At 70.5% G+C, this 56,242-nt stretch carries 55 protein-coding genes and 1 pseudogene (2 of these 56 cut by a window edge); 24 read left to right on the plus strand and 32 right to left on the minus strand.

Going from position 1 to position 56,242, the window contains the following annotated elements:
- A protein-coding gene (locus FCL41_RS15405) for a hypothetical protein (RefSeq protein WP_137064807.1) crosses the window boundary here: on the plus strand, positions 1-244 show its 3' portion. 86 nt of this gene lie to the left of the window's left edge; the window shows 244 of its 330 coding nt (coding positions 87-330); the start codon falls outside the window, past its left edge; its stop codon occupies positions 242-244.
- 129 nt (positions 245-373) lie between these two features.
- On the opposite strand, the gene topA is transcribed toward FCL41_RS15405, so the two are convergent.
- Positions 374-3,133: a type I DNA topoisomerase gene (gene topA / locus FCL41_RS15410; protein WP_137064806.1), complete on the minus strand. Its 2,760-nt coding sequence runs from the start codon at positions 3,131-3,133 to the stop codon at positions 374-376.
- 120 nt (positions 3,134-3,253) lie between these two features.
- Here topA and FCL41_RS15415 point away from each other — a divergent pair, with 120 nt between their 5' ends.
- The 3 genes from FCL41_RS15415 (at position 3,254) to FCL41_RS15425 (ending at position 5,190) form a co-directional block, all read left to right on the plus strand.
- Positions 3,254-3,904, plus strand: coding sequence for a serine/threonine-protein kinase (locus FCL41_RS15415; RefSeq protein WP_137064805.1), 651 nt, complete (start codon positions 3,254-3,256; stop codon positions 3,902-3,904).
- Between the two features lie 98 nt (positions 3,905-4,002).
- Positions 4,003-4,524, plus strand: a complete 522-nt coding sequence (locus FCL41_RS15420) for a hypothetical protein (RefSeq protein WP_138868074.1) — start codon at positions 4,003-4,005, stop codon at positions 4,522-4,524.
- Positions 4,525-4,881: 357 nt separating this feature from the next.
- Positions 4,882-5,190 (plus strand): putative quinol monooxygenase, encoded by a 309-nt coding sequence (locus FCL41_RS15425; RefSeq protein ID WP_137064803.1) that lies wholly within the window; start codon positions 4,882-4,884, stop codon positions 5,188-5,190.
- A gap of 93 nt (positions 5,191-5,283) precedes the next feature.
- Here the strand turns inward: FCL41_RS15425 and FCL41_RS15430 are convergent, their stop codons facing one another.
- Positions 5,284-5,706 carry a hypothetical protein gene (locus tag FCL41_RS15430; RefSeq protein WP_137064802.1) on the minus strand — a complete coding sequence of 141 codons (423 nt, stop codon included), beginning with the start codon at positions 5,704-5,706 and terminating at the stop codon, positions 5,284-5,286.
- Positions 5,707-5,805: 99 nt separating this feature from the next.
- Between FCL41_RS15430 and FCL41_RS17545 the strand changes: the two are divergent.
- The 4 genes and pseudogenes from FCL41_RS17545 to FCL41_RS15445 form a co-directional block, all read left to right on the plus strand.
- Positions 5,806-5,957 (plus strand): annotated as a pseudogene (locus FCL41_RS17545) (ISL3 family transposase); the annotation flags it as partial.
- A gap of 82 nt (positions 5,958-6,039) precedes the next feature.
- Positions 6,040-8,877 carry an NACHT domain-containing protein gene (locus tag FCL41_RS15435; RefSeq protein ID WP_170970176.1) on the plus strand — a complete coding sequence of 946 codons (2,838 nt, stop codon included), beginning with the start codon at positions 6,040-6,042 and terminating at the stop codon, positions 8,875-8,877.
- Positions 8,878-9,535: 658 nt separating this feature from the next.
- Complete coding sequence (locus FCL41_RS15440) at positions 9,536-10,426, plus strand: nuclease-related domain-containing protein (RefSeq protein ID WP_239021677.1); 891 nt, start codon at positions 9,536-9,538, stop codon at positions 10,424-10,426.
- A 65-nt stretch (positions 10,427-10,491) separates the two neighbouring features.
- The gene (locus FCL41_RS15445; protein WP_137064800.1) at positions 10,492-10,890 is read left to right on the plus strand and encodes a hypothetical protein; all 399 of its coding nucleotides are present in this window, start codon (positions 10,492-10,494) and stop codon (positions 10,888-10,890) included.
- A gap of 174 nt (positions 10,891-11,064) precedes the next feature.
- Here the strand turns inward: FCL41_RS15445 and FCL41_RS15450 are convergent, their stop codons facing one another.
- The 4 genes from FCL41_RS15450 to FCL41_RS15465 all read right to left on the minus strand — a co-directional run bounded on the left by FCL41_RS15450 (position 11,065) and on the right by FCL41_RS15465 (position 14,587).
- Entirely contained in the window at positions 11,065-12,513 is a 1,449-nt protein-coding gene (locus FCL41_RS15450; RefSeq protein ID WP_212723058.1) for an MFS transporter, read from the minus strand.
- A gap of 169 nt (positions 12,514-12,682) precedes the next feature.
- Positions 12,683-12,871 carry a hypothetical protein gene (locus tag FCL41_RS15455; RefSeq protein WP_137064799.1) on the minus strand — a complete coding sequence of 63 codons (189 nt, stop codon included), beginning with the start codon at positions 12,869-12,871 and terminating at the stop codon, positions 12,683-12,685.
- A 30-nt stretch (positions 12,872-12,901) separates the two neighbouring features.
- Positions 12,902-13,852 carry a phosphatase PAP2 family protein gene (locus tag FCL41_RS15460; RefSeq protein WP_137064798.1) on the minus strand — a complete coding sequence of 317 codons (951 nt, stop codon included), beginning with the start codon at positions 13,850-13,852 and terminating at the stop codon, positions 12,902-12,904.
- Between the two features lie 87 nt (positions 13,853-13,939).
- Positions 13,940-14,587, minus strand: a complete 648-nt coding sequence (locus FCL41_RS15465; protein ID WP_212723057.1) for a TetR/AcrR family transcriptional regulator — start codon at positions 14,585-14,587, stop codon at positions 13,940-13,942.
- A 76-nt stretch (positions 14,588-14,663) separates the two neighbouring features.
- On the opposite strand from FCL41_RS15465, the gene FCL41_RS15470 reads away from it, so the two are divergent.
- Positions 14,664-15,230: a cupin domain-containing protein gene (locus FCL41_RS15470; RefSeq protein ID WP_137064796.1), complete on the plus strand. Its 567-nt coding sequence runs from the start codon at positions 14,664-14,666 to the stop codon at positions 15,228-15,230.
- Positions 15,231-15,239: 9 nt separating this feature from the next.
- Here FCL41_RS15470 and FCL41_RS15475 read toward each other — a convergent pair whose 3' ends face one another.
- On the minus strand, positions 15,240-16,745 hold the full coding sequence (locus FCL41_RS15475; RefSeq protein ID WP_137064795.1) for a DUF7059 domain-containing protein: 1,506 nt from the start codon (positions 16,743-16,745) through the stop codon (positions 15,240-15,242).
- 224 nt (positions 16,746-16,969) lie between these two features.
- On the opposite strand from FCL41_RS15475, the gene FCL41_RS15480 reads away from it, so the two are divergent.
- Positions 16,970-17,794, plus strand: coding sequence for a hypothetical protein (locus tag FCL41_RS15480; protein ID WP_137064794.1), 825 nt, complete (start codon positions 16,970-16,972; stop codon positions 17,792-17,794).
- A 29-nt stretch (positions 17,795-17,823) separates the two neighbouring features.
- On the opposite strand, the gene FCL41_RS15485 is transcribed toward FCL41_RS15480, so the two are convergent.
- From FCL41_RS15485 to FCL41_RS15500, 4 genes are all read right to left on the minus strand, one after another.
- The gene (locus tag FCL41_RS15485) at positions 17,824-19,368 is read right to left on the minus strand and encodes a helix-turn-helix transcriptional regulator (protein WP_137064793.1); all 1,545 of its coding nucleotides are present in this window, start codon (positions 19,366-19,368) and stop codon (positions 17,824-17,826) included.
- 142 nt (positions 19,369-19,510) lie between these two features.
- On the minus strand, positions 19,511-20,050 hold the full coding sequence (locus FCL41_RS15490; RefSeq protein ID WP_137064792.1) for a hypothetical protein: 540 nt from the start codon (positions 20,048-20,050) through the stop codon (positions 19,511-19,513).
- Between the two features lie 110 nt (positions 20,051-20,160).
- Positions 20,161-22,464: a sodium-translocating pyrophosphatase gene (locus tag FCL41_RS15495; RefSeq protein WP_137064791.1), complete on the minus strand. Its 2,304-nt coding sequence runs from the start codon at positions 22,462-22,464 to the stop codon at positions 20,161-20,163.
- Between the two features lie 234 nt (positions 22,465-22,698).
- Entirely contained in the window at positions 22,699-23,034 is a 336-nt protein-coding gene (locus tag FCL41_RS15500; protein ID WP_137064790.1) for an STAS domain-containing protein, read from the minus strand.
- A 126-nt stretch (positions 23,035-23,160) separates the two neighbouring features.
- On the opposite strand from FCL41_RS15500, the gene FCL41_RS15505 reads away from it, so the two are divergent.
- Together FCL41_RS15505 and FCL41_RS15510 are read left to right on the plus strand one after the other, a co-directional pair.
- Positions 23,161-25,488 carry a DEAD/DEAH box helicase gene (locus tag FCL41_RS15505; RefSeq protein WP_239021678.1) on the plus strand — a complete coding sequence of 776 codons (2,328 nt, stop codon included), beginning with the start codon at positions 23,161-23,163 and terminating at the stop codon, positions 25,486-25,488.
- Between the two features lie 72 nt (positions 25,489-25,560).
- Entirely contained in the window at positions 25,561-25,839 is a 279-nt protein-coding gene (locus tag FCL41_RS15510; RefSeq protein ID WP_137064789.1) for a hypothetical protein, read from the plus strand.
- Positions 25,840-25,924: 85 nt separating this feature from the next.
- Here the strand turns inward: FCL41_RS15510 and FCL41_RS15515 are convergent, their stop codons facing one another.
- The 7 genes from FCL41_RS15515 to ssd all read right to left on the minus strand — a co-directional run bounded on the left by FCL41_RS15515 (position 25,925) and on the right by ssd (position 30,583).
- A complete protein-coding gene (locus FCL41_RS15515; RefSeq protein WP_137064788.1) occupies positions 25,925-26,278 on the minus strand; it encodes an Rv3654c family TadE-like protein in 354 nt (117 codons plus the stop codon).
- Entirely contained in the window at positions 26,275-26,631 is a 357-nt protein-coding gene (locus FCL41_RS15520) for a TadE family type IV pilus minor pilin (RefSeq protein WP_137064787.1), read from the minus strand. The genes FCL41_RS15515 and FCL41_RS15520 overlap by 4 nt, the downstream gene beginning before the upstream one ends.
- A complete protein-coding gene (locus FCL41_RS15525; protein WP_137064786.1) occupies positions 26,628-26,864 on the minus strand; it encodes a DUF4244 domain-containing protein in 237 nt (78 codons plus the stop codon). The genes FCL41_RS15520 and FCL41_RS15525 overlap by 4 nt, the downstream gene beginning before the upstream one ends.
- A gap of 125 nt (positions 26,865-26,989) precedes the next feature.
- Positions 26,990-27,703, minus strand: a complete 714-nt coding sequence (locus tag FCL41_RS15530; protein WP_170970175.1) for a type II secretion system F family protein — start codon at positions 27,701-27,703, stop codon at positions 26,990-26,992.
- The gene (locus tag FCL41_RS15535) at positions 27,700-28,353 is read right to left on the minus strand and encodes a type II secretion system F family protein (RefSeq protein WP_137064784.1); all 654 of its coding nucleotides are present in this window, start codon (positions 28,351-28,353) and stop codon (positions 27,700-27,702) included. Before FCL41_RS15535 ends, FCL41_RS15530 begins: the two co-directional genes overlap by 4 nt.
- A gap of 8 nt (positions 28,354-28,361) precedes the next feature.
- Positions 28,362-29,510: a TadA family conjugal transfer-associated ATPase gene (locus FCL41_RS15540; protein ID WP_137064783.1), complete on the minus strand. Its 1,149-nt coding sequence runs from the start codon at positions 29,508-29,510 to the stop codon at positions 28,362-28,364.
- A complete protein-coding gene (gene ssd / locus FCL41_RS15545) occupies positions 29,507-30,583 on the minus strand; it encodes a septum site-determining protein Ssd (protein WP_170970174.1) in 1,077 nt (358 codons plus the stop codon). The genes FCL41_RS15540 and ssd overlap by 4 nt, the downstream gene beginning before the upstream one ends.
- Before the next feature lie 186 nt (positions 30,584-30,769).
- Between ssd and FCL41_RS15550 the strand changes: the two genes are divergently transcribed.
- Positions 30,770-31,564 (plus strand): HAD family hydrolase, encoded by a 795-nt coding sequence (locus FCL41_RS15550; RefSeq protein ID WP_137064781.1) that lies wholly within the window; start codon positions 30,770-30,772, stop codon positions 31,562-31,564.
- A 311-nt stretch (positions 31,565-31,875) separates the two neighbouring features.
- Here the strand turns inward: FCL41_RS15550 and FCL41_RS15555 are convergent, their stop codons facing one another.
- Complete coding sequence (locus FCL41_RS15555; protein WP_137064780.1) at positions 31,876-32,622, minus strand: Fic family protein; 747 nt, start codon at positions 32,620-32,622, stop codon at positions 31,876-31,878.
- A 27-nt stretch (positions 32,623-32,649) separates the two neighbouring features.
- On the opposite strand from FCL41_RS15555, the gene FCL41_RS15560 reads away from it, so the two are divergent.
- From FCL41_RS15560 to FCL41_RS15590, 7 genes are all read left to right on the plus strand, one after another.
- Positions 32,650-33,636: a class I SAM-dependent methyltransferase gene (locus FCL41_RS15560; RefSeq protein ID WP_137064779.1), complete on the plus strand. Its 987-nt coding sequence runs from the start codon at positions 32,650-32,652 to the stop codon at positions 33,634-33,636.
- 41 nt (positions 33,637-33,677) lie between these two features.
- Positions 33,678-34,799, plus strand: a complete 1,122-nt coding sequence (locus tag FCL41_RS15565) for a sensor histidine kinase (RefSeq protein ID WP_137064778.1) — start codon at positions 33,678-33,680, stop codon at positions 34,797-34,799.
- The gene (locus FCL41_RS15570; protein WP_137064777.1) at positions 34,796-35,548 is read left to right on the plus strand and encodes a LytR/AlgR family response regulator transcription factor; all 753 of its coding nucleotides are present in this window, start codon (positions 34,796-34,798) and stop codon (positions 35,546-35,548) included. Before FCL41_RS15565 ends, FCL41_RS15570 begins: the two co-directional genes overlap by 4 nt.
- Complete coding sequence (locus tag FCL41_RS15575; protein WP_137064776.1) at positions 35,545-35,958, plus strand: hypothetical protein; 414 nt, start codon at positions 35,545-35,547, stop codon at positions 35,956-35,958. The genes FCL41_RS15570 and FCL41_RS15575 overlap by 4 nt, the downstream gene beginning before the upstream one ends.
- The gene (locus FCL41_RS15580) at positions 35,955-37,487 is read left to right on the plus strand and encodes a sodium/solute symporter (protein WP_239021679.1); all 1,533 of its coding nucleotides are present in this window, start codon (positions 35,955-35,957) and stop codon (positions 37,485-37,487) included. The genes FCL41_RS15575 and FCL41_RS15580 overlap by 4 nt, the downstream gene beginning before the upstream one ends.
- A gap of 188 nt (positions 37,488-37,675) precedes the next feature.
- On the plus strand, positions 37,676-38,044 hold the full coding sequence (locus FCL41_RS15585) for a DUF485 domain-containing protein (protein ID WP_137064774.1): 369 nt from the start codon (positions 37,676-37,678) through the stop codon (positions 38,042-38,044).
- 1 nt (position 38,045) lies between these two features.
- On the plus strand, positions 38,046-39,641 hold the full coding sequence (locus FCL41_RS15590; protein WP_137064773.1) for a solute symporter family protein: 1,596 nt from the start codon (positions 38,046-38,048) through the stop codon (positions 39,639-39,641).
- A gap of 76 nt (positions 39,642-39,717) precedes the next feature.
- Here the strand turns inward: FCL41_RS15590 and FCL41_RS15595 are convergent, their stop codons facing one another.
- The 3 genes from FCL41_RS15595 to FCL41_RS15605 are packed head-to-tail and all read right to left on the minus strand — an operon-like array spanning position 39,718 to position 40,808.
- Entirely contained in the window at positions 39,718-40,332 is a 615-nt protein-coding gene (locus FCL41_RS15595) for a hypothetical protein (protein ID WP_137064772.1), read from the minus strand.
- Between the two features lie 48 nt (positions 40,333-40,380).
- Positions 40,381-40,629, minus strand: coding sequence for a hypothetical protein (locus FCL41_RS15600; protein WP_137064771.1), 249 nt, complete (start codon positions 40,627-40,629; stop codon positions 40,381-40,383).
- The gene (locus tag FCL41_RS15605) at positions 40,626-40,808 is read right to left on the minus strand and encodes a hypothetical protein (RefSeq protein WP_137064770.1); all 183 of its coding nucleotides are present in this window, start codon (positions 40,806-40,808) and stop codon (positions 40,626-40,628) included. Before FCL41_RS15605 ends, FCL41_RS15600 begins: the two co-directional genes overlap by 4 nt.
- A 22-nt stretch (positions 40,809-40,830) precedes the next feature.
- Here FCL41_RS15605 and FCL41_RS15610 point away from each other — a divergent pair, with 22 nt between their 5' ends.
- On the plus strand, positions 40,831-41,133 hold the full coding sequence (locus FCL41_RS15610) for a hypothetical protein (RefSeq protein ID WP_137064769.1): 303 nt from the start codon (positions 40,831-40,833) through the stop codon (positions 41,131-41,133).
- Entirely contained in the window at positions 41,130-41,282 is a 153-nt protein-coding gene (locus FCL41_RS17170) for a hypothetical protein (protein ID WP_170970172.1), read from the plus strand. Before FCL41_RS15610 ends, FCL41_RS17170 begins: the two co-directional genes overlap by 4 nt.
- Here the strand turns inward: FCL41_RS17170 and FCL41_RS15615 are convergent.
- The 5 genes from FCL41_RS15615 to FCL41_RS15635 all read right to left on the minus strand — a co-directional run bounded on the left by FCL41_RS15615 (position 41,260) and on the right by FCL41_RS15635 (position 46,896).
- Complete coding sequence (locus tag FCL41_RS15615) at positions 41,260-41,952, minus strand: sirohydrochlorin chelatase (protein WP_137064767.1); 693 nt, start codon at positions 41,950-41,952, stop codon at positions 41,260-41,262. The genes FCL41_RS17170 and FCL41_RS15615 overlap by 23 nt on opposite strands.
- On the minus strand, positions 41,952-43,106 hold the full coding sequence (locus tag FCL41_RS15620) for a uroporphyrinogen-III synthase (protein ID WP_137064766.1): 1,155 nt from the start codon (positions 43,104-43,106) through the stop codon (positions 41,952-41,954). The genes FCL41_RS15615 and FCL41_RS15620 overlap by 1 nt, the downstream gene beginning before the upstream one ends.
- A 56-nt stretch (positions 43,107-43,162) precedes the next feature.
- A complete protein-coding gene (nirD, locus tag FCL41_RS15625; RefSeq protein WP_338088646.1) occupies positions 43,163-43,549 on the minus strand; it encodes a nitrite reductase small subunit NirD in 387 nt (128 codons plus the stop codon).
- Positions 43,546-46,113, minus strand: coding sequence for a nitrite reductase large subunit NirB (gene nirB, locus FCL41_RS15630; RefSeq protein ID WP_137064765.1), 2,568 nt, complete (start codon positions 46,111-46,113; stop codon positions 43,546-43,548). The genes nirD and nirB overlap by 4 nt, the downstream gene beginning before the upstream one ends.
- Before the next feature lie 87 nt (positions 46,114-46,200).
- Complete coding sequence (locus FCL41_RS15635; protein ID WP_137064764.1) at positions 46,201-46,896, minus strand: alpha/beta fold hydrolase; 696 nt, start codon at positions 46,894-46,896, stop codon at positions 46,201-46,203.
- Positions 46,897-46,945: 49 nt separating this feature from the next.
- Here FCL41_RS15635 and FCL41_RS15640 point away from each other — a divergent pair, with 49 nt between their 5' ends.
- A complete protein-coding gene (locus FCL41_RS15640; protein ID WP_137064763.1) occupies positions 46,946-47,641 on the plus strand; it encodes a helix-turn-helix transcriptional regulator in 696 nt (231 codons plus the stop codon).
- Between the two features lie 75 nt (positions 47,642-47,716).
- On the opposite strand, the gene FCL41_RS15645 is transcribed toward FCL41_RS15640, so the two are convergent.
- The 4 genes from FCL41_RS15645 to FCL41_RS15660 all read right to left on the minus strand — a co-directional run bounded on the left by FCL41_RS15645 (position 47,717) and on the right by FCL41_RS15660 (position 53,553).
- On the minus strand, positions 47,717-49,159 hold the full coding sequence (locus FCL41_RS15645) for an FAD-dependent oxidoreductase (protein WP_137064762.1): 1,443 nt from the start codon (positions 49,157-49,159) through the stop codon (positions 47,717-47,719).
- On the minus strand, positions 49,156-51,273 hold the full coding sequence (locus tag FCL41_RS15650; protein ID WP_170970171.1) for a molybdopterin oxidoreductase family protein: 2,118 nt from the start codon (positions 51,271-51,273) through the stop codon (positions 49,156-49,158). Before FCL41_RS15650 ends, FCL41_RS15645 begins: the two co-directional genes overlap by 4 nt.
- Positions 51,274-51,275: 2 nt before the next feature.
- Positions 51,276-52,754 carry an MFS transporter gene (locus tag FCL41_RS15655; protein ID WP_137064761.1) on the minus strand — a complete coding sequence of 493 codons (1,479 nt, stop codon included), beginning with the start codon at positions 52,752-52,754 and terminating at the stop codon, positions 51,276-51,278.
- A 112-nt stretch (positions 52,755-52,866) separates the two neighbouring features.
- Positions 52,867-53,553, minus strand: a complete 687-nt coding sequence (locus tag FCL41_RS15660; protein ID WP_137064760.1) for a hypothetical protein — start codon at positions 53,551-53,553, stop codon at positions 52,867-52,869.
- A 179-nt stretch (positions 53,554-53,732) separates the two neighbouring features.
- Between FCL41_RS15660 and acs the strand changes: the two genes are divergently transcribed.
- Positions 53,733-55,706 carry an acetate--CoA ligase gene (acs, locus tag FCL41_RS15665; RefSeq protein ID WP_137064759.1) on the plus strand — a complete coding sequence of 658 codons (1,974 nt, stop codon included), beginning with the start codon at positions 53,733-53,735 and terminating at the stop codon, positions 55,704-55,706.
- Positions 55,707-55,791: 85 nt separating this feature from the next.
- Here acs and FCL41_RS15670 read toward each other — a convergent pair whose 3' ends face one another.
- On the minus strand, positions 55,792-56,242 hold the final stretch of the coding sequence (locus FCL41_RS15670) for a TIGR03557 family F420-dependent LLM class oxidoreductase (protein WP_137064758.1). It continues 536 nt past the right edge of the window; 451 of the gene's 987 nt are visible here — the last part of the coding sequence; the start codon falls outside the window, past its right edge; it ends in the stop codon at positions 55,792-55,794.

Here is a 56,242-nt window from a genome sequence, read left to right on the forward strand (position 1 = left end):
CCTCATGGCGTTGCGCAGCCAGCCCGGCTGGAACGGCATGCTCGTCGACGAGATCGTGCTGGTCACCCCCGGCGGCTGGACCGCCGAGCGCCTCGAGACCTTCCTGCTGGCGATCGGTGCCTCCACCGTCAAGGTCACGACGCTCGACGCCGAGGGTCGCTCGACGAGCGAGACCGAGGAGCGCAAGGCCCGCATGGCCCACCCGGCCGGCTCCCACCGTGGCTGGATGGCGCGCGCCTCCTGAACCTCCCCTCCGGCTGCTCGCCAACTCCCTCCGGTGGAGCAGCGCAACGAGCACGAGGGCGCCCAGTTCGTGGGGAACGAGGCGCCCTCGTGTGCTCGCTGGCGAGGGGTGGGTGCAGCGGCTGGGTGATCAGGCCTTCTCGGCCGCAGCCTTCTTCGTCGTCTTCTTCGTCGCGCTCTTGGACGTGGCCTTCTTGGCCGTCGTCTTCTTCGCCGCGGTCTTCGACGCCGCCTTCTTGGCCGTCGTCTTCTTCGCGGCGGCCTTCTTGGTCGTCTTCTTCGCCGTCTTCTTGGCGCCCTTCTTCGCGGGCCCCTTGTCGCGGCGCTCCTGCAGCAGCTCGGCCGCCCGCTCGAGGGTGATCGCCTCGACGGTGTCGTCCTTGCGCAGGGTGGCGTTGTACTCGCCGTCGGTCACGTACTCACCGAAGCGACCCGCCTTGACCACGATCGGCTGGCCGGAGACCGGGTCGTTGCCGAGCTCCTTCAGCGGAGCCGTGGCGGCGCCGCGCCCACGTGCCTTGGGCTGGGCGTAGATCTTCTCCGCCTCGTCCAGGGTGATCGTGAGGAGCTTCTCCTCCGCGTCGATGGTGCGGGAGTCGGTGCCCTTCTTCAGGTAGGGCCCGTAGCGACCGTTCTGCGCGGTGATCTCGACGCCGTCCTCACCGAGGCCGACGACGCGCGGCAGGCTGAGCAGCTGCACGGCCTGGTCGAGGGTGACGGTGTCGAGGCTCATCGACTTGAAGAGCGAGCTGGTGCGCGGCTTGGCACTCTTCTTGGCGTCCTCGGGCAGGAGCTCGGTGACGTAGGGACCGTAGCGACCGTTCTTCGCGACGACGGTCAGGCCGGTCTCCGGGTGCTGCCCCAGGACGACCTCCTCGCCGGCGGGGTTGGCGAGCAGCTCCTTGGCCTTGGCCACGGTGAGCTCGTCGGGCGGCAGGTCCTCGGGCACGTTGGCGCGCTTGCCCGCAGGCTCGCCGTCATCTCCAGGCCCCTCGATGTAGGGACCGTAACGGCCGACCCTCAGGTGGATGCCGGAGTCGGGGTCGCCGACCGGGAAGGTCGCCATCTCCCGGGCGTCGATGTCACCGAGGCCGGTGACCAGCGGCTGCAGGCCCTTGACCCGGTCGGAGCCCCAGTAGAACTCGCCCAGCTCGCTGACGCGGTCCTTCCGGCCGGCGGCGATCTCGTCGAGGATCGACTCCATCTCGGCGGTGAACTCGTAGGAGATCTGGCGGGGGAAGTGCTCCTCCATCAGGCGGATCACCGAGAAGGCGATCCACGCCGGGACCAGCGCGGTGCCCTTCTTGTAGACGTAGCCGCGGTTGATGATCGTGGAGATGATCGAGGCGTAGGTGGAGGGGCGACCGATCTCGCGCTCCTCCAGCTCCTTGATCAGCGTCGCCTCGGTGAAGCGCGACGGGGGCTTGGTCTCGTGGCCGCTCGCGCTGACGCTGGCCGCGCTGACGGCCGCGCCCTGCTCGAGGTCGGGCAGGCGGGTCTCGGCGTCGTCGCGCTGCTTGGACGTGTCGTCCAGGCCCTCGACGTACGCCTTGAGGAACCCGTGGAAGGTGATCACGCGGCCCGACGAGCCGAAGACGACGTCACGACCGTCGGCCGCGGTGCCGCCGATCCGCACCGAGACGGTGTGGCCGACGGCGTCCTTCATCTGGGAGGCGACGGTGCGCATCCAGATCAGCTCGTAGAGACGGAACTGGTCACCGCGCAGACCGGTCTGGGCGGGCGTCTTGAAGGTCTCGCCGGCGGGGCGGATCGCCTCGTGCGCCTCCTGCGCGTTCTTCACCTTGGAGGCGTACGTCCGGGGGCTGTCGGGCAGGTACTCCGCGCCGTAGAGCTCGCGCACCTGGTCACGCGCCGCACCGACCGCGGCCGACGACAGCGTCGTCGAGTCGGTACGCATGTAGGTGATGAAGCCGTTCTCGTAGAGGCGCTGGGCGACCGACATGGTCACCTGCGCGCTCATGCCGAGCTTGCGGCCCGCCTCCTGCTGCAGCGTGGTGGTGCGGAAGGGGGCGTAGGGCGAGCGGCGGTAGGGCTTCGACTCGACCGAGCGCACCTCGTACGAGGTCTCGCGCAGCGCGGAGGCGAGCGCCTCCGCGCCGTTGCGGTCGAGGTGGACGACGGAGTCGGACTTGAGCTCACCGGTCTGGGTGAAGTCGGAGCCGCGGGCGACGCGCTTGCCGTCGACGGAGTGGAGCTTGGCGGGGAAGATCCGCGGGTCGGCCTTGGCGCCGCCGTCGAAGGAGGCGTCGAGGTCCCAGTAGGAGGCGACGCGGAACTTCATCCGCTCCTTCTCCCGGTCGACCACGAGGCGGGTCGCGACCGACTGCACGCGGCCGGCGGAGAGGCCGCTCATGACCTTCTTCCACAGCACCGGGGAGACCTCGTAGCCGTAGAGGCGGTCGAGGATGCGACGCGCCTCCTGGGCCTCCACGAGGTCCATGTCGATGTCACGCGGGTTGGCGGCAGCCTCGAGGATCGCGGGCTCGGTGATCTCGTGGAAGACCATGCGGCGCACCGGGATGCCCTTGGGCTTCAGCTCGTCGAGGAGGTGCCAGGCGATGGCCTCTCCCTCGCGGTCCTCATCGGTGGCAAGGAAGAGCTCGTCGGCATCCTTGAGGAGCTGCTTGAGCTTGGTGATGTGGCTCTTCTTGTCGCGGGGCACCACGTAGTAGGGCTCGAAGCCGTTGTCCACGTCGACGCCCAGACGACCCCAGGGCTTGTCCTTGATCTTGGCCGGGGTCTCGGCGGCGCTCTGCGGCAGGTCACGAATGTGACCGATGGACGACTCGACGACATAACCCTTGCCGAGATATCCACCGATCTTGGTCGCCTTGGTCGGCGACTCCACGATGACCAGCTTGTGTGCCACTTGCGATTCCTTGCTCTTGAGCGCCCCAGGACAGGCCGAACGCCGCCACGGTAGCGCGTGGTCCCGACGGGAGTGTGAACAGGAGCGATTCGCAGCCGTGGTGCGGCAGACTCTGCGCCCATGAACGACGAGCCGCAGTCACCGCCTTCGCGTCTCGAGGTCATCCTCGGGATTCCGCTCCTGCCGTTCGTGCTGCTGCGTGACGCGCTGCGGGCAGTGTGGCGGGGCGTACGCCGCGTGGTCGCCGCCATCGCCGACGCCTTCCGACGGGCCCTGGACGCGTTGAAGCGGGCGGTGCTCCGCGTCCTGCGTACGCCGCTGCGCTGGACCTCCGCGCTGTTGCGCGCGGTGGGCCGGTTGTTGCGCCGCCCGTTCGAGTGGCTGGCCGCGGTCGGGCGCTGGGTCGGTCGCGGGATCGACGCCGTGCTGCGAGCAGTCGGTCGCGTGCTTGCGGCGCCCTTCCGCTGGCCCTCGGCAGCGCTGCGTTGGGTCGGTCGCGGGATCGAGGCGGGCCTCCGCGCCCTCGGTCGCCTGCTGGCTGCTCCTTGGCGCTGGGCTGTCGACGCGTGGCGTGGTTTGCGTGCGTGGGTGGTGCAGTTGCTCGGCGCTCCGGTCCGCTGGGCCGTGGCGATCGCCAAGGCGATCTGGCGCGCGATCGCGGCGCCGTTCCGGTGGGTGGGTCAGCGCGTACGCGGCGTCGCCCAGAGTGTGGGTGCGAGCCTGCGGCGTGGGCGGGCGGCGTTGCCGCGGCCGAGAATTGGGCGGGGTTGAGGCTCATGGATTTCGTCCCACCAGCGCCGCCGCACCTCACGGGTTCGGAGCCCTTCGCAGGCATCGACGCCTCAGTGATCGACTTCTGGAGGTTCGCCATGAGCGACCTCCGCACGAACAACGTCCGCGGCTACCTGGCGGAGTTTCTGGTGGCCAGAGCAGTGGGATCGACGGGTCGCCGTGTCGAGTGGGACTCGTGGGACGTCACTGCCCCCAATGGCACACGGATCGAGGTCAAGTCATCCGGCTACCTGCAGGCCTGGGCTCAAGCCAAGCTCAGCACCCCGACCTTCCGTGTCGCAACCGCTTACGCCTGGGACGCCGAGACCGCAACCTACTCGGCCGGGCAGGGCTTCAACGCCCACGTGTACGTCTTCTGTCTCCACACAGCAAGGACGCACGAGGAGTACGACCCACTGGACGTGGCCCAGTGGCAGTTCTACATCGCGCCGCGTGAGGTCGTGGAGGCACGCGCCGGGTCGCAGATGTCTCTGTCGACGTTGGAGCGCCTCTGTGGCCAAGCCGTCTCGTACGACGCGCTGCCTGCTGCGATCAGAGGGGCACGCGGGCCCCTTCAGCCTTTCCGCCCTCCTCAGGACAGCCCAGATGCGGGGACGTGACGTGCCCTCAGATGGACGGAATCGGCGTGCCTCCAAGCCTGGCTTCGACGTTTCACCGAGCGGGCACTTCATTGCTGCTTTCATAGCGCCATGAACCTCTGCCCCATCTGTTCTGGCCCGTTGCCGAACGGGTGGCCTGTGGCGCCCAACGACGAGTGTCTGAGTTGCGGGTATCACCCCCACAGTGGCTGGGAGTCGTTGCTAGAAGATCCCGAAGGTCGCTAGCGCTACAGCGACGGATCAAGGCGCGCCTCAGGGCCATTCGCGGGGAAATGACGTATGCAGAAGACCCACGAACGTGCGCGCATCGGCATGGCACGGAGAACATCTGTCGGCCCCTGCTGCCACTCTGGCTGCATGACCCAACTTGCTCTGATCATTCGACACAAGACGTTGCCCGGGAAGAGGGAGGACGTGCGTAAGGTCTGGGAGGCACACATGGCGCCCGCCGTAGCGGGCAATGACAGTCACCTGGCGTACTTCTACTGCTTCGACGACACCGATCCTGATGCGATCAGCGCTTTTCAGGTGTACGACAGCGCTGGGTCGTCGCAGCAGTTCCTCGAGACCGACGCCTATCGTGCGTACTTGCAGGACGTTGAGCCGCTGTTGTCCGGTCCTCCACAGGTCACTGCACTCACGCCTGTCTGGAGCAAGCAGGCGTAGCCGGTCGAGCGGCCGCTCCGACGCGGGAAGATGCCCGACTCGCGGCGGTGTGACGCAGCTTCCGGACCGCCCCGGCCACGGCCAGTACGTGCGTCAGGCTAGGTCCTCAAACGACTCTTCACCGGGCCTCCAGCACATCCACGCTTGATCCACGAAGCCGGTCAGCACCGCGATCTCCGGACCAGTCAGTGCTTCCCGGTCCGGGTGCAATGCGATCGCCCCGTTCGGGAACTCGATGCGCAGTCCGATCCCCGTCGCCTCGTGCGTGTGTTGAACCAGATTAGGGATCAAGGCACGAAGTGCGTCCGCGTAGCCCAGGTCGCCATCCGAGAACACGCGCCCCTGTGCCGTTTCGACTGTCGGCATCGCGTCGCAGTTCAGGACGGGCATGTCTTCTCCGAGGCCCTCGAACCGTAGTTGGACGTAGTCCTGAACGAACTGCACCGAGAACAATCGCGCCCCTACCAGCCTCCCCAAGAGGTCGTTCGGGATGTAGGTCGGCGGATCTTGGGACATGTCCACATGGTGCCGTATGAACTCTCCGAGCTTTCGCAGATCGGCGCGTCCCGCATGCGGCTTGTGACGCGACCCGGGCGGTACGCGGCGGAGTGACGCACGTCCAACGGACCCACCGAAGCCCCGACCGACGCACTGGCGCATCTGCGCGGCTCAGCGTTCGGTTTCCGCAACCTGACCAACCAATCGGCAGAAGACTACTCGGAGCCGGCGGGTTGGGACCCCGACTCCTACACTGTCAACTGCGATGAGCCTGAAGGTGGGACAGCGCAAGCGCAGGCTATGAGGCTCGCCGCGACTGGAAGCAGTGCGGCCCTTCTGAATGGAGTATTCGTGGACCCCTTCACGCTCGGGATGCTCACATCGGCATTGGGCGATCTAGTGGCGCGTGCGATTTCGCGAACTTGGCACGTCTTAACCGACGACTCTCCTCAAGTCACACTGCCTACGCCGAACTCTGCCTTCGCCGTGGACTTTCTTGATGAAGTAATCCTGACCGAGGCGCAATTCCGAAAGATCACACAGGTCCTGAATCACCCAAACATTCTCATGCTGGTCGAAGCTGCTTGCTATATACGTGCGCTCTATCCATCAGAGGCTCAAGCCGAACAATTTGCGGACCTTAAGAAATCCTTTGGTGACGTCTTCTCCTCGGCGATTGACAACGAATCAATCTTTGAATACCAAATCGAACCCCTGTGGACCGCCCTTGTTGAGCGTATTGATGAACTTCTGCCTGAAGAATCATCAGGAACGCTTTCCTCAGAGGAGCGCAACCAACTTCTCGAGCGAAAAGCCACTCTCCCGATTTCCGGGGGCTCGGCAAGCCATCCCAGATGGCTACGTCGGTACTTAGAAGTCGCCACCGACATCGCGCTTCTCTCTCGGGTCGCCGAACGATCTCGTGAGATACGAAGCCAAGCTGCCGGGCGCTTCGGAAATATGGATCTTCATCACTCCCTGGAGTCTCACACCGATAAGACACTCGGAGATCTCTATATTCAGCGAGACCTGCAAACCCTTGACGGCGAGAATGTCCCAACACGCGAGGCGATTGGTCTTGGGCGGCGAGTACGCGCAGTGGTCACGGGGCACCCTGGCAACGGGAAAAGCACATTGACCCAACGCATCATGACTATGATCGCCGACGAAAGCGAATCGCACGCCCCACTCTTGATTCGTGTCCGTGAACTCAATGCCGAAAACCTAATCCTAGATGAGTTGGTCACTGCCGTGCAGCGACTTTATCAAGATACCTTGGTCGACCGCAGTGATGTTGAAACACTGCTGCTGCTGGGTAGGGCATATGTGATTTTCGACGGACTCGACGAAGCGCTCGAAAAATCTAAGAGAATCAAAGTGGTAGAACAGATTCAGAGTTTCTCGAGGCAGTATCCGCTCAGCGCAATTCTGGTAACTTGCCGAGAAGTAGGATACGAAGACGCGCCACTTGATCGAACATTCGGCCGGTTCAGGCTTCGCCCCTTCACGCTGGCACAGACGCGAGAATATGCCGAGAAATGGTTCTCCAGCGAGGAAGGGGGATTGGAGCGCGTCGAGCCATTCATGAAAGAGGTCGCGGCATCCCCTGAGCTCGCAGAGAACCCACTGATGCTCTCGCTTCTTTGTGCACTCTATAAGAATCGTGGCCATATCCCACGAAACCGCCGCTCTGTCTACTCTGATTGCGCCGACCTTCTATTTCGTCGCTGGGACTCAATGCGCGATATCGATCAGCCGGCGGATCACATCAATCACGGCCAAGATATTATGGAAGAGATCGCAATGTTCTTCTTCCGGAGCGAAAGCGTTCAAGCGGGCATCGAAGAGCGCCAACTGCGAGACGTAATCGCTGGATACCTGCGGGACAGCGCCGGGGTTCTTCAAGGACATTCACGCCAGCGGGCAAGCGCATTCCTCGAGTTCTGCGCAGATCGCGCGTGGTTGCTCGGGGTGGATGGATCCCGTCACGGAGAGCGGGTCTTCGTCTTCACCCACCGCACCTTCATGGAGTACTTCGCCGCCGAAGGAACTGTGCGAACCATCTCGGACACTGCGCGAATTGCGGACATCATTTACGAGACATACCGGAAGAATCCAGGCTCCGTCCTTCCGGAACTTATCGTCAGCGCAGCCGAAGCAGGTCAGCGTGATCGAGTTCGTGACATCATCAACGCGCTGAAGGAAAAGGAGCGAATCGTTGGCACTTTGTTGCCGCTTCGTTTGCGAATTGCTGGAGTTCTGAACTTGCGTCCACGGCATCTTGACGAAATGATCGAAGAGGCGTTCTTGGCCCTTTCAAGCGATTGGAACGCGAACGCAACAACAATCTCGAGTCACCTGTTTGCTCTTCCGCGCAACCCTAGAGAGCGAGTTGGGGCCTATGCCCTCAATCCGTCTGAGATCGGCAAACCTGAGGATGCTGCGCTTTCCCCCGGAAGAACGAATACCCTGCTGAGGGCTTGGGCCGAGTTCTCGCTCGAAACAGGTGTGGTCCAGCGCGGCCATGAGTGGGAAGAACTCCTAGGTTCATGTTGGAGCCAGGCGATAGCGACTGGCGATATTCAAGACGAATGGACTCGCTTCTACGGAAAGCACTACTTGGGTATCGCTGAACTTGGCTCGTCTCTTGACCGAAAGTGGTTCGCTCCAGCAGTGGGCGGCGCTCCGCGGCCTGCCGGGAAAGCCATTCTTTCTGCTGGAATTCTTGAGGGAACTATCCCGCCAAGCCTAGTTGAAGTGCACTTGGAGATGGACGGTAGCGAGAAGCCGCGCTTCTCTTACGATGAGGCCAAGAAACTCTATGAGATGCTGGCAGCGGTGCTGGCTGAGGCGAATCAGGCGCCCCTGGTGGACTGCCCGGAGTCGCGCAGGTTCGCGCTCATCTGCGCAATGGTCACTTGGGAACTCACCGGGAGATTTGGGTGGGTCTTGGAGGAACTTGAGGCACTTCTCGGATTCAGCATCGCGTCGTTGGTGTCCCACCGTGAGGAGAACCGTATAGCCGACGCCGAGTTAGACTTGCTGGAGGCCGAACTAGAGTGGGAGCGGCTTAAGTTGCCGCGCGCTTCTGCTGCCGACAGGGCCACGACGAAGCGTTCCGTGAACGCCCTCTTCCCTCGCTGGGCGAAGAACTGGATGACCGGGAGGGTCGGCTTGCTCGGAGACTAGTTCTCCTACGTAATGACCATTGCCTTGAGAGTTGACGTTATCTTAAGTGCTTGGGGACCACCGGGGCCCTCGCGCAGCGGTGACGGCCTGATGGAGACTCTGTGAATCCGCTGGGAAGAGCTGCTCGCGGCCGATGCTCACGTCAATGCTGAGGCGACCTGGACGATCTACCAGAGACTCACCCCACCTGCCGCGAGCATGTCGATGCCTGGGCGTGAATTGATGGGAACCTGATCAGATCGGTCCGCACTGGCGGCCCGCGGTCGCTGGTCGCGGTCATCCCGCTGGGAAAGACCTCGGAGAGGCGTGCCGTCGACGTGCTGGCCTACTTGGACAGGTTGGCACGTCGGTCCTGGCAACGGAGGCGATCAATAGGCGGCTTCAACACCTGCGCGGTTCGTCCCAAGGGTTCCACAGCCTAACCAACCATTTGGCCGGACTGTTGCTCGAAGCCGGAGGTTTCAGACCCTGACGATTACACCTTGGACTGAGGGGGAAAGGTGATGCGTCTTTGTGGGTGGAATGCCGCAGGCTCGGTTCCGCCGCAGGTCGCGCGCCTTGGACAGCGTCTCGCTCCCCATCTCTCGTACTGTCACAGCCCACCTCAACCAAACCGCAACCCCCGCCGCTGCCTCTGCCATTCACCTACCGTGCTGCCGTGAGCCAAGACGTACCGGACGAGAAGCTGATGAAGCTGCGCTACGCGGGCGTCTGCCGTGTGTGCAGTGCCGACCTGCCCGCCAAGACCCCCGCGATCTACGAGCGCTCCACCAAGACCGTGCGATGCGTGGAGCACGCCGGCGCTTCGGCCACCGACGAGCCAGCCGAGGCGCGCGTCACGGTGCCCGACCCCGCTTCCACCTCAGAGCCAACGGTCCCCCCGACCCCCGAGCCAGTCATCGACACCGGCACCGCCGGCGCCTCGGCCCGCCGCGAGTTCGAGCGCCGCAAGCAGCGGCGGGAGGACCGCGTACGGGAGAAGCACCCGAAGATCGGCGGCCTCCTGCTGGCCCTGTCCGACGACCCGCAGACGACGACTGCGTGGAACACCGGCGCGCTCGGGGAGGAGCGGCTGGGTGCGGGTCTCGACTCGCGCGGCTCCGAACAGCTCCGGCTGCTGCACGACCGCCGGATCCCGCGCAGCCGGGCCAACATCGACCACCTGGCCGTCACGCCTACCGGGGTCTACGTCATCGACGCCAAGAAGTACGCCGGTCGCCCCCACCTCGAGGTCGAGGGCGGCATCCTGCGCCCCCGCGTCGAGAAGCTCCTCGTCGGACGCCGCGACTGCACCAAGGTCGTGGACGGGGTGCTCAAGCAGATCGAGGTGGTCAAGGGCGTGCTCGGTGACTCGGTCCCCGTGCACGGCGTCCTGTGCTTCGTCGAGGCCGACTGGCCCCTGATCGGTGGCTCGTTCACCACCCGCGAGGTGGCCGTGCTGTGGCCCAGGAAGCTCTACTCGAGACTCGCCGCCGCCGACGGTCCGCTGGACGCGGAGGCCATCGCTGCCGCCCACCAGCAGCTCGCCCGGGCACTCCCGCCCGCCTGACTTTTGCCCGAGACCCGTTCGGTCAATGCCGTGCGGGGTGGCCGCGCAGCAGGCACTCTTCGTCCATGGGTCGACGAGGCGTTCTGGCAGTGGTGGTGCTCACGGTGGCTCTGGCGGTGACCAGCGGTGGCTGGTACCTGAGCGCCAACGGCGGCCACGAGGAGGAGTTCGCCTCCTGTCGCTTCGAAGGCAACACCCTCGTCCTGACCTACCTGCACGGTGTCAGGACGAGAGTCGAGCCGAGCATCGACGCCAGAGGTGGCGACCTGGTCGTGTCACTGCGTACGCGCTCCGGCGGCGGCGTGCAGCCCGCGATCGCGCTCTTCGGCGAGGTGCAGTTCCAGTCGTTCAGCGGGCCCACCACCGTGCGCTACCCCGACGGCCGTGTCCTCGACTGCGGGCACACCGAGAGTGAGACGAAGGCACGTCTCCCGCGGCCGCGCACCAAGGTGGGCAAACGCTGATCCTGGCCCCGGCCTGGCCCTACGACCGTGGGAGCTCCATCTCTGGCGAAGCGGGGCTGCCCCCTCCTGGAGTGAAAAGTCACGACTTCACGTGTGGGCCACCGGCATCGTGGCGCTCTTCGTCATCGTCGGCGACAGCTACACCAAGACACGGCGCCTGCTCGGGACGCGCGCTCAGTGAGCGGCGTCCACAGCCTCCGTGCCACCCACCGGCACCACCGTCGCGCGCGGGCCGCGGAAGAGCACGTACGAGGTCAGCGCGCCGAGCACCATGACCCCGGCGGCCACGACGAAGACGTCGCCGTACGCGTTCGCGAAGGCCGGCATCTGGCCCGTGCCCTCGGCGAGGGCGTCGGCCACCGACGAGGTGTAGAGCGCCGTGAAGACGGCCACCGCGACCGAGCCGCCGACGTGCATCGAGGCGTTGGCGAACGCCGAGGCGACACCGGCGTCGTGCGGGTCGACGCCCGAGAGGGCCAGGTTCTGCAGCGGCACGAAGATCAGCGAGAAGCCGAGGCCCATCACGACCAGCCCGGGCAGCACCTCACTCCAGTAGCTGCCCTCGGCGGTGATCCCGCTGAGGAAGAGGAGGCCCGCCGCCGCGAGCAGCGGTCCCACGGTCAGCACCATGCGCGGGCCGAAGGTGGTGAAGAGCTTGGTCGAGATCGGCGCGGTCGCCATGATCACGACGGTCATCGCCACGTTGCCGAAGCCCGCAGCCAGCGGGCTCATGCCGAGCACGATCTGGAAGTGGAAGGTCAGGAAGAGCATCGCGCCGACCATGACGACGCCGACGAAGGACTGCAGCAGGAAGGCGCCGCCGCGCGTGCGGTCACGTACGACGCGCAGGGGCAGCAGCGGGTGGGACGTGCGCGTCTGCCACCACAGGAAGGCGACCATCAGGACGGCACCGGCGGCCAGGAAGCCCAGGGTGTCGACCTCGAGCCAGCCGTGCTCGGCGAGCGCGAAGCCGTAGACCAGCGAGGCGAGCGCGAGCGCCACCAGGACGGTGCCGACGAGGTCGTAGCGGGTGTCGCCCTCGGCCTTGCTCTCGACGAGCAGGAGCTTGCCGCCGATGAGTCCGGCGACCACGAAGAAGAGGTTGACCAGCAGGCACCAGCGCCAGTCGGCGTACTGGGTGAGCGCGCCACCGAGCAGGAAGCCGAACGCGGCACCCGTGCCCGCGATGATGCCGAAGACGGCGAAGGCGACGTTGCGGTCGCGACCCCGCGGGAAGAGCACGGAGAGCATCGCCAGCGCGGAGGGGGCCAGCAGCGCCGCGAAGACGCCCTGGAGTCCGCGCGCCGCGATCAGCTCGGTGCCCGACTGGGCCAGGCCGCCCCACGCGGAGGCGGCGCCGAAACCGACCATGCCCACCATGAAGGTGCGCTTGCGTCCCCAGTAGTCGGCGATGCGGCCGCCGAGCAGGAGCAGCGCGGAGAAGGTGATCGCGTAGGCCGTGACGACCCACTGGCGCTGGCTGTCGTCGATGCCGAGCTCGGCCTGGGCGGCCGGCAGCGCGATCGCGACGATGGTGCCGTCGAGCACCACCATCAACTGGGTGAGGCCGAGGACGACGAGCGCCCACCAGCGGGTGGAGGGGTTGGGCAGGGCTGAAGACACGCAAAACTCCAGAGGATTCGTGACTGCTCTGGAGGTTTCCAGCCTCGGACACACCACGCTCAGCGCGGGTGCCAACACCCGGTCCGAACCGAGTCAGGGGAAGAAACTATCGCGCCGGGGCGTCAGGATCCGCACGGACGGAGCGGTGACGTACGCAACACGGGTCGCGTCAGTCCCGCGCCAGGCGAATGCCCAGCGTCACGCCGGCGGCCACCATCGCCATGATCCCAACGCCACCGATCGCGTAGGCGAAGCCCAGCACGAGCTCGGGGTCAGCGCTGTTGCGCAGGCCGCCGTGGACGACACCGGCCACGAACAGGAACATGGCTCCCACGAGCATCATCACGATCACACGCATGCCGCACACACTCGCACGAAGAGCACGGTCTCAGGCAGCGACGCGCTGCCGCCTCCGCGCCCACCAGCGCTCCGCGGCGGCGCACCCCCACCAGACCACGGCCACGGCCAACCCGCCCGCGATGATGTCGACCACGTAGTGCTCGGCGTAGTAGACGAGCATGAACGACATCGCCGCCGGATAGAGCAGCAGCGCCCAGCGCCACGGCGAGCGCCAGCGGCTGATCAGGTAGACCGCGACGAAGATGGCGATGGCGGCGTGCAGCGAGGGCATGGCAGCCACCTGGTTGCCCACCGCCGAGAAGCGCTGGTGCCACGTCCCGACCGGGTTCAGGTCGTACCACCCACGCGCGGTGATGCGTTCGACCGTGTCGGGCACGTGACCCTGCTGCGCGGCCATCCACGGCGGCGCCATCGGGTAGAGGACGTAGATGACGAGGGCGACCAGGTTGAGGCTCAGGTAGCGGACGATGTAGCGCAGCCACTCGGCGCGGTCACGCAGCCACAGCACCACCGCGACGGCCAGCCCGACGAAGAAGTGGGAGACGTACACGGTCGTCAGGACCACGTCGTACCAGGCGGGTTGCGAGGTGCGCGAGCACGGCACCCCGCACAGGTGCTCCTGGAGGTACGCCGTGGGCAAGGTCCCGCCGAACAGCCACCGGTCGGCGGTGATCGGCTCGGTGACGTGGACCGAGACGATGCCCAGGTCGTCGGAGAGGCCCCGCCCGAAGAGGTAGAGCGTGAGCACCGCGACGGCCGGGGCCCAGTCGCGGATGAAGGCGAGGTGCACGCGCATCGGCGCGCGGACGTTCCAGGCGATGGTCGCCAGCCAGAGCCAGAAGATCGCGAGGTGCACCTGCTTCGGCGGACCGAGGCTCCCGACCCACACCGCCAGGGCGATCGCCCAGACCAGGAGGGCCAGGACGCGGACCCGGGCAGACGTGATCGCCGGGGCCCGCTCCTCCGTCAGTTGCACCATGCAAGCCTCCCTCACGTCCGGGGTCGGGGAACACCTTGGCACGGAGGGCGAGGTCTTGGCTCCCCCTCTTCCCACGCAGGGACGGGGTCAGGACGACTCCGCGAGGAGCAGCCGCGTCCACAGGTCCGCCAACCGTTCGCCGTAGGTGGCCGGCGACCAGCCCCGCGCGACGGTGAGGACGTAGTACTCGGGGGCGTTCGTCGTCCACAGCAGGTCGGCCACCTCGTCGTCGGTGAGGTCGTCGCGCACCTGCCCGGTCGAGCGCAGGTCAGCGGCCAGCTTCACCATGTTGGCCCGACGACGCTGCCCGATGGAGTCACGCAGCGCGGCACAGTCGGGGTCGCTGAGCGCCGCCTGCGCCAAGGCGTCGAAGAGCGGCGCGACCCGGGGCATCACGCGGCCCAACGCCGTGGCGTACGTCGTCAGCTTGAGCCGGGCGGTGGGCGCGGCGAGCGTGGCCCGCACATAGTCGCGCTGCTCGGCGACGACAGGGTGGTCCTCGTCGGCGAGTGTCATGTCGATGACGGCCAGCAGGAGCACGGGCTTCCGCCCGACCGTGGCGTAGAGGGTGTCGACGTTGACGCCAGCCGCCCCAGCGATGTCGGCGACCGTCGTGGCGGCGTATCCCCGGGACGTGAACTGCTCCCGGGCCGCGGCGAGGATCGCGGCCTGGGTGGCGGCGGCCTTCTCGGCGCGCTTGCCCGGGCGGTAGGACCTCTTGACTTCGTCACCCATGACGAGGAGCGTACAAAACATCCGAAGAAGTTTCGGATCAATATGGCGGCGACGTACTGAGTACGAGGTGGCGGACATGAGCGGGGACGAGCGGAACGGCACGGCACAGGCATCGACACAGGCGGCAGCACCGGCAGCGAGGGCTGCCACCACGACCGAATCGGTGGTCGTCCGACGACCCGGCGAGGGGCCCGCGACCTGGGCGATGGGATCGCTCTTCGAGCACCTCGTCAGCGCCTCCGACACCGGCGGGCGGCTCGGCGTCTCGCTGGTCACCCAGCCGCCCGGGATCGCCACGCCACTGCACCGGCACACGAAGGAGGCGGAGGCGTTCCTCGTCCTGGAGGGACGGGTCAGCTATCGCGCCGGCGACGAGACGTACGAGCTCGACGACGGATGCTTCATCTACCTTCCGCCGACCGTGCCCCACGCCTTCCGGATCCGCGGCACCAGCCCGACCCGGTTCGTGGCCTTCACCGCACCAGGCGGGCTGATGGGTCTCTACGACGAGGTCGGCATCCCCGCGGCAGAACGGCGCCTCCCCGGCGCTGACGGCCAGTCCCCTGAGGTCGAGCTGCCGAAGTGGGTCGAGGTCGGTCCGAGGTACGGCCTCGAGGTCGTCGGCCCGGGGATCCCGGAGTAGCCACCGCGGTCAGGCCAGGTCGAGGAACCCTTCCGCGACCATCTCGCGTACGGACGGCAACACCTGGGCGCGCACCGCGACCGGGTCGGAGTCGAGGAGGCTGGCCACCGCGTCGAGGATCTGGCCCACGGTCAGGTCGCCGTCGCAGGCACCGACCAGCGCGGCCTCGAGGGTGTCGACCTGGCGGGCGCGCCGCATGCCCCGCTGCTGACGGAGCACGATCGTCTCCGGGTCTTCCGCGCCGGGCGATCCCTGCGTCTCCTGGCGTACGTCGCGGCGCAGCACCAGCCGCTCCTCGGCGAGGTCGTGCACCCCGGCGAGCGCGTCGTGGGTGGCCTCCCACTCCTCGATCGCGGGGGCGATGGGCTGCTCGACGTCGTAGGGCCACTCGACGAGCTCGCGGGCGGTGCCGCCGCGGCGCACGTTGATCCAGCCGAAGCCGACCCCGGCGATGCCCTGCGCCTCCATCCAGCCCAGCCAGGCGTCGTAGCGCGCCAGGTAGTCGGGGCCGCCGTGCAGGCCGGCGTCCTTGAGCCACAGCTCGACGTAGGCAGCCGGGTCGAGGACCTCGCGCTGCACCACGAACGCCGACGTCTCCTCAGGCAGCCAGCTGGCCAGCCGGTCGTCCCAGTCGGTGCCCTCGGCGACGACCCAGTTGGCCAGCACCTGGAGCCAGCCGCCGTCGGTGAGGTGCTCGACCCCGCGGCGTACGACGTGCTCGACGACCTGGTCGCCGGGCAGGCCCGAGTCGCGGTAGACGAGGCGCTCGCCGGTGGCCGGGGAGATGACGAAGGGCGGGTTGGTGGCGATCAGGTCGAACTTCTCGCCCGCCACCGGCTCGAAGAAGGAGCCGTCGCGCACGTCGACGTTGTCGATGCCGTTGAGCGCCATGTTGAAGCGGGTGATCGCGAGCGCACGGGCGTTGACGTCGGTCGCCACCACGGCGTCGCTGTGCGCGGCGAGGTGGAGCGCCTGGACCCCGCAGCCGGTGCCGAGGTCGAGGGAGCGGCCCACGGGCGTACGCATGGTGAGCTGCGCCAGCGAGGTCGACGCCGGGCTGATGCCGAGCACGTAGTCGCCGTCGACCTGGTTGGGCCGACCGTCCATGCCGGGGGTGAGGTCGGAGAGGATCCAGCGGTCGCCCGCTCCTGCCTCCTCGCCCGCGTCGTCGGTGGCGTAGGGGCGTACGTCCAGCCTCGCGCGCACCTCGTCGCCGGAGACCTCCACCACGCCCGCGCCGGCGAGCCGGGAGAGCAGCCCCGGCAGCGCCGCCTCGGCGTGGTCACGGGTGACCGGGCGCTGGAGGGTGAAGAGGCGGGTCAACGTCTCCAACGGGCTGCCGCCGCGGGTGGCCCGCTCGCCGGGCGTGGTCTCGTTGCGCCCCAGCGCCTCGTGGGCGCGGACACCGAGCACGTCGGCCACCGAGTCGTACGTGAACGAGGCGGCCCCGAGGGCGTCACGCAGGAGGTGGGGCAACTGAGCGTCGTCGAGGCGTTCGACAGGCTGACCAGACATGGGTCCATCCTCGCAGGGATCGCTGCCGACCTGCGCCAGGGACAGCGCCGCGTGCCCGTGGCGGAGGTGGCGTGGGCCCGCTCACACGAAACGGGTGCGGGACGCCCTCGAAGGGTGAACGCGAGGGTGAACGGCACGCGATCGGACCCGTCCCGCCTCGACGCGGGCCAAGGATCGGACGGAGGCCGCTGCCCGGCCCCTCCCCGCTTCCGAAAGGTCTCGTCGTGACATCCCCCGCCGCCCCGTCCCCCACCACCGCCAGCACCCTCACGCCCACCCGGCGAACGGTCCTGGGCGCTGCCGCCTGGACGGTCCCGGCGATCACCGTGGCTGGGGCCGCACCGGCGTACGCCGCGTCACGCTGCGTGACGACGAGCCACACCGTCTCGTGGTCCGCGGCCATGTGGACGCCGGACGCCACGAACCAGAACGCCACCCGCGGCACCATCCCCGCGGTCTCGGGCACCCCGGGAGCACCCGCGGTGACGTTGACCGTGACGCGTCAGTTCTTCGGCAACATGGTGGCGGCAGCGCAGAACCCGCTGATGAACATGCAGATCAGCAGCGACACCGTCGGCGGCACCGGCGCTCGCGGCCTGACGCTGCTGCAGCAGCAGAACCAGTCGACCGCCAACCCGGGGGCTGGCCAGAACGTGCACGACCACCGCCAGACCGTCACGTTCACCTTCTCCGAAGAGGTCAAGAACCTCAGGTTCTCCGTCACGGACGTCGACAACTACTGGCAGGGCACCAACCCGGCCAACAGCCGCCAGTACCGCGACCGCGTCTACGTCTCGGGTGCTCCCACCGCGACCACGTCTCTGCTGGGGTCCGGCACCCAGAGCGACCCCTGGCACCGGCCCGATTCGCTGGGAGCGGTCGACAACGCCACCAGCGGCGAGGGCAACGTCACCCTCGACTACGGCAGCACCGCGCTCCAGCAGGTGCAGATGACCTTCTTCAACGGGTACAACCGTCCGCTCGTCAGCAACGGCATCCACGCGGTCTTCATCTCCTCGATGACCTTCGACGTGGAGACCTGCGCCTGACGCGTGCGCCGCGTCAGATGCCCAGGCGCTCAGATGCCCAGCCGCTTGGCCTTCACCACGGCCTCGGCCCGGGTCTTGACCCGCAGCTTGCGGTAGGCCGACGCCAGCTGCGTCTTGATTGTGTTGGGTGACAGGTACAGCTCCTCGGCCATCTGCTGGCGCGTACGCCCCTGGCGAAGCAGCCGCAGGACGGTGACCTCGGCGGGGCTGAGCTGCCCGTCGAGGGGCTCGACCACCTCCACGAGGGGGAGGTCGTGCTCCTCGACCAGTGCCGCAGCCCGCTGCAGCACCGGGTCCTGGCCCAGCGGGCTCTGCGCCACCATGTCGAGCGTACGAGGGCTCAAGTAGCACAGCTGGGTCAGCAGCCCTCGCTCGAGGACCTGGCTCAAGGTGCCGACCAAGAGCGACCAGCCCTCGTCCTCACGGCCGGTCCCGATCAACGCCTGCGCCCGGAGCAGTCGCAGGGCGAGCGCTGCGCGGAGGTCACTGCACGAGTCGAGGTCCTCAGCGGGGTGGGAGACCGTCAGCTCGTCCAGGAGCGAGACCGCGTAGAGGTCGCGCCGGCGAGCCAGGACCACGCGAGGGCTGGTCGAGCTGGCCTCGTCCGGCCGCGGGGGACCGGCTGGCCGACACATGAGCCGAGCCTCGTCCAACGCGACCGCCTGCCATCCGTCCGCGCCCGCCACGGGCAGTCCCGCGGCGGCCACGTCCTCACACAGGTCAACAGCCCGGGCTCCACGCCGGGTCAGCACCAGGTGCTGCACCTGGGCATGGAGCGCCACCGACCAGAACTCCAGGTGCGCCAGGGGCGACGGCTTGCTCCTGCGCATCTCCTCGGCCCGCTCGAGCTCCAGTCCCTCGAGGCAGCAGAGGTAGTCGACCAACCACCCGGTGTCGTCGACGAGTGCCTCGACCCAGCTGTTGGTCCGCTCGATGGCCTGCGCCTGTTCCCGCCACTGACGCGCGTCTGCGACATCTCCTGCCAGCGCATGGGCCAGAGCCAGCTTGAGCGCGGCGTCGCGGGCGAGGAACGGGAAACGTACGGGGCGGCGCGGAGCGGTGGCCAGCAGCAGGGACGACCGCGACGAGCCGAGGTCGCCGGCGAGGAGGGCACTGATCCCCATCTGGAGCAACCACATGTTCGCCTCACCGTCGGTGGTGTCCACCAAGACCCCGCGCAGGGCACGCACCTCCGGCTCGCACCGTCGCAGCATCTCCAGCGACGCCACCGCCCTGCCCCGGACCCTGAGGTCACCCGCGCGTTGGCCGATGAGACCGAGCCTGTCGCGGGCGCGCTCCGGGAGACCGTGGCGGCGTCGGGGAAGCACGAGGTCGCGGACGTCGGCGCCCGTCAGCCCGGCGAGCTGCACCAGGCCGGAGCCGGCGACCCGACCGACCGCGTACTTCTCGAGCAGCCTCCGGAGGTCGGAGGGATCGAACGCGTACCAGAGCTCCAACCAGTGCTGCTCGAGCAGCTCGAAGGCGTCGTCGAGCCGGCCTGCCTCGAGGTGGTCCCCGAAGGCCAGGGCCCCGGGGGTCGGCTCGAAGGCACACGACACGTCGTCGTCCAGCACGGACCGCTCCTCGTCTGCAAGGCTGCTCAGCCCCGAGAGAACGGGCACCCTAGCAGTCGCCGTGGCGCCGCCGGACGGCCAACACGCCGCGTCGCCCGCCCTCGGAGAGGTGGGCCACACGGCGTGCTGCTGCGTGCGAGCGTCAGCCCTGGTTCTGGATGATCGTCTCGTAGCAGTTGACGATGGCGTTCTCCATCTTCTTCTGCGAGCCGGCGTCGAGCGAGGTCTCGCCCGTGCGCATCAGCGGGACGAAGAGGCTGCGCACCTGGTCCTCGCTGATCTTGCCCTCGAGGCAGTCCATCATCCCCTCGGGCAGCGCGAGCTCGCTGTCGCCCAGCTCGGTGATGACCCGGTCGCGCATGTCGACTCCGCAGTCGACGAAGTCGTCGAAGAGCTCGTTGGCCTCGGCCTCCGTGAGGTCGAGCTCCTCGAAGGTGAGCTGCGCGGCGTCGCGCTCGAAGTCCTCGGGGTCGTACTCGTCGGACACGCGATCGACGCCGACGCGGTCGACGAACCTCTCGGCGACGCAGTCGGCCTGCGACTTGGTCAGCGGCTGGGTCTCGGCGGACGAGAGCCCGGAGCTCATCGAGTCGACGTAGTCCTCCTCCGAGGCGCCACCACACGCGGACAGGACGAGCGCGAGGACCGGCACCAGGGCCATCGATCGGATGCGCAGCTTCATTGGACGGGGCTCCCTCTCCTCGGGGCGCTGTCCGCCCCGCTCGCGACGACCCTAGAGGGTCAGGGCACCGCGAGGTAGACCGAATCCCGCCCCGCCGGACGTACGCGGCCTCAGCTCACGGACTGGTGACGGGCCTCTGACCGTGTCGCCATGCCGCTCTCCCGACTCGTGGACGAGGCCACCACACCGATGATCACGACGACGGCCACCGCGGCGATGCCGTAGCGCAGCACCATGTTTTCGTCGGCGCCCATCGAGAGCTGGACGATTGTGCCCGCGATGATCAGCGACACCAGGTTCATCACCTTGAGCAACGGGTTGATCGCGGGACCGGCAGTGTCCTTGAAGGGGTCACCCACGGTGTCGCCGATGACGACGGCCGCATGGGCCTCCGACCCCTTGCCGCCGTGGTGGCCGTCCTCGACCAGCTTCTTGGCGTTGTCCCACGCGCCGCCGGAGTTGGCCAGGAAGACCGCCATCAACGTGCCGGTGCCGATCGCGCCCGCCAGGAACCCGGCCAGCGCCTCGACCCCGAGGCCGAACCCGACCGCGACCGGGGCCATCACCGCCAGTACGCCGGGCGTGACCAGCTCCCGCAGCGAGTCGCGGGTGACGATGTCGACGACCTTGCCGTACTCCGGGCGACCAGTGCCCTCCATGATGCCGGGGATCTCGCGGAACTGGCGGCGTACCTCCACCACCACGGCCCCGGCTGCGCGGGCGACGGCGTTGATCGCCAGGCCCGAGAAGAGGAAGACCACCGCACCACCGAGCAGCACGCCGACCAGGATCACGGGGCTGAAGACGGTGAAGTCGAGGGCCTCCGTCGCGCCGGACTCGGTGAAGGCGATGGAGACCGAGGTGGCGTACGACCCGAACAGCGCGGTCGCCGCCAGCACGGCGGTGGCGATCGCGATGCCCTTGGTGATGGCCTTGGTGGTGTTGCCGACCGCGTCGAGCTCGGTGAGGATCTGCGCGCCCTCCGGGGAGACGTCGCCGGACATCTCGGCGATGCCCTGGGCGTTGTCGGAGACCGGTCCGAAGGTGTCCATCGCGACGATCACGCCCACGGTGGTGAGGAGTCCGCAGCCGGCCAGGGCCACGGCGAAGAGCGACACGGTGAGCGTCGCGCCACCCAGCAGGAAACCTCCGAAGACCGCGGCGCCGATCACCAGCGTCGTGTAGACCGCCGACTCGAAGCCGACGCTCAGGCCCGACAGGATCACGGTGGCCGCACCCGTCTCCGACGTCCGTCCGATCTCGCGGACCGGTCGGTGCTCGGTGCCGGTGTAGAAGCCGGTGAGCGTCAGGATCGCGGCGGCCATGACCACGCCGATGAGGACCGCGGCCGAGGCGATCAGGCGCGGGTCGCCCGAGGCGTCGGCCATGTCGGCGCCGGTGACGTTGTCGAACCCACCGAACGAGGAGGGGAGGAAGACGTAGGAGAGGACGACGCAGCCCAGGGCTCCGACGGCGGAGGAGATGTAGAAGGCCCGGTTGATGGTCTTCAGGCCGTTCTCCCCGGCCTTCGCCTTGGTCAGCATGATGCCGAGCACGGCCGTCAGCGCTCCGACTGCCGGGATCAGCAGCGGGTAGACGAGGCCGGCGTCGCCGAAGGCCTGCGACCCGAGGATGAGCGCGGCGACCAGCGTGACGGCGTACGACTCGAAGAGGTCGGCGGCCATGCCGGCGCAGTCACCCACGTTGTCGCCGACGTTGTCGGCGATGGTGGCGGCGTTGCGGGGGTCGTCCTCAGGGATGTTCTGCTCGACCTTGCCGACGAGGTCGGCGCCGACGTCGGCGGCCTTGGTGAAGATGCCGCCGCCGACACGCATGAACATGGCGAGCAGGGCGGCCCCGAACCCGAAGCCCTCCAGGACGTGGGCGGCCTCGTCACGGAAGATCAGCACGACGGAGCTGGCGCCCAGCAGGCCCAGGCCGACGGTGGCCATGCCGACGAAGGCGCCGGTGCGGAAGCCCACCGTCATGGCGGCCTCGCGGCCCTCGGTGTCGGCGGCGGCCGCGACGCGCAGGTTGGCCCGCACGGCCAGCGACATGCCGAGGTAGCCGATGGCGGACGAGAAACCGGCCCCCAGGAGGAAGAAGACGGAGCGCCCGATCCGCACGCCCATGTCGGCCGCGGGGAGGGCGAGGAGGACGAGGAAGGCGATGACCGCGAAGACAGCCAGGGTGCGGAACTGCCGAGCCAGGTAGGCGTTGGCGCCCTCCTGGACCGCCAGGGCGATCGTCTTCATGCCCTCGGTGCCTTCATGGGCCGCCAGCACCTGGGACCGGAAGAACGCCGCCATCGCGAGCGCGGCGAGCGCGATCACCAGCACGACGACCACCAGGGCAAGGTTGCCGCCCGAGAGCTCGGGGGTGGGTCCGTCGACTGCTGCAGCAAGAACCGTCATCTGCGCCTCCGTGGCTGGGTGTCGGATGCCTCGACACTCTACGCAGGTGTGACCTACCTCACGCCAGCCCCAATTTTCACGTGGGTGCGCCTGTCAACGTGGGGAAACGTGGGGACGCCTGCGGCAGGGTCCGGAAGGGAACGGTCGGAAAATGACCGCACCCGCGTACCGGGGGTACGCGGGTGCGGGTGGATCGAGGAGCCAGCGTCGCCAGCAGGAGCGGTCGAGGACCACTCACTGGGCCAGCGCGGTCTCCTGGTCAGGGTGGATGTCGAAGACCTTCGCGAGGCCCGTGATCCGGAAGATCTTGAGCAGACGGTCCTGCGCGCACACCAGCGACATGGACCCGTCGTGGGAGCGGACCTTCTTGAGGCCGCCGACCAGCACACCGAGACCGGTGGAGTCGAGGAACTCGACGGCGCTCAGGTCGACGACGAGGTCGTAGGCACCTGCCGCCACGAGGTCGGTGATCGTGTCGCGCAGCTTGGGGGCCGTGTAGACGTCGATCTCGCCCCCGACGGAGATGACGGTCCGACCGCCCTTTTCCTGGGCGTCCAGCGTCAGGTCCATGGTGTGCTCCTCCCGGTTCGCACCCGGCCCCATGCCGAGCCACCTCTCGGGCTCGACCCGAGTGGCTTACGGCAGGCTAACAAACGCCGAGGCAAAACCGTCGCCCCCACCAGACAGACTGGTGTCGTGCCCCCCACTGACCACCGCATCGCCGACGTCGTCGAGCGCCTCGCCGCCGTTCCTGGACGTGAGGAGCGGCTGCGACACCTCGAGGTGCTGCCGGCGCGCGAGGCGACGGTGGCGCCGTGGCCCGAGTGGGTCGACCCGACGGTGCGCCACGCCTTCGAGGCGCGAGGGGTGACCGACCCGTGGCTCCACCAGGTGCTCGCCGCGGAGGCGGTCCACGCCGGCGACCACGTGGTGCTCGCGACCGGCACCGCGTCGGGCAAGTCGCTCGCCTACCAGGTGCCGGTGCTCTCCGGCATCCTCGGCGCGCGGGGGTCGCGCGACGAGCGGGGCGCCACCGCCCTCTACCTCTCCCCGACCAAGGCGCTCGCCCAGGACCAGCTCGCCGGGCTGACGGCGCTGCGCACGGGCGTACGCGTCACGACGCACGACGGCGACAGCAGCCGCGAGCAACGCGACTGGGCGCGCGACCACGGTGAGTACCTGCTCACCAACCCCGACATGCTGCACCGCTCCCTCCTCCCCTCGCACCACCGCTGGGCGCGCTTCCTCGCCAAGCTCCAGTGGGTGGTGGTCGACGAGTGCCACCACTACCGCGGCGTCTTCGGCGCCCACGTCGCCCAGGTGCTGCGGCGTCTGAGGCGCATCGCCGCCTCGTACGGCGCGTCCCCCACCTTCGTGCTCTGCTCGGCGACGGTGGCCGAGCCCGAGGTGGCCGCCCGCCGGCTCACCGGCCTCGACCACCTGGCCCTGACGGCCGACCACTCCCCGCGCGGACGGGTCTCGATCGGGCTGTGGGAGCCGCCGCTGACCTCGTACGCCGGTGAGAACGGCGCCCCCGTGCGCCGCGCCGCCTCCTCCGAGACCGCCGACCTGCTGGCCGACCTCGTCGCCGAGGACGTCGCCACCCTGGCGTTCGTACGCTCGCGGCGCGGCGCCGAGCAGGTCGCCGTCCGAGCGCGCGAGCTGCTCGCCGACGTGGACCCCTCCTTGCCCGGCCGGGTGGCCTCCTACCGCGGCGGCTACCTGCCGGAGGAGCGCCGTGAGCTGGAGGAGTCGCTGCGGGCCGGTCGACTCACCGGGCTGGCCGCGACCAACGCGCTCGAGCTCGGCATCGACATCTCCGGGCTCGACGCGGTGCTGATCGCCGGTTTCCCCGGCACCCGCGCCGCGCTGTGGCAGCAGGTCGGGCGGGCCGGACGCGACGGCCAGGACGCGATGGCGGTCCTGGTGGCCCGCGACGACCCCCTCGACACCTACCTGGTCGCGCACCCGCAGGCCCTGCTCGGCGCCCCGGTGGAGGCCACGGCCTTCGACCCGGACAACCAGTACGTGCTCGCGCCGCAGCTCTGCGCCGCCGCCCATGAGATCCCGCTGACCGAGGCTGACCTCGACCTCTTCGGACCCCAGGCGCGCGCGGTGGTCGACGGGCTCGTCGCCGCCGGCCTGCTGCGCAAGCGGCCGAAGGGCTGGTTCTGGACCGACTCCTCGCGCCCCAGCGACCACACCGACATCCGCTCCACCGGCGGCGCCGCGTTCTCGCTGATGGAGGCCGAGAGCGGGCGCGTGGTCGGTACCGTCGACGCCGCATCCGTCCACAGCACCGCCCACCCCGGCGCGGTCTACGTGCACCGGGGCGAGACCTGGCTGGTGGAGGAGCTCGACCTCGACGACTGCCTGGCCGTCATCACCCGGCGCGACGTCGACTTCTCCACGTCGGCGCGCGAGACCACCGACATCACCATCGCCGCGACCCGCGAGCGGGTCCCGTGGGGCGACTGCACGTTGCACTTCGGCGACGTCGACGTCACCAGCCAGGTCGTCTCCTACCTCGTACGCCGTCAGCCCTCCGGCGAGGTCGTCGCCGAGCACCCGCTCGACCTGCCGGCGCGCACGCTGCGTACGACGTCGGTCTGGTGGACCGTGCCGGACCACGCCCTCGAGGCCGCCGGTCTGGACGCGGTGGACCTGCCCGGTGCCGCCCACGCCGCCGAGCACTGCTCCATCGGACTGCTCCCCCTCTTCGCGACCTGCGACCGCTGGGACATCGGCGGCGTCTCCACCGCCCGCCACCCCGACACCGGGGTGCTGACCGTCTTCGTCCACGACGGCCACCCGGGCGGTGCCGGTTTCGCGGAGCGCGGGTTCCACGCCGCCCGGCGCTGGCTCACCGCGACCCGTGACGCCATCGCGGCGTGCGAGTGCTTCGAGGGCTGCCCCTCCTGCATCCAGTCGCCCAAGTGCGGCAACCAGAACAACCCGCTCGACAAGGCCGGGGCGCTGCGGTTGCTGGACGTGCTGCTCGCGGGGGCGCCACGCGAGGCGTGAGGGCAGGGCTGTGCGGCAGCCGGAGGCGGAAACCTCTTCTCTCGGGCGCGATGAGTCAGTAGCGTCAAGAGCATGGTGGCTCTCGGACTGGTGCTCATTGTGGTGGGGCTGATCGCGGTGCTCGCGGCGCTCTTCGTCTCCGAGGGGTCGGCCGAGCTGCTCGGTATGGACCTCACCGCGCTGACGATCTTCCTGGTCGGCCTGGGCGCCGGGATCTGCCTGCTCTGGGGCTTCGTGATCCTCAAGTGGGGCACGCGTCGCAGCATCGCCGCTCGCAAGGAGCGCCACGAGCTGCGCCGCCAAGGTGGCCAGCCCGCGACGCCGCCGACCAGCCCCGACGTGGGCCCCTGACGCTGCTGGCTCCCGACCCCCAGTCGGTCCCCACCGATCCCCAGCCGGGCCACTCAACCCCAGGTCCCTGGGTCGCGGTCGCCACTCATGCCGGCCCCGCCTCCGCCTGGCCGAGCAGCTCGTCGTCGAAACCGCCCCATGCGGGGCCGCGTACGCCGGCGACCACGCGCACCCGCCGATCGGTGACGCGGCAGCGTACGAGCCGGGCACCGTTGAGCGCAGCCACCTCCTCCGCGCGCCCGCAGCCGTCCTCTCCCTTCTGCAGCGCGGACGCACCCGCCAGGGCCGCCAGGTCGGCGGCTGCCTGGGCCTTGCGGTGGGCGTGCAGCAGCCCCACGCACGCAGCCATGACCACGGCGAGGGTCAGCAGGACGGTGGCCGCGGTCAGCACCAGGATGGTGCCGGCCCCGCGCTCGCCCGCGCGCTGGTCGCGGGTCATGGGGCACCCTCCAGCACGGCGACGGCCTCGGCGTCGATCGGCACGGCCGGCAAGGACGCGAAGAGGCCACCCGGTCCGCGCACCCGGGCGGTGACCCGGACGCGTACATGACCGCCCTCGTGGGCGACGGCCACGCGGGCCGAGGTGGGGGCGATCCGCTCCCCCACCTCGACCGCGTCGGCGACCGCGTCGCCGCGGGCGACCGCCCGCGCGGTCTCGCGCGCCGCGTCGACGGCCCTCACCTGGGCGGTGCCCGCGGAGAGCAGCCACACCAGCCCCACGGTCAGCGCCCCGAGCAGCGGCAGCCCCAGGGCGATCTCGGCGGTGACCGCGCCATGCTCCCCGCGCCTCATCCCAGACCCAGCAGCGAGAGCACGTGGTCGAAGAGCGTCTTCAGCAGCTTGTCGCCGAAGCCACCGGTGAGCATGGCGAAGAGGAGACCGGCGAAGCCTGCTCCGGCCGCCGTTCCGACGGCGTACTCCGCCGTGGTGATGCCCTCCTCGGAGCTGCGCGGCCCCTCGACCTGCGCCCGCCCGACCTGCGCCCGCCCGACTGGCCCTGCGTCGCGGTCATGCTGTCCTGCCATCGTTGCCTCCTTGGTGTTGCGGCCGCGTGTTCGGCCCTTCTCCACCTTCGCCACCGCGGAGCACCCCTGCTGGCGCTCATCCACTGCTCGCGGGCCGCGTCCGTGGTGTGCACGACTCACGGCGCTCAACCCCACGACAAGCTGCTCACCAGTCCGGCCACCACAGGGACGATCCCGAGCAGCAGGAAGGCCGGGAGCAGGCACAGCCCCAGAGGCAGGGCGGCGCGCACGCCGACGGTGCGGGCGAGGTCCTCGACCTCCGTACGCCGTCGCGCGGCCAGGTCACGGGCGAGCTCGGCCACCGCGTCGGAGACCGCGGCGCCGGTGCGGTGGGAGCGCGCCAGCCGTCGTCCCAGCGGACCGAGCACCGGGTCACGCGCCAGCTCGTCCCAGACCTCGGCTGGGTCGGTACCCCACGCCAGGCGTGACGTCACCGGCCGCAACCGCTCCGCCACGGGGCCGGGACTCGCCTCGCAGGCCGCCGTCAGCGCGGCTGTGGGGGACGCGCCGGCCCGCAACCCCGCTCCGAGCAGGAGGACGAGGTGGGGCAGGTCGCGCGCCACCTGCCGGTCGGCACGCTGCGCGACGAGCGCTGGCCCACGTCGCAGGACCCACCCGCACCCCAGGGCGACCACCACGGTCCACACGAGGGCCGCCGGGCGCGGACCAGCGAGCGCCAGACCCGCCACCGCCCCTGCACCCAGGCACAGCAGGACCCGGGCCACCCGCGACGACTGCGCGCCGCCACCGGGACGCGCAACGCGGGGCCGCGGAGGGTGAGGGCGGCCGAGGAGCAGCAGCGCGACGGCCCACGCCGTCGCCGCCACCACCGCGCTCACGCCCGGGCCTCGACCGCGTCGGCGATCCGTTCGATCCAGACGAGGCCGGCGGCCATCAGTGCCAGTCCCGCCAGACCGCACAGTGCTCCCCCGACGCCGCCGAGGAAGAACCGCCACGGCTCGGCTCCGCTCCACGTCACGACGACCAGGGCGAGCACCGGCAGCCCGACCAGCATGCGCGCGGTGGCACGGGCCGACGCGAGCTCGGCGCTGACGACCCGGCGCGTGGCCGCCTCGCGCCGCAGCTCCTCGGCGACCGCCTCGAGGGCGTCGGCCAGCCCTTGTCCGCTGCGGTGCGCCACCTGCCACGCTCCCGCGATCCGCGCCAGGGGCACCACCCCGGTGCGTCGCAGCGCGGCGGGCACGTCGGCACCCAGGTCGTACGCCTGGACCACCGGCCCCAGCTCGGGGCAGACCTCGCTCGCCCAGCGCAGGGCAGAGCCGGGGTCGCGTCCGACCCGCAGCTCCTCGGCGAGCACGCTGCACGCCTCCCCGGCCCGCGCCGACCGCGCCAGTCGTTCGGCACGCGCCCGACGAGGGAGCTGCCAGGTGATCCTGCGCGGGCGACTGCCCACCGGGCGGACGGGACGCACCAGGAGGACCGCGCAGCCCAGCGCCACGGCCGCCACCCAGCCCGCGATCCCACTCATTGCCCCACTCACCGCCGCCCCTCCAGCCGATCGGCGAACAACCCGGCTCCGGGTCCTTCGCGGACCCGGCCGTCGCGCCCGAACTCCAGGGCCCAGAGCGCCTCCGCACCACGGTCGCCCAACCGGGGCACTGCGACCTGGGCCAGCCGACGCCGTCCGTCCGCCCCGCGCGTGACGTGGAGCAGCACGTCGACGGCGGCCACGAACTGGGCGGCGGCCGCGGCCCGGTCGATCCCGGCGGGAGCCGCCAACGCCTCGATGCGCGCCGGCACCTGCTCGGCGGAGTTGGCGTGGAGCGTGCCGCAACCACCCTCGTGGCCGGTGTTCATCGCGGCCAGCAGGTCGACCACCTCGGCACCGCGCACCTCCCCCACCACCAGCCGGTCGGGCCGCATGCGCAGGGCTTGTCGCACGAGGGTGCGCAGCGACACCTCACCGCTGCCCTCGGTGTTGGCCGGGCGCGCCTCCAGCCCCACGACCATGGGGTGGTCGGGGCGCAGCTCGGCGGAGTCCTCGACGACCACGATCCGCTCGTCGGGCGGCACCAGGCCGAGCAGCGTGGTGAGCAGCGTGGTCTTTCCGCTCCCCGTGCCACCGCTGACGAGGTACGCCAGCCGGCCGGCGACCAGGTCACGCAGCAGCCGCGCCCCTGGCGGCGTCACCGTGCCGGCCTCCACCAGCTCGTCGAGCGTGAAGCTCCGCGCCCGGGGGATCCGTAGCGAGACCGCCGTGCCGGGATGGGCGAGCGGCGCCAGCACGGCGTGGAAGCGCGCCCCCTCCGGCAGGCGTACGTCGCAGAACGGCGACGCGTCGTCGAGTCTCCGCCCGCCTCGCGCGGCGAGTCGTTGCGCGATGCGTCGGACCTCGTCCTCCGAGGTCAGGACCACGTCGGTGGCCTCGATGCCGCGACCGCGGTCGACCCAGACCGGCCCGGGCCCGTTGACCAGGACGTCGGTGACGGCCGGGTCGGCGACCAGCGGGGCGAGGGGGCCGAGCCCGTGCGCCGTGCGCAGGACGTGCTCGTGCACGTCGCTGACGGCCGCTGCGCTGACCGGCAACCCGAGTCGTTGCAGGGCGCGCGCGATCCGGTGCGGCGTGAGCTCACCCCCGTGGCGGACCAGGTCGTCGCGGACCGCGTCGGCCATCTCCACGCTCATCGCGTCCCCTCGTCGAGCAGCACCTCGTCCAACAGGGCGCCGAGCGCCCGCGCCCAGGCACCTCGCCGTGACGGCACCGGCCCGAGCCCCAGGTCGACGGCCTCGTCGAGCCCGCGGCGGGTGGGCAGGCGGGTGAGGAGTGGGGCACCGGTGGCGCTGCGCACGGCGTCGTCGCCGAGTCCTCCACGGCGCGCGACCACCTCCGTCCCTGCTCCGATCTCCACCACCTGCCGCGAGGCGGCTGCAAGGCCGGCCACGGACGGCAGCGCCACCAGCAGCCGTCGGTCGGATCGCGCGAGCACCTCGCGAGCCAGCGCCACCTGGCCGCGCGGCAGGTCCACCACCACCAGGTCGTGACCGCGCCGCGCCGCCTCCACGACGTCGCGTGCCACCGACGGGGGCAGGGGCTCCGCGGCACCGACGACCAGCCCGATGCCGTCGTGGCGCGGCACGGCCTGGGCCAACGAGGTCGAGGCGATCCGACCGGGTGAGGCGACGATCTCCGGCCATCCGAGACCCGAGCGTTCGTCCACCCCGACCACGCGGTCGAGCCCCGGACCCCACGGATCGCAGTCGAGTGCCATCACCCTCAGTCCCCGACGCCCGGCCACCTGGGCCAACCCAGCCGCGGTGGTGGTGGCGCCCGCCCCGCCCGATCCGGGCACGAGCGCAACCACCCGTCCGGGCGGGCCACTTGCGGCGCGCTCCTGGAGCAGGTCGCCCAGCCAGTCGCGCAGCTCGTCGAGGCCCGTCACGCTCTCGACGCCGAGCCCGACCCCGACGCGGTAGTGCTCGGTCAGCGGGGCTCCGCGACAGAGCAGGTGCACGCCGGAGCGACGGCGTGGCCCCGCCGCCAGAGCGCCTCCGAGCGCGTCGTCACCCACCAGCACCAGCCCCGCCGACGGCCACCGCTGCAACGCCTCGGCCACCGGCGGCACCTCGACCGTGCGCCCGGCCCCTGCGGCGCACCGCTGCACCTCGTCCACGAGCGCCGCGTCCTGCGAGACCACGAGCACATCGGCTGCGTGCGGGTGCTCCTCGCTCCTCTCCCCAGACCTCTCCCCGAACCTCATGCACCGACCCTGTCGACCCCACACCACCGGCGCCGACACCCCCGACCGCGGCTGTGGAGCGGGCCCCAAAGCCCCTCCTGTGGAGGTCCAGCGGCCGCCAGGAATGTGACGTGGCGCACGCCACATTCCTCCACCAGCCACTCAACTGTGACCCGCCAGTGACATTCGCGTGCCTACGATGAATCCATGCACCGCCCAGCAGCGGCCTTCTTCGATCTCGACAAGACGATCATCGCCGCGTCGAGCACCCTTGCGTTCAGCCGCCACTTCGCCGATGGCGGACTGATCACCAAGCGCGCCATGCTGCGGTCGGCCTACGCCCAGTTCGTCTTCGCGGTCGGCGGCGCCGACCACGACCAGATGGACAAGCTGCGCGAGTTCCTCTCCGGCCTGGTCACTGGCTGGGACGTCGCCACGGTCCGCGAGATCGTGGCCGACACCCTGCACAACGTCGTCGACCCGCTGGTCTACGACGAGGCGGTCACCCTCATCGAGGACCACAAGGAGGCCGGGCGCGACGTCATCATCGTCTCCGCCTCCGGCCTCGACGTGGTCGGTCCGATCGGCCAGCTCCTGGGTGCCGACGGCGTCGTCGCCACCGAGCTGGAGATCTCTGAGGACGGCAAGTACACCGGCGGCATCACCCGCTACGTCTACGCCGAGGAGAAGGCTCGCGCGATCCGCGACCTCGCCGAGGAGGCGGGCTACGACCTTGCCGAGTGCTACGCCTACAGCGACTCGGTCACCGACGTCCCGATGCTCGAGGTGGTCGGCCACCCCTTCGCGGTCAACCCCGACAAGGAGCTGAAGAAGGTGGCCGAGGAGAAGGAGTGGCCCGTCCTCGTCTTCAGCCGCCCGGTCGGCCTGAGCAGCCGCGCCAAGGTCTCACGCCCCACGCTGGCAGCGCTCGCGGTGGGCGGGGCGGTCGCCTTCGGCGGCTACGTCTGGGCCAACTCGCGTCGGCGGCCGCGCGACGTCTGAGGCGGGCGCGTACGCCCTCTCTCGACCTCCGGGCCGCCCCATTGCGCCACCGTCGCGCCCCGAAGTCAACCCTTGAAGGTGCGACGCAAGAGGCGTATACAGGGGTGCAAGGAATTCCCGAAAGCACGTGAACTGAGTACCCACGCGGCGACCATCCCTTCGAAAGGGCGCTGACCAGGCGGACTCCGCGGGTCACTACATGAAACTGCACGCTTGCTATCCCAGTTTCACGTGTCAGCGGCGGCACCCGGCTCTCACGGACGGGTGCCGTTCGCATGCGCGGAGCCGTCAGCCGCGTTCGCACTCCACCGTCAGCCGCGTTCTCGGCGTGGCCTCTTCACCGGGCGCAGCGGACTCAGCTCCATGCCCTTCGCGTACGCCTCGGCCGCGTACAGCGCCCACGCGTGCACGCCGCGCTGGGTGCCGGTCGCGTAGCCGCGCAGGTTGGACTCGTACTCCGCCCGCAGCGCCAGGTGACCGGCCTCGGGCACCATCAGCGACTTCGGGTCGACGCCGCGCGCCACCAGCACGAGGCGCTCCGCGGCCCGCGCCACGATCCCGTTGTGCGAGGCGAAGGGTGCGACCGTGGCGATGTCGGCGTGCACGACCGCAGCCAGGAGCAGGGCCGGCACCTCGGTCGAGCCGAGCACCACCTCGGCCAGCCCCTGCAGGCGCTGCGCCGACTCCGCGTCGCGCGGGCGCCCGAGCGCGTCGGCGGGCAGTGCGTTGGCGGCGGCCACGGCGTGCAGCCGGGCGAAGACCTGGAGCGGGGACTGCTTGAGCTGGGGGGTCAGCGAGAGCACCGAGGCCGACAGGCGCAGCGCGTCCTGGGCAACCTCGTCGCCGCGGCCCTCGGAGATGTCCTCGATCGTGGAGGTCGACCCCTCCAGCACGGCGGAGGCGTGCGCGCCGATCGCGAGCGCCTCGGCGGTGGTGGCCGGGTCGGTCTGGCGCAGGCCGCGGTCGCGGAGCATGACGTCGATGCCGTCGCGGGTAGCGGCGTACGCGGAGGCCACGCCCTCGAGTTCGGCCAGCCAGGCGAGGGGATCGGTGCTCACGCCACCAACGCTAGTAGCCTTGCGGCAATGGCGAGCGAACGACCCCCGGAGGAGCCGCGCGGCGCACGCAGCGTGGCTCTGGCTCATGTGCACGGTCGCCCCGGCTACCCCCGCGAGTGCGTCGACTGGCTCGTGCCCGGCCAGGCCAAGACCGTGCTGGAGGTCGGCGCCGGCATCGGCAAGCTGACCGAGCAGCTCGTCGCCGCCGGCCACGCCGTGCACGCGGTCGACCGCGACGCGGCAATGCTGGAGGTGCTGCACTCGCGGGTCCCCTCGGTGCCGTTCACGCAGGGCACCGTCGAGGAGCTGGAGCTGCGCCACCGCTCGGTCGACGCCGTGGTCTGCTCGACCGCGTTCACCTCGTTCGACCTCGACACCACGCTGCCGGTGATCGCCAAGGCACTCAAGACCGGCGGCCACCTCAGCGTGGTCTGGCACGAGCGCGACACCCGGATCCCGTGGGTGCGCCGCCTCGGCGCCTTCCTGGAGGGCCCCGTTGGCGCCCGTGACAACGAGCCGCGCACGGCCACGATCACCGAACGCCTGCTGCACTCCCCCCTCTTCAGCTTCGTGGAGGAGGCGAGCTGGACCGTCTGGCAGGACATCGACCGCGAGACGGTCGCCGACCTCGTCCTGTCGCGCTCCTGGGTGGCGGGGCTCTCGGCCGAGGCGCGGGACCGCGCGGTGGCGGAGGTGCGGGCCTTCTACGCCGACTACGGCCGCGGCATGGACGGCATGCAGCTGCCCTACCGCGTCCACGCCCTGCGCACCCAGGTGGTGCACCAGCCCGGCCTCTTCGACGACGGCACCGACGCACTGCGGATCACCTCGGGCACCGGTCCGGTCGCCGGCGTCGCCGGAGTCGCGGTGGCGGCGGGAGCAGCGAACGGCAGCACCGCCGACTCCAGCGCGGAGCAGGGCGAGCAGGAGGCGCCGACGAAGTTCCGCTTCGACGCCGACCTCTTCACCTCCGACGGCACTGACACCGACATGCTGCTGATCGACTTCTCCTGACGGACGCCTCGTCCGGCAGAGCGCGGCAGTAGGTTCATGCCATGAGCTGGCTCCGCCTCCCCCGACGCCCACCTCTGGGCTCCGAGGCCGACCGTGCCACCTTCCAGACGCTGCACACCATCTCGTTGGCCTCCCCCGCCCTGCGCGAGGGGTTGACCAAGGACAGCGCCGAGCGCTCGGTCAAGCACCTGCGCACCCTGCTCGGCACGCCTGCCGTCGCGCTGGCCGACCCCGGCGGGCTGCTGGCGTGGGACGGTCTCGGCGGCCACCACGCCCCGCAGGTCGCCGACCTCATCGCCCGCACCGTCGAGCGCGGCGACACCGGCGCCACCGACCCCACCGGCCTGGCGTGCGACAACCCGGGGTGCCCGGTGCGCCACGCCCTCGCCACCCCGCTCACCGTCGAGGAACGTACGGTCGGGGTGCTGCTCGCCATGGCGCCGGAGCCGAGCGCCGGGCTGCTGCTCGCCGTGCACGAGGTCGCCCAGTGGGTGAGCGGGCAGCTCGAGCTCGCCGAGCTCGACGCCGAGCGGCGCCGCGCCATGGAGGCGGAGGTCCGCGCGCTGCGTGCCCAGATCAGCCCGCACTTCGTCTACAACTCGCTCGGGGCGATCGCCAGCTTCGTGCGTACCGACCCCGACCGGGCCCGCGAGCTGCTGCTGGAGTTCGCCGACTTCACCCGCTACTCCTTCCGCAGCCACGGCGAGTTCACGACGCTGGCCGAGGAGCTGCGCTCCATCGAGCGCTACCTGATGCTCGAGCAGGCCCGCTTCGGCGAGCGGCTCCAGGTGACCCTGCGCGTGGCGCCCGAGGTCCTGGGCGTGACAGTGCCGTTCCTGTGCATCCAGCCGCTCGCGGAGAACGCGGTGCGTCACGGCCTGGAGTCCGTCGAGGGCACCGGCCACCTCTCGATCACCGCCAAGGACCTCGGGCACGAGTGCCTGATCGAGGTCGAGGACAACGGCGTCGGCGAGGACCCCGACCGGGTCCGCCGTGCGCTTGCCGGTGACACCTCGCTGGACTCGGTCGGCCTGGGCAACGTGGACGCCCGGCTGCGCAACGCCTTCGGCGACGAGTACGGTCTCGTCGTGGAGACCGCCCCCGGCGCCGGCACGAAGGTCGTGGTGCGGGTGCCCAAGTTCGCCCCCGGAGTGCACTCATGAACGCCAGCGCCAACGGATCCGCCGCGTCGAGTGGCCTGCGGGTGCTCGTGGTCGACGACGAGCGCCCCGCCCTCGACGAGCTCGCCTACCTGCTCTCGCGCGACCCGCGGGTGGGCAGCGTACTGACCTGCGACTCGGCCACCGAAGCGTTGCGGATGCTGCGCGAGACCGACGTCGACGCCGCCTTCCTCGACATCTCGATGCCGGGCCTCACGGGTCTGGAGATGGCCCAGGTCCTGGCGCGCTTCCGGACGCCGCCGCCGATCGTCTTCGTCACCGCCCACGAGCAGCATGCGGTCGACGCCTTCGAGCTGGCCGCGGTCGACTACGTCCTCAAGCCGGTGCGGGAGGCGCGGTTGGCCGAGGCCGTACGCCGCGTCGTCGAGGGCTCCTCACCCGCCCCCGCCACCAGCGACGAGCAGATCGCGGTCGAGCTCGGCGGCGTGACCCGCTTCGTCAGCCGACGCGACATCACCCACGTCGAGGCGCAGGGTGACTACGTACGCCTGCACACCGGCGCCGTCTCCCACCTGCTGCGGGCGCCGCTCTCGCAGCTGGAGGCTGAGTGGGCCGACGCCGGGTTCGTGCGGATCCACCGCTCGCTGCTCGTGGCGCTGGCCCACATCGACGAGGTCCGCATGGACCAGGGCCGCTGCACCGTCGTCGTCCCGGGCGCCGAGCTCACCGTGAGCCGGCGCCACACCCGCGCCCTGCGGCAGATGCTGCTGAAGCGGCGCGCGCAGCCGTGAGCGCCACCCCGCCCGAGCGGGTCCGGGTCACCGGACCCCCACGGCGTGCGGCACAGACGCGGCGCCCCGGCACCGGTGACATCGACGAGGGCACCCGGATCGGGGCGATCCTGATCGGCAGCCTGGTCGGGGAGCAGCGCCGCCTGGCCGTGCGCGTGCTGATCGTGCTGGGCGCGGTGCTCGGGTCGCTGCCGCTGGTCTTCCGCCTGCTCCCCGCCCTGGCCGACGTGCGCTGGTTCGGGATCCCGCTGGCCTACCTGCTGCTGTGGGTGCTCGTGCATCCCCTGCTGCTGGGGCTGGGATGGTTCTACGTACGACGCGCCGAGGCCAACGAGCGCGCGTTCAGCGCCCTGGTCGGGCACGACGACCCGGACGACGAACCCGACGACGACCCCAGGGCGCCGCGGTGATCGAGTCGTGGGCGGCCTTGGTCGGCGTGGTCGCGGTCGTGGTCGCGACGCTGGGCATCGGCGGGTGGGGGGTGCGGTTCTCCCGCACCACCAGCGACTTCATGGTGGCGTCGCGCACGGTGCGCCCGGCCCTCAACGCCTCGGCGATCGGCGGTGAGTACCTCTCCGCCGCCTCCTTCCTCGGCGTCGCCGGGCTGGTGCTGGTCTTCGGCGCCGACATGCTCTGGTACCCGGTCGGCTGGACCGCCGGCTACCTGGTCCTGCTGGTCCTGGTCGCGGCCCCGTTGCGCCGCTCGGGCGCCTACACGTTGCCCGACTTCGCCGAGGCGCGGCTGGAGTCGCGACGCGTACGAGCGGTCTGCTCGCTGCTGGTGGTGGCGATCGGGTGGCTCTACCTGCTGCCGCAGTTCCACGGGGCCGGCCTGATCCTGCGGGCCGCGGTCGGGGCGCCGGCCTGGGTCGGCACGGCGGTGGTCGCGCTGGTCGTGGTCGCCAACGTGGTGGGCGGTGGGATGCGCTCGATCACCTTCGTCCAGGCGTTCCAGTACTGGTTGAAGCTCACCGCGCTGCTCGTGCCGGCAGCGGTGCTGCTCGTGGTGTGGGTGGGCGACGGCGCGGTCAACCCGGCCGACGTCGGACCGATCGCCGGCAGCACGGCGAACGCGGTCGAGTGGTCACAGCCCATCGGCGCCGGCGCCCAGGGGCTCTACGTGACCTACTCGGTGATCGCCGCGACCTTCCTCGGCACCATGGGGCTGCCCCACGTGGTGGTGCGCTTCTACACCAACCCCGACGGTCGAGGCGCCCGCCGCACGACGCTCGTCGTGCTGGCCCTGCTCGCCGCCTTCTACCTGCTGCCACCCATCTACGGCGGGCTGGGCCGGGTCTACGCCGACCGGCTCTCCACCCCCTTGCAGACCGACTCGCTGCTCCTGGAGCTGCCCCGGGTGATGCTGCCGGGCTGGGGCGGGGAGGTGCTCACGGGGCTGCTCGCCGCGGGCGCCTTCGCGGCCTTCCTGTCGACGGCCTCGGGCCTCACCATCGCGGTGGCCGGGGTGCTCGGCCAGGACGTCACCCGCCGCAGGTTCGGGCGTACGCGGCTCAGCGGCATCGCTGCCTTCCGCGTGGGCGCGGTGCTCGCGGTCCTGGTGCCGGCCCTGGTCGCGCTGGTCGGCGTCGACGTGTCGGTGGCCCGGATGGTCGGGCTCGCGTTCGCGGTGGCCGCCTCCACGTTCTGCCCCCTGCTGGTGCTGGGGATCTGGTGGCAGGGGCTGACCGCTCGCGGCGCGCTGGCTGGCCTCGCGGTCGGGGGCGTCGCCTCGGGGACGGGTGTCGTCTGGACCCTCGTGGTGGCGCAGACGGAGACCTGGTGGTCGGTGCTGCTCGGCTCACCCGCCGCGTGGAGCGTGCCGGCGGCCTTCGCCACAATGGTCCTGGTGAGCCGCTTCGGCGGTGGCCGCAGGAGCCCGGCGCGGCGCTTCATGGTGCGGCTGCACACGCCGGAGGACGTCCGTCTGGACCGCGGCTGAGGCTCGCGCCGCGACCCAGCTCCAGCCGGACCGACCGTTCGTCGGCCTGGCCCGACCGTTGGGCGACGCGCGGTTTCCGTTGACCGCGCAGGCCGTGGCGGGAGGGTGACGCCGCCGTGTGACCTGCGCCACGGTGAGCGGTGTCACACTCCGCCGCCGCATCGCGGCCCATCAGCCAGGAGAGCCCCGTGAGTTCACCCGATCGCCCAGAGAGGCACGACCCGATCTACGACCATCTGGCGGCGAAGGACGAGTTCGCGCAGCTGCGACACCTCTACCGCCGCTTCATCATCCCGGCCACCGTCGTCTTCCTGGGGTGGTACGCGCTGTACGTCGTGATGTCGATGTTCGCGTCCGACTTCATGAACCACATCCTCTTCGGCAACATCAACGTGGCGCTGGTCTTCGGGCTGCTGCAGTTCGTGAGCACGTTCGGCATCGCGTTCCTCTACAGCCGCTACTCCAACACCTACCTCGACCCGCTGGCCACCCAGCTGCGCGAGGAGTACGACGCGGAGCTCGCCGGACGTACGGCTCCCGGAAAGACCGAGGTCTGACATGGACGGCAACCAGATCCTCACCTCCGGCCTCTTCCTGCTGGTCGTGCTGCTCACGATCTACGTGACGCTGCGCGCCAGCCGGCAGACCTCCGGCACCGACGACTACTACGCCGGCGGCCGCGGCTTCTCCGGCTTGCAGAACGGACTGGCGATCGGCGGCGACTACATGTCGGCGGCCTCGTTCCTGGGCATCACCGGAGCCATCGCGCTCTACGGCTACGACGGCTTCCTCTACTCGATCGGCTTCCTGGTCGCCTGGCTGGTGGCCCTGCTGCTGGTCGCGGAGGTGCTGCGCAACTCCGGTCGCTACACGATGGCCGACCAGCTCGCCTACCGGATGCGCCAGCGTCCGGTCCGCACCGCGGCGGCCACCTCGACGGTCGTCGTCTCGATCTTCTACCTCCTCGCCCAGATGGTCGGCGCGGGCGCCCTGGTGGCGCTGCTGCTCGGCATCGACTCCGGCGCGGTGAAGAACCTGACGATCTTCGTCGTCGGCGCACTGATGGTCTTCTACGTCACCGTCGGCGGCATGAAGGGCACGACGTACGTCCAGATGATCAAGGCCGTGCTGCTGATGGCGGGCTCGGCGCTGGTCGTGGTGCTGGTGCTGATCCAGTTCGACTTCAACATCTCCGACCTGCTCGGCTCGGCCGCGAGCAACTCCGGTTCCGGCCAGGCGTTCCTCGAGCCGGGGTTGCGCTACGGCGCGACGCTGACCAGCAAGATCGACTTCATCTCGCTGGGCATCGCCCTGGTCCTGGGCACCGCGGGTCTGCCGCACATCCTGATCCGCTTCTACACGACGCCCACCTCGCAGACCGCCCGCAAGTCGGTGCTGTGGGCGATCGGCCTGATCGGCACCTTCTACCTCTTCACGCTGGTCCTCGGCTTCGGTGCCGCGGCCCTGCTGCAGAAGAGCGACTACGACGTGGCCGGCAACCTGGCGGCGCCGAAGCTGGCGGAAGAGGTCGGCGGCGGCATCGGCTCGACCAGCGGCGCGGTCATGCTGGCCCTGATCGCTGCGGTCGCGTTCGCCACCATCCTGGCGGTGGTCGCGGGACTCACACTGACCTCGTCGATGTCGGTGGCCCACGACGTGTGGAACCCGGTCTTCCGCAACGGTGAGGCGACCGAGCAGGAGGAGATGAAGGTCTCCCGCATCGCCGCGGGCGTCATCGGCCTGGTGGCCATCCTGCTGGCGATCCCGGCGCAGAGCCTCAACATCGCCTTCCTGGTGGCGCTGGCCTTCGCGGTGGCGGCCTCGGCCAACCTGCCGGCCATCCTGATGAACCTCTTCTGGCGCGGCTTCAACACCCGCGGCGCCGTGTGGAGCATCTACGGCGGCCTGATCTCCGCGGTCGGCCTGGTCATCTTCTCGCCGGTCATGTCCGGCTCGGAGACCTCGCTGCTCACCGGCGTCGACTTCGCCTGGTTCCCGTTGCAGAACCCCGGCATCGTCTCCATCCCGCTGGGCTTCCTCTTCGGCTTCATCGGCTCGGTCACCTCGAAGGACCCGAAGGCGAGCGAGCGCTACATCGAGCTCGAGGTCCGTGCCCTGACCGGCGCGGGTGCGGAGGGGGCGCTCAAGCACTGACCCACCTCGTACGACGGCACCGCGAAGGGCCCGCCGCACTCCTCGTGCGGCGGGCCCTTCGTCATGCAAGGTCGACTCACCCAGCGGCGGTACGGCGTACGCGGCGCCAGCTCACGAAGGAGGCGACCAGGAGCCCGACTCCCACCAACCCCGTGATGAGCGGCGCCAGCACCGATCGATCGAAGAAGCCGTCGAGGAACGGCGGCCACCACGGCTCCCTCTCGACGTACACGTGCATCCGGGACATCTCGACCTCCATGCCGTCCTCGTACGTCGGGGGCGGCTTCGGGCAGGTCACCTCGACGGCGCCGTCGCCGGTCACGAAGGCGGCGTGAGCCTCGTAGAACAGCGCCCCGTCGTTCCTCCTCCACTGGTGCGTCGGCGCCCGCAGCGGCACCGGGGCGCCGGCCTCGTCGACGACGGTGCAGTCGAGGTCCCACCCCTCGCCCCACAACAGGTACTCCTGACCTCCGGTGACCTGGATCGCGACGGGCTCACCGTCGTCGAGCACCGTCGTCCCGCTCCAGTGGTGGCCGTAGTAGGCGTAGGCGCCCACGAACCAGACGATCGGCGCCAGGAGCAGCAGCACCACACCGAACCCGGCGAGCCGCAGCGGGTGTCTCCGCCGGGCAGTCGCTCCGGCGTCGGGAGCGGTCTCGGAAGCGGGCATCGCCCCAGGTGTCTGCGTCATGGCGAGGAGACTGCCGCATTCGAGGCCCCGCGTCCTGCGTCCAGGTACTCACCATGTCGAGGGCGTCGCAGACAGGGCGGCCCGTCGCCTCGTGGGGCAACGAGCCGTCGTCTGTGGTGCCTCAGCCGAGCTGGCGAAGACCTCGCCGTTGATGATCACCTTCCAACCGGCCCCGCCAAGCAGGTTCTTGCAGCGCTTCTTGCCGACGTGCTTGAACTTGCCCTTTCCGAACGCGTTGGTGGAGTTGTGGCATCGGCAGCGGAAGCACCCGGTGGACGTGTCGAAGGCGTGCATCACGGCGGGGATCGAGGAGCGCCGCTCCGGTCCGGGTGGCGGAGGCTGCTGGCCAGCAGCCCGCGAGCGTGGTGCATGCGGTGCTCGACCGGCTCGAGCTGACCGATGCTCAGCGTGTGCTCGCGTGCTTCGTTGCGCACGTGAGGGGAACCCGACCACACCGCACCGCGTCCCAGGGTCATGTCGAAAACGATCCTGGGTCTCGTGACCGCCGCGTTCCTGATCACCCCGCTCGCCGGATGCGCTGCCGAGCCCGAGTCCGGCCTAGCCGCGGAGTCCCTCACTCCTGCTCCGCTCTCCACCCCCACCGCGAGCCCCACCGCGAGTCCCAGCGCGACAGTGACGGAGACCGACTGCATGCTGCCGGTGGTCTTCGAGGGAAGGCCCTACCGCATGCTCCTCATCGGCGACACCCCCGTGGAGCGGGGAGGTCGCGTCGGCGAGGGGACCTTCGGCCCGTGCCCGGGGTCGGAGTCCGACGCACCCCCCGTGACGTCTTCGGGTTGAAGGACGTACCTCCCGCGCAGGCCATCGTGCTGACCGCCGCCGAGGGTGAATCCGCGACGGTGTTCGTCGCCGAGGATCTCGCCGAGGCGGCCCAGGACCCCGAGCTCGCTGCCCTCGTTCGAGGCTTCAGGCGACAGGCGCGGCGCTGAGGACCGCCGCCCGAGCCCGCTCGGCAATGAGCTCTGCGATCAGCGGGTGCGGCCCCAGCACGGGCGCCACCACGGCGGCCTCGTAGCACTCGTCGCGCACCCGTCCGGCGAAGAACCCTTCGGCCAGCAGGTAGGGCGAGACGGCGTCGCCGGGGCGTACGACGTCGACGGGACGCGGCAGCGGACCCGCCAGCGCCGCCAGGCGTACGCTGCCCGTCCACGCCGCGGCGAGGTGGTCGCGGGCCTGCTCCAGGTCGGCGACGGCGGCGCGGTCGCGGGATCCGGCCGCCACCATCACGACGTCCTGACCGGGTTGTGCACCAGCCAGCAGCAGCCGGACCACCTGCACCCGGGCCAGCATCGGGTCGGGCCCCAGCGCGGGAGCCAGGGAGACCGGCACCCCGGCCCGGTCGACGGCGTTGGGCAGGTCGGTGGACATGTGGAAACCGGTCGACAGCAGCAGCGGTACCACCACCGACGGGGCGGCGACCTCGGCCATCACGTCGGCGAGCAGCGGCTCGCAGAGCTCGACGTAGGTGGTCGTCGCCGGCACCCCGAGCAGGTCGCCGGCCAGCACGGTCAGCTCGCGGGCGACCTCGTTGCCGGGAGCGTGCCGGGTGCCGTGGGCGACCGTGACCAGGTGACGGACCGGCAGCGTGGGTTGATCCATCACTGCACCGCCAACCGGTAGCCGCGCTTGATCACGGTCTGCACCGCGCGGGTGCCGAGCGCCGAGCGGAGGCGCGCGACCGCCATCTCGACGGCGTGCTCGGAGCCAGCTCCGCCGCTCGGCAGGTGGGCCAGCAGGTCGGCCCGCGAGACCACCTGGCCAGGGTTGGTGACCAGCGCGTTGAGCACCGCCAGCGGCGACCCCGACAGGTGCACCTCGGCACCGTCGAGCAGCACCGCGTCACCGTGCAGGAGCAGCGTCGACCCGGTCGCCAGGCCGATCGAGAAACCCTGACGACGCAGCGGCAGCTCAGTCTCGAGCAGCCGGACCATGGCCCCGAGGCGGGAGCGCTCGGGATAGACGGTCGGGACGCCGTGGCGCTCGAAGGCAGCGGCGGCGACCGGGCCGACGCAGCAGGCGAGCACGTCGGACTGGAAGGCGGAGACCACCTCGTCGCGGCGGCCGACCGAGGCGGCAGCCTCCATGAGGGCGGCGACGGCCGGGGCGGCGGTGAAGGTGACCGCGTCGAGGGAGCAGTCGGCGATCTGGTCGATCAGCGCGAAGAGCCGGGCCGGGTCCTCCGCGCGCTCCACCCGGTAGATCGCCACCGTCTCCACGCGGGCGCCCTGACGGCGTAGCGCGTGGGCGACCATGGAGAGGTCCTGGCCGTGCTCCTGCACGACGATCCGCCTGCCCGTGAGGTCGCGCCCGCGCAGGTGGGCGAGCACGTCGTCGAAGCACTCGGAGTCGGGCGACCAGAGCTCGCGCAGTCCGTGGCGACGCAGCACGCCCATGCTCTTGGGGCCGCGGGCCAAGATCTCGGCCTGGCCGAGGCCGGCGACCAGCGCGTCGTACAGGCCCCACTCCTGGGTGGCGGAGAACCAGCCCTTCATCCCGACGCCTGTGGTGGCGAGGAAGATGTCGACGGGCTCGGCGAGCACCCGCTCGGTGGCGGCGCGCAGCGCGTCGGCGTCGACCAGGTTCGGCTCCAGCGAGAGCGCAGGGCCCCAGACGACCTCGGCTCCGCGGCGGGTGAAGAGCTGGATCTGCTCCTCCACCTTGCGGGCGGCGGTGACCCCGATCCGGAAGCCGTGCAGCGAGGGCTGATCCTCTGGCTCGGTGGAGACGTCGGGGGAGGCGTCAGCGGAGACCATGCCTCCATGGTCTCGCGGCAGGGGTGGGGCCGAGCCCACTGGTGTCTCCCGCGGCGTCACGCGCCACCTCCTCCCGCGACCGTGACCTCCTCCCCCACCCACACGACGCCGTCGACGACGCGGACGTCGTGGACCGGGAGCCGCACCGTCTCGTCGTCGAGGCAGACGCCGGAGCGGAGGTCGAAGGCCTGCTTGTGCATCGGTGAGGCCACGTAGGTCGCGTCGCCCCTGGAGCCGACGATCCCCCGCGACATCACCGAGGCACGTGAGCAAGGGTCGTAGTTGGAGGTTGCGAAGACGTTTCCGTCGAATGTCCGGAAGATGGCGATGGCCCGACCACCCACGAGGGCAGCAACGCCACCGTCGACGGGCACCTGGTCGACGCGGCAGACGCCGACCATCGTCGGGGTCAGTGGACCGGCCTCCGCCTGCGAGCCGTTCACCGGGCACCGCCCACGGGGGCGCCGACACCGATCGTGGCGGCGACCAGGACCGGTCCGCTCGACTCCGCCGGCACGATCTGGTCCCGTTGGGTGTCGAAGGAGATGTGCGGGTCGGGCACGTCGGGGGCGTTGACGAAGGAGGTGAAGCGGGCCAGCTTGGCCGGGTCGTCGAGCGTCGCCCTCCACTCGTCGAAGTACGTCCCCACGTGGCGCGCCATCGCCGCCTCCAGCTCGCTGCCCAGGCCCAGGGCGTCGTCGACGACGACCTCGCGCACCCGCTCCAGCCCGCCGTCGAGCGAGGCGACCCAGGTGGAGGTGCGCTGGAGGCGGTCGGCGGTACGGATGTAGTACATGAGGAAGCGGTCCAGGTAGCGGATGAGCGTCTCGTCGTCGAGGTCGCCGGCCAGCAGCTGCGCGTGCGCCGGGACCGCGCCGCCGTTGCCGCCGACGTACAGGTTCCAGCCCTTCTCGGTGGCGATGACGCCGAAGTCCTTGCCCCGCGCCTCCGCGCACTCACGGGCACAGCCGGAGACGCCGCCCTTGAACTTGTGGGGTGAGCGCAGGCCGCGGTAGCGCAGCTCCAGCGCGATCGCCATCGAGGTGGAGTCCTGCACCCCGAAGCGGCACCAGGTCGAGCCGACGCACGACTTCACCGTGCGCAGCGACTTGCCGTAGGCGTGGCCGGACTCGAAGCCGGCGTTGACCAGCCGCGTCCAGATCGCCGGCAGGTCCTCCATGCGGGCGCCGAAGAGGTCGATCCGCTGCCCGCCGGTGATCTTCGTGTAGAGCCCGAAGTCGCGAGCGACCTCACCGATCACGATCAGCCCCTCGGGGGTGATCTCGCCGCCGGGGATGCGCGGCACGACCGAGTAGGAGCCGTTCTTCTGGATGTTGGCCAGGTAGCGGTCGTTGGTGTCCTGCAGCGCGAAGGCGTCGTCGTCGAGCACGTGGTGGTTGAGCAGGCTGGCCAGGATCGAGGCGATCGCCGGCTTGCAGATCTCGCAACCGCGACCGCGCCCGTGGGCCGCGACGACGTCGTCGAAACGGGTGTGGCCATGCACGGCGACGAGGTCGAAGAGCTCGGCGCGGGTCATCGAGAAGTGCTCGCACAGGGATGTGTCGACGGCCTTGCCCACCGAGGTGAAGTGGTCCTCCACGATCTTCTTGACCAGCGGCTTGCAGGAGCCGCAGGTGCCGCCGGCCTTGGAGCAGGCGGTGACGCAGGCGGCGTCCGCGCACGGGTCGTCCTCGCGGGCCACGCGGTCCGTGATCTCGGCCTTGGTGACGTTGTTGCAGGAGCAGATCACCGCCTCGTCGGGCAGCCCCACCTCGACGCTGGTGCCGCTGCTGACGGGGAGGATCAGCTCCTCGGGGTTGGCGGGGAGCGGCAGGCCCGAGGCCGCCATCGGCCGCAGGATCCCGTACGCCGATGCGTCGCCGACGAGGATGCCGCCGAGCAGGCGGGTGCCGTCGTCGGAGATGACCAGCTTCTTGTAGACGCCGGTGACCGCGTCGGAGTAGGTGAGCTCGAGACTGTCGGGGGTGGTCGCGAAGGCGTCACCGAAGGAGGCGACGTCGACGCCCATCAGCTTGAGCTTGGTGGACATGTCGGCGCCCGTGAAGGTGCCGGGGCCGGCGAGCAGGGCGTCGGCGACGACCTCGGCCATCGCGTAGCCGGGGGCGACCAGGCCGTACATCTTCCCGGCAGGGGCGGCGCACTCCCCGATCGCGTAGACGTACGGGTCGCCAGTGCGGCACTGCTCGTCGACCAGGACGCCGCCGCGCTCGGCGACCTCCAGGCCGGCGGTGCGGGCCAGGGCGTCACGCGGGCGGATGCCGGCGGAGAAGACAACGACCTCGGCGGGCACGGGCTCGTCGCGGTCGGCCAGCATGAGTCCGGCGGCGCGTCCCTCGGCTTCGACGACCCCCTTGGTCATGGCGCCGGTGTGGATGGTCAGGCCGAGCTTCTCGATGTGGCGGCGCAGTACCGAGCCGCCCGCGTCGTCGACCTGCACGGCCATCAGTCGCGGAGCCATCTCGACGACGTGGGTCTCGAGGCCGAGCTGGGCCAGCGCGTTGGCCGCCTCCAGGCCGAGCAGGCCACCACCGATGACCGCTCCGACCTTGGCGGTGGCAGCGGCGTCGCGGATCGCCTCCAGGTCGTCGATGGTGCGGTAGACGAAGCAGCCGGGCAGGTCGTGGCCGGGCACCGGCGGCACGAACGGCGCGGCGCCCGTGGCCAGCACGCACGCGTCGTACGCGAGCACCTCGCCGTCGGCCAGCGTCACGGTCTTCGCCGCGGCGTCCAGGCCGGTGACCTCGGTGCCGGTGAGCAGGCGTACGCGCGGGTCGGCGTAGGAACCCTCCGGCAGCAGCGACAGGGCGTCAGCGCCGACCTCGAAGAAGGAGGTGAGCGCGACGCGGTCGTACGCCGGCAGTCGCTCCTCGCCGATCACGGTGATGTCGTGGGTCTCGGTGAGACCCCGCTCGATCGCGGCCTGGACGAATCGGTGGCCGACCATGCCGTGGCCGACGACCACGAGGTGCTTGCGCAGGTGCGTCATGGCTCTTCCTTCCCTTGATGAGAAGGACGCTATGAAGCCGTTGTTGTCGCTGAGGTGACCTTCTGTTTCGCTTCGCGCACATTCACCTCACAACCTCTCAACTGCGGTTGCAGCGACGAAGCGACGGATGGCAGCCGCGGTCTCGTGCGGCTGCTGGAGCATGGGCAGGTGCCCGGTAGCGAGCTCTTCGCACCAGTCGCCGCCGAGCTGCTGGGCGAAGCGCTGCTGCAGGGCGCGGGGCAGCTCGCGGTCCTGCGACGTCACCACGTAGCCCGTGCGACCTGTCCAACGGTGACCGGCAACCCTGTCGAGGTAGAGCTGGCGCGACTCCGGGGTGAACTCGGAGACGACCCGATCGAGCGGCTCCTCGTCGAGACCGTCGCCGAGCCCTCGGCGGAGGACCGACTCCGGAGGACGGGTGCCGCTGAGCCGGAGGAGCAGCGGGAGGACCCACCTGTTCGGGCGGGGCATGGCGGAGACGAACGAGCCGCCCGGGCGAGGGATCACGGCTGACAGGCCCAGCACGCCTCTCACTCGCTCCGGGACGAGACCCAGGATCTCGCTGGCCACGACACCGCCGATCGAGTGGGCCACCACGGTGAAGCTGCCGGGTCCGACGGCCGCGATTGCCGCCTCCGCGTGATCGCGCACGGATGCGGAGCCTGTCGCCGGCCGCGGGGCCACCGCGGAGGGCACGTCGAGGTCTGCGCGTACGTCGTCCCACACCCAGGCGCGGAGTCCGGCGCCGCTGATGAACAGGATCGACTCTGATGTTGTTGACATGCGCCGATCGTCCCGGCTCCCGATGTCACCGGTGTGTCACCATTTATTCGTGAATCGCACCGACCGGCTCTACGCCCTGCGTGAGGAGCTGCGGCGCGCTGGCCCGGCCGGACGCACAGCAGAACGTCTGGCAGCGACCTTCGAGGTGAGCGTCCGGACGGTCAAGCGAGACATCTCGGCCCTGCAGCAGGCCGGGTTCCCGGCCTGGGCGAGACCGGGCCCGGGCGGCGGCTACGTCGTGGATGCGGACGCGTCGCTGGGTCCGGTCAACTTCACCGAGTCCGAGGTCGCGGGTCTGGCGGCGGCCGTCGCGGCTCACCGTGGGCAGCCGTTCGAGGACCATCTGCGCGGCGTGCTGAACAAGGCTCTCGTGCAGATGGACGCAAGCTCACGCGCGCGGGCGTCCTCCCTCACCGACCGGATCTGGATCGACGGCAGCCCGGTGACGGGAGGCGGGAGGGTGAGGCGTTCCCTCGAGCGCGCCCTCAACGAGATGCGCATCGTCACCCTGGACTACGTCGACCGCAACGGCGTCGCGACCACGCGCCAGGTCGATCCGATCCTGCTGGCGTACGCCCGTGGGCACTGGCACTTCGTGGCCCACTGCAGACGGGCCGACGGGATCAGGTGGTTCCGGCTCGACCGCATCGTCGGGGCTCGGCTCACCACGGAGCGAGCCTCCTTCATCCCGGTGGACGCGGTCGGTCCGGCCCCGGCCTCTGCCGCGTCCCTGACCGATCGCTGACCCCCGGGGCGGCCACCTCCACCCGCTCCGGGGCACCTTTTGGGAATGATCGAACGACCGATCATTTCGAACGGGTCACCCCGACGGCACCGGCGCGATCTTCTGCTCCAGCAGCTGGCAGACCGCCTCCTTGCACCCACCGCAGCCGGTGGTCGCGCGCGTCGACTCGACCACCTGCTCCAGCGACGAGCAGGCGCGGATCTCGCCGGCGCTGACGCCGGCGCAGGAGCAGATCTCGGTGGAGTCGTGCAGCTGGGTGGGCGCGGTCGGGCGCGGCGGGAGCAGCAGCGCGCCGGGCTCGTCCGGCCCGAGGCGGGTGCCGCGGTCGTAGTGCTGGGTGATGAGCCCGACGTGGGAGAGGTCGCCGACGAGGGTGGCGGCCACGATCACGCCGTGTCGCACCACGAGCTTGCGGTAGGAGCCGGCGAGCGGGTTGGAGATCTCCACGACCTCCGTACGCTCATCGGCCACCGCCTCCTCCGGCTCACCGAGCACCGCCACATCGAGGTCGGTGGCGCGGAGCCGGGCGACGCTGCGCGAGCCGCGGTAGGCACGCGCCTCCCCCGCCAGGATCTCGGCGAGCAGCGCCGCCTGCTCCCAGGCGGGTGAGACGAAGCCGGTGGTGCGCGAGACGCCGTCGGCGTCGACGAACTCGGCGCAGTCGCCGATCGCGTGGATGGCCGGGTCGTCGACGGACGCGAGCCGGGAGTCGACGACGACCCCACGGCGTACCGTCAGGCAGGCGTCGCGGGCGAGCGCCATCGCGGGGCGACCGCCGGCGGTGAGGACGACGAGGTTGGTCGAGAGCGTGAAGCCGTTGTCGAGGACCAGACCCTCGTCGGTCAGCCTCACCGCGCGCGAGCCGGTGTAGACGCTGGTGCCGAGGCGGCGCAGGTCGCGCGCCAACGCCCTGCCTCCGGGGGCGGAGAGCTGGCGACTCATCAGGTGCTCGGAGCCCTCGACGATCTCGGTGGCGATGCCGCGCCCGGCCAGCGCACGCGCGACCTGCAGTCCGAGGAGACCACCGCCGACGACGACGGCCCGCTTCGCGTCGGGCAGCACGGCGAGCAGGTCGCGGCAGTCGGCCATCGTGCGGAAGGCGTGGACCTTCGGGTGCAGGTGGCCCTTGCGGTCGACGACGCCGCGGATGGGCGGCAGCTTGGGGATGAGGCCGGTGGCGAGCACGAGCTCGGTGTACGCGACCCGGCTCTCGACGCCGAGGTCGTCGACGGTCTCCACCTCACGGGCGTCGCGGTCGATGCCGACGACGCGTACGCCGAGCCGCAGGTCGACGCCGTGCTCGGCGAACCACGCGGGGTCGCGCAGGGTCAGCGCCCTGGCCGCGTGCGTGCCCTCGAGCACGGCCGAGAGCAGGATCCGGTTGTAGGGCGCGTGGTGCTCCTTGCCGAGCACGGTGACCTGCGGGCCGAGCCCGCGCGCGACCAGTCCCTCGACCAGGCGGGCAGCGGCCATGCCGGCCCCGACGACCACGATCCGCCGCTGCTCCGCGGAGGTCATCGGTGGCCTCCGACCTTGAGCGCGGCCGCGCAGACCTTGAACTCCGGCATCCGGCTCGTGGGGTCGAGGGCGTCGTTGACCAGGCGGTTGACGCCGGCCCAGTGGAAGGGCACGAAGACGGTGTCCTCGCGGATGGTGCTGACCACCTTCGCCGGTGCCCGCAGCTCACCGCGACGGGTGGAGAGGGTGACCAGCGATCCGTCCTCGATCCCGAGACGGGCGGCGACCAGCGGGTGCACCTCCACGAACGGACCGCTGTCGGGCAACTCCTTGATCCGCCGGGTCTGCGCACCGGACTGGTACTGCGCCAACACCCGGCCGGTCGTCAGGTGCAACGGATAGTCGGCGTCCGGCACCTCGGCCGGACCCCGGTGGTCGACGACGTGGCAGCGCGCGCGGCCGTCCGGGGTGGCGAAGCGCTCGGCGAAGAGGTACGGCGTCCCGGGGTGCGGCACCGCTCCCTCGGGCGTGGCGGGGCAGGGCCAGAAGACGCCGTGCTCGTCGCGGATCCGGTCGTACGTGATCCCGGAGTAGTCGGCCAGTCCCCCGGCGGAAGCGCGCCCCAGCTCGGCGAAGACCTTCTCGGGGTCGGTCGGGAAGTCGAGCCTCTGGCCGAGCCGCTGGCCCATCCGCTCGGCCAGCCCGGCGATGACGTCGAGGTCGCTGCGTACGCCCTCGGGCGGCGTGATCGCGCGCTGCCGCAGGATCACGCGACCCTCCAGGTTGGTCATGGTGCCGGTCTCCTCCGCCCACTGCGTGACGGGGAGGACGACGTCGGCCATCGCGGCGGTCTCGCTGAGCACCATGTCGGCGACGACCAGCAGGTCGAGCGAGGCGAGCCGCTCGGTGACGTGGGCGGCGCGCGGCGCGGAGACCACGATGTTGGAGCCGAAGACCAACAGGGCGCGCGGCCCGTCGGGCTGGCCGAGCGCCTCCAGCAGCTCGTAGGCCGAGCGCCCCTTGCCGGGGATCGAGTCGGGCTCCACGCCCCACACGTGCGCGACGTGGGCGCGGGCCGCCGGGTCCTCGATCGAGCGGTAGCCGGGCAGCTGGTCGGCCTTCTGGCCGTGCTCGCGCCCACCCTGGCCGTTGCCCTGGCCGGTGAGGCAGCCCCAGCCGGCGCCGGGACGACCCGGGAGTCCGAGCGCGAGCGCCACGTTGATCCAGGCCAGCACGGTGTCGGTGCCCTGCGCGTGCTGCTCGGCGCCGCGGGCGGTCAGGATCATCGCCCTCGGGTGGGCGGCGAGGAGGTCGGCGAGTGCCCGGACGTCGGCCGCCGGGACCCCGGTGACCCGCTCGACCTGCTCGGGCCACCACGCGGTGACCGAGCGGCGTACGTCGCCGAAGCCGGTGGTGCGCGCCGCGACGTAGGCCTCGTCGACCGCGTCGGTGGCGATGAGGTGGTGCAGCACTCCGAGCGCCAGCGCGAGGTCGGTGCCGGGCACGGGCTGGAGCGCGAGGTCGGCGCGCTCGACCGTGGGCGTACGCCGTGGGTCGACGACGACGAGCTTCCCGCCCGCCGCGCGCAGCCGGTCAAGGTGACGGGCCGCGGGGGGCATGGTCTCGGCCATGTTGGAACCGACGAGCACGACGACGTCGGCGGTCTCGATGTCCTTCAACGGGAAGGGGAGGCCGCGGTCGAGCCCGAAGGCCTTGTTGCCTGCGGCCGCGGCCGACGACATGCACCAGCGACCGTTGTAGTCGATCTGGCTGGTCCGCAGGACGGTCCGGGCAAACTTGCCGAGCGCGTACGCCTTCTCGTTGGTCAGCCCGCCGCCGCCGAAGACGCCGACGGTGTCGCGCCCGGACTCGGCCTGCAGCTCGGTGAGGTGCCGCGCGACCAGGTCGAGCGCCTCGTCCCAGCTGACCGCCCGGAACTCGCCCGTCGCCCGGTCGCGGACCAGGGGCGAGGTGAGCCGCTCGCGGTGGCCCCGCAGGCCGGTGGCGGTGCGGCCCTTGCGGCACAGCGCCCCCTCGTTGACACCGAACTCGCTCCACTCGACGACGTTGAGCGTGCGTCCGACGCGCTCCAGTCGCATGCCGCACTGCAGGGAGCAGTAGGGGCAGTGGGTGGTGGTCCCGGTCGGCGAGGGGGCAGCGGCAGCAAGAGACACGCTCAGACTCCTGCGGGGGCGAGGCTCGGGAAGCGCGCGACCAGCACGCTGCGACGGAGATAGACCGCCCAGGTCACGAAGCCGCAGACGACGTAGAAGCCGGCGAAGACGGCGAAGGCGCTGCGCACGGCGGCGACCGGGTCCTCGACCCACGGGGCGCCGAAGATCATCGGGATCAGGAAGCCGCCGATGGCGCCGACCGCTCCGATGATGCCGATCGCCGCGGAGGCCGACTTGGTCGACTGCGCGATCGCGGCCGTACGCCCGGCCTCGCTGCCGCCGCAGGACTCCAGCGCCTTGGTGCGCCAGATCGTCGGGATCATCCGGTAGGTGGAGCCGTTGCCGATGCCGGTGGCGGCGAAGACGAAGAGGAAGAAGGCGAGGAACGCGGGAAACCAGGCTCTGTTGTCCAGCGCGATCGCCGGGTCGGCGCTCGGGTTGGGAGTGAGCTGGGTCAGCGTCCACAGCACGCCCAGGGTGCCGACCACCATCGCGCCGAAGACGTGGACGGTGACGCGGGCACCGCCGTACTTGTCGGCGAGCCAACCGCCGAAGGGGCGGGTGAGCGAGCCGACCAGGGCGCCCAGGAAGGCGTAGTAGGCGAAGTTGATGCCGGTGCCGAGCGGGGCCGGAGTGGGCACGAAGAAGTTGAGCTTGATCAGCAGCGGCATGGCCGCGGAGTAGCCGATGAAGGAGCCGAAGGTGCCGATGTAGAGGACGGCCATGATCCAGGTGTGGCGCTCCTTGAGCACGGACAGTTGCTCGCGGGGCTTCGCCTCGGCGGTCGAGAGGTTGTCCATGTAGCGGAAGGCGAGGCCGGCCGCGACGAGCGAGAGGACGACGTAGACCCAGCCGGCGCGCTCGAGGTGGAGCCCCCCGTCGCTGGCCTTGACCAGGCCGAAGGCGCCCGCGCCACCGACGACGACCGGAAGGCCGAACTGGATGAGCGCCACGCCGAGGTTGCCGCCGGCGGCGTTGAGGCCGAGGGCGGCGCCCTTCTTGGCGGCCGGGTAGAAGAAGTTGATGTTGGCCATGGAGGAGGCGAAGTTGCCGCCGCCGAATCCGGCGGTGGCAGCGATCAGGCAGAAGACCCAGTAGGGCGTGGCCGGGTTCTGCACCGCGACGATGAAGAGGCCCGACGGGATGAGGAGCAGCAGCGCGGAGACGATCGTCCAGTTGCGCCCACCGAAGACTGGCACGGCCAGGGTGTAGGGCACCCGCAGCAGCGAGCCGACCAGGTTGGGCAGCGCGACCAGCATGAAGAGTTCCTGCGGCGTGAAGGTGAAGCCCGACGCCAGCAGGAACGCCGAGGAGACCGACCAGATCAACCAGACCGAGAAGCCGAGGTGCTCGGCGAAGATGGAGACCCACAGGTTGCGGCGGGCCACCTTCTGTCCACCTTCGGCCCAGAACGTCTCGTCCTCGGGCCTCCAGTCGTCGATCCAGCGCCCCGTGCGGCGCTGCGTGGTGGCAGTGCTCATGGTCTCTCCTCCGTCAGTGGTGTGCGCACCACGCTCGTCGGGGGAGGTTTCGTGCGTTCTGCATGCGCTGCGACGCAACTGTGAACTTGTCCTCACAACCTCACGGGAGTGCTCACCGCAGCTCGTCGGGAAGGTCAGGTGAGTCCCCGGGGCGCTCGCAGAAGGGCAGCTTCCAGGGGTGGCAGCCCAGGTGACTGCGGGTCAGGGGCGTCTCGATCTCGAGCACGAGCCAGACCTCGTCCCCGGCCAGGCCGTCAGGACGACTGCCGCTGATCACTTCGCGGGCCTCGCCCGGACGCGCCGCGAGAACTCCGCGGCACCCCCCGAAGGAGTCGGCCGAACGGTCGAAGGAGGTGGGGAAGACGGAACCCGGCCCTTCGTACGTGCGCACGCTGGAGGTGTAGGCCGGCCGTCCTTCACCCACGATCCGAGGTGAGGTGCACCCGTCTGCAGCGCCCGGCCGGGGCTCCGCCGACCGCATCACGTCGACCGTGCGGAGCCAGCACTGCTGCTCGTAGGACTGCACGATCCACCCGGCGTCGACCGAGTCGAGGGTGCAGCGCACCTCTTGCCACGTCGCCACCGTCGTGCCCTCGGACAGCCTCGACACGATGCGAGCGCGCTCGTCGGCTGCGACCTCGCGGGCGGCGGGCAGCTGCCGCTCGACCTCGGCGGCCGCGCTCCGCTCGTCCCACGAGAGCTGGGCCTCGCCGTGGAGCCCGTGGACGACGTAGGCGCCGAGCGGGAGCAGCACCAGGACGGCGACGAGGACGACGAGGGCCCTGAGGTACTTGTTCACCGGGCCACTCTCGGCGACGACGTGGGCCCGGCACAGGCGTACGACTACTCATCTGCCCGCCTGTCCGGACCGTTCGCCGCACGAAGGAGTCCGCTCGCGGGACCCCGGCTACCGACCCACTGTGACGCGCAATACCTTTGGGGTGACCACCATCACAAGCCACGCGTGAAGGATGCCCCATGGCCGACGAGACCCTGTCCAACCTGCTGCACGAGAACCGCCGTTTCGAGCCGCCGGCCGAGCTCGCCGCCCACGCGAACGTGAAGGCGGAGGCGTACGAGCGCGCGGCGAGCGACCGGGAGGCCTTCTGGGCCGAGGCCGCCGACCGCCTCGACTGGGGCAAGAAGTGGGACCAGGTGCTCGACTGGAGCAACCCGCCCTTCGCGAAGTGGTTCGTCGGCGGCGAGATCAACGCCTCGGTCAACTGCGTCGACCGCCACGTCGAGGCCGGTCGCGGCGACAAGGTCGCGCTGCACTGGGTCGGCGAGCCCGCCGATGACACGCGTGACATCACCTATGCCGAGCTCAAGGACGAGGTGTCGAAGGCGGCCAACGCGCTCACCGAGCTCGGCGTGAAGAAGGGCGACCGGGTCGCCATCTACATGCCGATGATCCCCGAGACCGTCGTGACCATGCTGGCGTGCGCCCGTCTGGGCGCCCCGCACACGGTGGTCTTCGGCGGCTTCTCCTCCGACGCCCTCGCCTCGCGCATCACCGACTGCGGCGCGGAGGTCGTGGTCACCTCCGACGGCGGCTACCGCCGTGGCGCCCCGTCGGCGCTGAAGCCGGCGGTCGACGAGGCGGTCGAGAAGGTCCGGGCCGCGGGCGAGGTGACCGTACGCAACGTGCTGGTGGTGCGGCGTACGGGGCAGGACGTCGCGTGGAACGAGGGCACCGACGTGTGGTGGCACGACGTCGTCGACGGCGCCTCGACCGAGCACACGCCCGAGATGCACGACGCCGAGCACCCGCTCTACGTCATGTACACCTCCGGCACGACGGGCAAGCCGAAGGGCATCCTGCACACCACCGGTGGCTACCTGGTCGGCACGTCGTACACGCACTGGTCAGTCTTCGACCTCAAGCCGGAGACCGACGTCTACTGGTGCACCGCCGACGTCGGCTGGGTCACCGGCCACTCCTACATGGTCTACGGACCGCTCGCCAACGGCGCGACGCAGGTGATGTACGAGGGCACCCCCGACGCGCCGCACAAGGGCCGCTGGTGGGAGATCATCGAGAAGTACGGCGTGACGATCTTCTACACCGCGCCGACCGCGATCCGGACCTTCATGAAGCAGGGCGCCGACATCCCGGCGAAGTTCGACCTCTCCTCGATCCGCCTGCTCGGCTCGGTCGGTGAGTCGATCAACCCCGAGGCCTACATGTGGTACCGGGAGCACATTGGTGCCAACAAGGCTCCCATCGTCGACACCTGGTGGCAGACCGAGACGGGTCAGATCCTGCTCTCACCGCTGCCCGGCGTGACCGCCGGCAAGCCCGGATCGGCGATGCGTCCGCTGCCCGGCATCGTCGCCGACGTGGTCGACGACGATGCCCACTCGGTGCCCGACGGGTCCGGCGGCTACCTCGTGCTCAAGGAGCCGTGGCCGGCGATGCTGCGCACCATCTGGGGCGACGACCAGCGCTTCATCGACACCTACTGGTCGCGCTGGAAGGGGCTCTACTTCGCCGGTGACGGCGCGAAGAAGGACGACGACGGCGACATCTGGCTGCTCGGTCGCGTCGACGACGTGATGAACGTGTCGGGCCACCGGCTCTCGACCACCGAGATCGAGTCGGCGCTGGTCTCGCACCCCAAGGTCGCCGAGGCCGCGGTGGTCGGCGCCGCCGACGACATGACCGGCCAGGCCGTCTGCGCCTTCGTGATCCTGCGCGACAACGCCGGCGACGGCGGAGCCGACATCGTCTCCGAGCTGCGCAACCACGTCGCCAAGGAGATCGGAGCGATCGCCAAGCCGCGCCAGATCATGGTGGTGCCCGAGCTGCCGAAGACCCGCTCCGGCAAGATCATGCGCCGCCTCCTCAAGGACGTGGCCGAGGGCCGCGACGTCGGTGACGTGACCACGCTGGCCGACTCGTCGGTGATGGACCTGATCAAGGCCCGCGAGGAGGCGACGGCCAAGAGCTGAGTCGCCCGAGCCCGTACGCACGACGGCCGCGTCCCGAGAGGGGCGCGGCCGTCGTGCGTGGTGCGGGCGTACGTGGTGTGCCCCCTCAGGCGTCCCCGCCGTCCGTCCCGAGCGCCTCCCGCAGCCGCGGCAGCAGCTCCGCCTCGGCCACCTCGAGGAACTCCTCCTGTCGCTGGTCGCCGACCTGCAGCAGTGCCAGGTCCGTGAACCCGGCATCGGCGTACGCCTTCACGTTCTCGACGATGCGCTCGAGGTCGGGACCACAAGCGATCGCCTCGGCGACGTCCTCGGGCCGCACCGTGGTGGTGGCCTGCGCGAAGGCCACCGGTCCCGGCAGCTCGGCGTTGACGCGCCACCCGTGCGGCGACCAACGGAACTGGTCGTGGGCCAGCGCAAGGGCCTCTGCCTCGTCGGGGCCCCAGCAGATCGGCAGCTGACCGATCTTGCGGCCCGTGGAGCCACCGCGCGCCGCGTCCCAGGCCTCGACCAGCGTGGCCTCGGGGGCGACCGCCACCATGTCGTCGACGAGTGGTGCG

This window comes from Nocardioides jishulii, assembly GCF_006007965.1.
GTDB lineage: Bacteria > Actinomycetota > Actinomycetes > Propionibacteriales > Nocardioidaceae > Nocardioides > Nocardioides jishulii.

Coding starts and splice junctions, on each gene's coding strand:
- FCL41_RS15415 (WP_137064805.1), top strand. CDS start 3,254: ATGAACGACGAGCCGCAGTCACCGCCTTCGCGTCTCGAGGTCATCCTC.
- FCL41_RS15420 (WP_138868074.1), top strand. CDS start 4,003: ATGAGCGACCTCCGCACGAACAACGTCCGCGGCTACCTGGCGGAGTTT.
- FCL41_RS15425 (WP_137064803.1), top strand. CDS start 4,882: ATGACCCAACTTGCTCTGATCATTCGACACAAGACGTTGCCCGGGAAG.
- FCL41_RS15430 (WP_137064802.1), bottom strand. CDS start 5,706: ATGTCCCAAGATCCGCCGACCTACATCCCGAACGACCTCTTGGGGAGG.
- FCL41_RS15445 (WP_137064800.1), top strand. CDS start 10,492: ATGGGTCGACGAGGCGTTCTGGCAGTGGTGGTGCTCACGGTGGCTCTG.
- FCL41_RS15455 (WP_137064799.1), bottom strand. CDS start 12,871: ATGCGTGTGATCGTGATGATGCTCGTGGGAGCCATGTTCCTGTTCGTG.
- FCL41_RS15460 (WP_137064798.1), bottom strand. CDS start 13,852: ATGGTGCAACTGACGGAGGAGCGGGCCCCGGCGATCACGTCTGCCCGG.
- FCL41_RS15465 (WP_212723057.1), bottom strand. CDS start 14,587: ATGGGTGACGAAGTCAAGAGGTCCTACCGCCCGGGCAAGCGCGCCGAG.
- FCL41_RS15470 (WP_137064796.1), top strand. CDS start 14,664: ATGAGCGGGGACGAGCGGAACGGCACGGCACAGGCATCGACACAGGCG.
- FCL41_RS15475 (WP_137064795.1), bottom strand. CDS start 16,745: ATGTCTGGTCAGCCTGTCGAACGCCTCGACGACGCTCAGTTGCCCCAC.
- FCL41_RS15490 (WP_137064792.1), bottom strand. CDS start 20,050: ATGAAGCTGCGCATCCGATCGATGGCCCTGGTGCCGGTCCTCGCGCTC.
- FCL41_RS15495 (WP_137064791.1), bottom strand. CDS start 22,464: ATGACGGTTCTTGCTGCAGCAGTCGACGGACCCACCCCCGAGCTCTCG.
- FCL41_RS15500 (WP_137064790.1), bottom strand. CDS start 23,034: ATGGACCTGACGCTGGACGCCCAGGAAAAGGGCGGTCGGACCGTCATC.
- FCL41_RS15510 (WP_137064789.1), top strand. CDS start 25,561: ATGGTGGCTCTCGGACTGGTGCTCATTGTGGTGGGGCTGATCGCGGTG.
- FCL41_RS15515 (WP_137064788.1), bottom strand. CDS start 26,278: ATGACCCGCGACCAGCGCGCGGGCGAGCGCGGGGCCGGCACCATCCTG.
- FCL41_RS15520 (WP_137064787.1), bottom strand. CDS start 26,631: ATGAGGCGCGGGGAGCATGGCGCGGTCACCGCCGAGATCGCCCTGGGG.
- FCL41_RS15525 (WP_137064786.1), bottom strand. CDS start 26,864: ATGGCAGGACAGCATGACCGCGACGCAGGGCCAGTCGGGCGGGCGCAG.
- FCL41_RS15535 (WP_137064784.1), bottom strand. CDS start 28,353: ATGAGTGGGATCGCGGGCTGGGTGGCGGCCGTGGCGCTGGGCTGCGCG.
- FCL41_RS15540 (WP_137064783.1), bottom strand. CDS start 29,510: ATGAGCGTGGAGATGGCCGACGCGGTCCGCGACGACCTGGTCCGCCAC.
- ssd (WP_170970174.1), bottom strand. CDS start 30,583: ATGAGGTTCGGGGAGAGGTCTGGGGAGAGGAGCGAGGAGCACCCGCAC.
- FCL41_RS15550 (WP_137064781.1), top strand. CDS start 30,770: ATGCACCGCCCAGCAGCGGCCTTCTTCGATCTCGACAAGACGATCATC.
- FCL41_RS15560 (WP_137064779.1), top strand. CDS start 32,650: ATGGCGAGCGAACGACCCCCGGAGGAGCCGCGCGGCGCACGCAGCGTG.
- FCL41_RS15565 (WP_137064778.1), top strand. CDS start 33,678: ATGAGCTGGCTCCGCCTCCCCCGACGCCCACCTCTGGGCTCCGAGGCC.
- FCL41_RS15570 (WP_137064777.1), top strand. CDS start 34,796: ATGAACGCCAGCGCCAACGGATCCGCCGCGTCGAGTGGCCTGCGGGTG.
- FCL41_RS15590 (WP_137064773.1), top strand. CDS start 38,046: ATGGACGGCAACCAGATCCTCACCTCCGGCCTCTTCCTGCTGGTCGTG.
- FCL41_RS15595 (WP_137064772.1), bottom strand. CDS start 40,332: ATGACGCAGACACCTGGGGCGATGCCCGCTTCCGAGACCGCTCCCGAC.
- FCL41_RS15605 (WP_137064770.1), bottom strand. CDS start 40,808: ATGACCCTGGGACGCGGTGCGGTGTGGTCGGGTTCCCCTCACGTGCGC.
- FCL41_RS15615 (WP_137064767.1), bottom strand. CDS start 41,952: ATGGATCAACCCACGCTGCCGGTCCGTCACCTGGTCACGGTCGCCCAC.
- FCL41_RS15620 (WP_137064766.1), bottom strand. CDS start 43,106: ATGGTCTCCGCTGACGCCTCCCCCGACGTCTCCACCGAGCCAGAGGAT.
- nirB (WP_137064765.1), bottom strand. CDS start 46,113: ATGACGCACCTGCGCAAGCACCTCGTGGTCGTCGGCCACGGCATGGTC.
- FCL41_RS15635 (WP_137064764.1), bottom strand. CDS start 46,896: ATGTCAACAACATCAGAGTCGATCCTGTTCATCAGCGGCGCCGGACTC.
- FCL41_RS15645 (WP_137064762.1), bottom strand. CDS start 49,159: ATGACCTCCGCGGAGCAGCGGCGGATCGTGGTCGTCGGGGCCGGCATG.
- FCL41_RS15655 (WP_137064761.1), bottom strand. CDS start 52,754: ATGAGCACTGCCACCACGCAGCGCCGCACGGGGCGCTGGATCGACGAC.
- acs (WP_137064759.1), top strand. CDS start 53,733: ATGGCCGACGAGACCCTGTCCAACCTGCTGCACGAGAACCGCCGTTTC.